General features: G+C 39.7%; 56 protein-coding genes and 1 tRNA gene (1 of these 57 only partly in view). 30 read left to right on the top strand and 27 right to left on the bottom strand.

All coding sequences use genetic code 11. The annotated features are described in order from the left end of the window. Positions 1-166: 166 nt before the first annotated feature. On the bottom strand, positions 167-1,012 hold the full coding sequence (gene accD / locus R2Q80_RS16565) for an acetyl-CoA carboxylase, carboxyltransferase subunit beta (protein WP_316800670.1): 846 nt from the start codon (positions 1,010-1,012) through the stop codon (positions 167-169). Between the two features lie 308 nt (positions 1,013-1,320). Here accD and fbaA point away from each other — a divergent pair, with 308 nt between their 5' ends. The 3 genes from fbaA (at position 1,321) to R2Q80_RS16580 (ending at position 3,447) form a co-directional block, all read left to right on the top strand. Beyond that, positions 1,321-2,400 carry a class II fructose-bisphosphate aldolase gene (fbaA, locus tag R2Q80_RS16570; protein WP_316800671.1) on the top strand — a complete coding sequence of 360 codons (1,080 nt, stop codon included), beginning with the start codon at positions 1,321-1,323 and terminating at the stop codon, positions 2,398-2,400. Between the two features lie 142 nt (positions 2,401-2,542). Beyond that, the gene (locus R2Q80_RS16575) at positions 2,543-3,025 is read left to right on the top strand and encodes a low affinity iron permease family protein (RefSeq protein WP_316800672.1); all 483 of its coding nucleotides are present in this window, start codon (positions 2,543-2,545) and stop codon (positions 3,023-3,025) included. Then, on the top strand, positions 3,025-3,447 hold the full coding sequence (locus R2Q80_RS16580) for a GNAT family N-acetyltransferase (protein WP_316800673.1): 423 nt from the start codon (positions 3,025-3,027) through the stop codon (positions 3,445-3,447). The genes R2Q80_RS16575 and R2Q80_RS16580 overlap by 1 nt, the downstream gene beginning before the upstream one ends. A 56-nt stretch (positions 3,448-3,503) precedes the next feature. Here the strand turns inward: R2Q80_RS16580 and R2Q80_RS16585 are convergent, their stop codons facing one another. The 5 genes from R2Q80_RS16585 to R2Q80_RS16605 all read right to left on the bottom strand — a co-directional run bounded on the left by R2Q80_RS16585 (position 3,504) and on the right by R2Q80_RS16605 (position 10,432). After that, positions 3,504-4,364 carry a hydroxymethylglutaryl-CoA lyase gene (locus R2Q80_RS16585; protein WP_316800674.1) on the bottom strand — a complete coding sequence of 287 codons (861 nt, stop codon included), beginning with the start codon at positions 4,362-4,364 and terminating at the stop codon, positions 3,504-3,506. Positions 4,365-4,435: 71 nt separating this feature from the next. Continuing rightward, positions 4,436-5,740, bottom strand: coding sequence for an NAD(P)/FAD-dependent oxidoreductase (locus R2Q80_RS16590; RefSeq protein WP_316800675.1), 1,305 nt, complete (start codon positions 5,738-5,740; stop codon positions 4,436-4,438). A 190-nt stretch (positions 5,741-5,930) separates the two neighbouring features. Continuing rightward, on the bottom strand, positions 5,931-8,912 hold the full coding sequence (gene secDF / locus R2Q80_RS16595) for a protein translocase subunit SecDF (RefSeq protein WP_316800676.1): 2,982 nt from the start codon (positions 8,910-8,912) through the stop codon (positions 5,931-5,933). 179 nt (positions 8,913-9,091) lie between these two features. After that, complete coding sequence (locus R2Q80_RS16600; RefSeq protein WP_316800677.1) at positions 9,092-9,607, bottom strand: dihydrofolate reductase; 516 nt, start codon at positions 9,605-9,607, stop codon at positions 9,092-9,094. Between the two features lie 30 nt (positions 9,608-9,637). Then, positions 9,638-10,432: a thymidylate synthase gene (locus tag R2Q80_RS16605; RefSeq protein WP_316800678.1), complete on the bottom strand. Its 795-nt coding sequence runs from the start codon at positions 10,430-10,432 to the stop codon at positions 9,638-9,640. 193 nt (positions 10,433-10,625) lie between these two features. Between R2Q80_RS16605 and ispE the strand changes: the two genes are divergently transcribed. The 4 genes from ispE to R2Q80_RS16625 all read left to right on the top strand — a co-directional run bounded on the left by ispE (position 10,626) and on the right by R2Q80_RS16625 (position 14,320). Then, positions 10,626-11,429 (top strand): 4-(cytidine 5'-diphospho)-2-C-methyl-D-erythritol kinase, encoded by an 804-nt coding sequence (gene ispE, locus R2Q80_RS16610; RefSeq protein ID WP_316800679.1) that lies wholly within the window; start codon positions 10,626-10,628, stop codon positions 11,427-11,429. A gap of 84 nt (positions 11,430-11,513) precedes the next feature. After that, positions 11,514-11,936 carry an OsmC family protein gene (locus R2Q80_RS16615; RefSeq protein ID WP_316800680.1) on the top strand — a complete coding sequence of 141 codons (423 nt, stop codon included), beginning with the start codon at positions 11,514-11,516 and terminating at the stop codon, positions 11,934-11,936. Between the two features lie 103 nt (positions 11,937-12,039). Continuing rightward, the gene (locus R2Q80_RS16620) at positions 12,040-13,206 is read left to right on the top strand and encodes an O-succinylhomoserine sulfhydrylase (protein ID WP_316800681.1); all 1,167 of its coding nucleotides are present in this window, start codon (positions 12,040-12,042) and stop codon (positions 13,204-13,206) included. Positions 13,207-13,339: 133 nt separating this feature from the next. Continuing rightward, a complete protein-coding gene (locus R2Q80_RS16625) occupies positions 13,340-14,320 on the top strand; it encodes a glycoside hydrolase family 43 protein (protein WP_316800682.1) in 981 nt (326 codons plus the stop codon). Here R2Q80_RS16625 and R2Q80_RS16630 read toward each other — a convergent pair. Further along, on the bottom strand, positions 14,313-15,530 hold the full coding sequence (locus tag R2Q80_RS16630) for an MFS transporter (RefSeq protein WP_316800683.1): 1,218 nt from the start codon (positions 15,528-15,530) through the stop codon (positions 14,313-14,315). The two genes, R2Q80_RS16625 and R2Q80_RS16630, sit on opposite strands and share 8 nt — an antisense overlap. Positions 15,531-15,625: 95 nt before the next feature. Between R2Q80_RS16630 and R2Q80_RS16635 the strand changes: the two genes are divergently transcribed. Further along, positions 15,626-16,507 (top strand): glycoside hydrolase family 25 protein, encoded by an 882-nt coding sequence (locus R2Q80_RS16635; RefSeq protein ID WP_316800684.1) that lies wholly within the window; start codon positions 15,626-15,628, stop codon positions 16,505-16,507. Between the two features lie 35 nt (positions 16,508-16,542). Here the strand turns inward: R2Q80_RS16635 and R2Q80_RS16640 are convergent, their stop codons facing one another. Continuing rightward, complete coding sequence (locus R2Q80_RS16640; protein WP_316800685.1) at positions 16,543-17,640, bottom strand: dipeptide epimerase; 1,098 nt, start codon at positions 17,638-17,640, stop codon at positions 16,543-16,545. A 156-nt stretch (positions 17,641-17,796) separates the two neighbouring features. Between R2Q80_RS16640 and R2Q80_RS16645 the strand changes: the two genes are divergently transcribed. Both R2Q80_RS16645 and R2Q80_RS16650 read left to right on the top strand, forming a co-directional pair. Then, complete coding sequence (locus tag R2Q80_RS16645) at positions 17,797-19,806, top strand: thioredoxin domain-containing protein (RefSeq protein ID WP_316800686.1); 2,010 nt, start codon at positions 17,797-17,799, stop codon at positions 19,804-19,806. Positions 19,807-19,816: 10 nt separating this feature from the next. Continuing rightward, the gene (locus R2Q80_RS16650; protein ID WP_316800687.1) at positions 19,817-20,323 is read left to right on the top strand and encodes a peptidylprolyl isomerase; all 507 of its coding nucleotides are present in this window, start codon (positions 19,817-19,819) and stop codon (positions 20,321-20,323) included. A 132-nt stretch (positions 20,324-20,455) separates the two neighbouring features. Here the strand turns inward: R2Q80_RS16650 and R2Q80_RS16655 are convergent, their stop codons facing one another. The 4 genes from R2Q80_RS16655 to R2Q80_RS16670 all read right to left on the bottom strand — a co-directional run bounded on the left by R2Q80_RS16655 (position 20,456) and on the right by R2Q80_RS16670 (position 24,928). Beyond that, on the bottom strand, positions 20,456-21,757 hold the full coding sequence (locus tag R2Q80_RS16655) for a hypothetical protein (protein ID WP_316800688.1): 1,302 nt from the start codon (positions 21,755-21,757) through the stop codon (positions 20,456-20,458). Further along, entirely contained in the window at positions 21,750-22,253 is a 504-nt protein-coding gene (locus R2Q80_RS16660; protein ID WP_316800689.1) for an RNA polymerase sigma factor, read from the bottom strand. The genes R2Q80_RS16655 and R2Q80_RS16660 overlap by 8 nt, the downstream gene beginning before the upstream one ends. A gap of 176 nt (positions 22,254-22,429) precedes the next feature. After that, complete coding sequence (locus R2Q80_RS16665; protein WP_316800690.1) at positions 22,430-23,137, bottom strand: DUF4397 domain-containing protein; 708 nt, start codon at positions 23,135-23,137, stop codon at positions 22,430-22,432. A 168-nt stretch (positions 23,138-23,305) separates the two neighbouring features. Beyond that, the gene (locus R2Q80_RS16670; protein ID WP_316800691.1) at positions 23,306-24,928 is read right to left on the bottom strand and encodes an ABC-F family ATP-binding cassette domain-containing protein; all 1,623 of its coding nucleotides are present in this window, start codon (positions 24,926-24,928) and stop codon (positions 23,306-23,308) included. A gap of 117 nt (positions 24,929-25,045) precedes the next feature. On the opposite strand from R2Q80_RS16670, the gene R2Q80_RS16675 reads away from it, so the two are divergent. From R2Q80_RS16675 to R2Q80_RS16705, 7 genes are all read left to right on the top strand, one after another. Continuing rightward, positions 25,046-25,621 carry a nitroreductase gene (locus R2Q80_RS16675; protein WP_316800692.1) on the top strand — a complete coding sequence of 192 codons (576 nt, stop codon included), beginning with the start codon at positions 25,046-25,048 and terminating at the stop codon, positions 25,619-25,621. 61 nt (positions 25,622-25,682) lie between these two features. After that, positions 25,683-26,135, top strand: a complete 453-nt coding sequence (locus R2Q80_RS16680; RefSeq protein WP_316800693.1) for a 3-oxoacyl-ACP synthase — start codon at positions 25,683-25,685, stop codon at positions 26,133-26,135. A gap of 146 nt (positions 26,136-26,281) precedes the next feature. Further along, a tRNA-Leu gene (locus R2Q80_RS16685) sits at positions 26,282-26,363 on the top strand. A gap of 71 nt (positions 26,364-26,434) precedes the next feature. Continuing rightward, positions 26,435-27,781, top strand: a complete 1,347-nt coding sequence (gene tig / locus R2Q80_RS16690; protein ID WP_316800694.1) for a trigger factor — start codon at positions 26,435-26,437, stop codon at positions 27,779-27,781. Positions 27,782-28,000: 219 nt separating this feature from the next. Further along, positions 28,001-28,708, top strand: a complete 708-nt coding sequence (clpP, locus tag R2Q80_RS16695) for an ATP-dependent Clp endopeptidase proteolytic subunit ClpP (protein WP_316800695.1) — start codon at positions 28,001-28,003, stop codon at positions 28,706-28,708. Next, complete coding sequence (clpX, locus tag R2Q80_RS16700; RefSeq protein WP_410478755.1) at positions 28,662-29,930, top strand: ATP-dependent Clp protease ATP-binding subunit ClpX; 1,269 nt, start codon at positions 28,662-28,664, stop codon at positions 29,928-29,930. The genes clpP and clpX overlap by 47 nt, the downstream gene beginning before the upstream one ends. A gap of 93 nt (positions 29,931-30,023) precedes the next feature. Then, complete coding sequence (locus R2Q80_RS16705; RefSeq protein WP_047799561.1) at positions 30,024-30,884, top strand: AMP nucleosidase; 861 nt, start codon at positions 30,024-30,026, stop codon at positions 30,882-30,884. A 412-nt stretch (positions 30,885-31,296) separates the two neighbouring features. On the opposite strand, the gene R2Q80_RS16710 is transcribed toward R2Q80_RS16705, so the two are convergent. Then, positions 31,297-32,157 (bottom strand): RNA polymerase sigma factor RpoD/SigA, encoded by an 861-nt coding sequence (locus R2Q80_RS16710; protein ID WP_047799327.1) that lies wholly within the window; start codon positions 32,155-32,157, stop codon positions 31,297-31,299. Between the two features lie 442 nt (positions 32,158-32,599). Between R2Q80_RS16710 and R2Q80_RS16715 the strand changes: the two genes are divergently transcribed. Together R2Q80_RS16715 and R2Q80_RS16720 are read left to right on the top strand one after the other, a co-directional pair. After that, positions 32,600-33,187, top strand: a complete 588-nt coding sequence (locus tag R2Q80_RS16715; protein ID WP_316800697.1) for a hypothetical protein — start codon at positions 32,600-32,602, stop codon at positions 33,185-33,187. A 12-nt stretch (positions 33,188-33,199) separates the two neighbouring features. Continuing rightward, positions 33,200-33,412 (top strand): helix-turn-helix transcriptional regulator, encoded by a 213-nt coding sequence (locus tag R2Q80_RS16720; protein ID WP_316800698.1) that lies wholly within the window; start codon positions 33,200-33,202, stop codon positions 33,410-33,412. Between the two features lie 150 nt (positions 33,413-33,562). Here the strand turns inward: R2Q80_RS16720 and sucC are convergent, their stop codons facing one another. The 5 genes from sucC to R2Q80_RS16745 form a co-directional block, all read right to left on the bottom strand. Further along, entirely contained in the window at positions 33,563-34,762 is a 1,200-nt protein-coding gene (gene sucC / locus R2Q80_RS16725; protein ID WP_047799323.1) for an ADP-forming succinate--CoA ligase subunit beta, read from the bottom strand. A gap of 109 nt (positions 34,763-34,871) precedes the next feature. Then, complete coding sequence (locus R2Q80_RS16730; protein ID WP_316800699.1) at positions 34,872-35,180, bottom strand: hypothetical protein; 309 nt, start codon at positions 35,178-35,180, stop codon at positions 34,872-34,874. Positions 35,181-35,320: 140 nt separating this feature from the next. Beyond that, positions 35,321-36,880, bottom strand: a complete 1,560-nt coding sequence (locus R2Q80_RS16735) for a DUF4173 domain-containing protein (protein ID WP_316800700.1) — start codon at positions 36,878-36,880, stop codon at positions 35,321-35,323. A gap of 77 nt (positions 36,881-36,957) precedes the next feature. After that, a complete protein-coding gene (locus R2Q80_RS16740; RefSeq protein ID WP_316800701.1) occupies positions 36,958-37,254 on the bottom strand; it encodes a transcriptional regulator in 297 nt (98 codons plus the stop codon). A 1-nt stretch (position 37,255) separates the two neighbouring features. Further along, complete coding sequence (locus R2Q80_RS16745; RefSeq protein WP_316800702.1) at positions 37,256-37,945, bottom strand: hypothetical protein; 690 nt, start codon at positions 37,943-37,945, stop codon at positions 37,256-37,258. A gap of 123 nt (positions 37,946-38,068) precedes the next feature. Between R2Q80_RS16745 and R2Q80_RS16750 the strand changes: the two genes are divergently transcribed. The 7 genes from R2Q80_RS16750 (at position 38,069) to R2Q80_RS16780 (ending at position 44,438) form a co-directional block, all read left to right on the top strand. Beyond that, positions 38,069-38,719, top strand: a complete 651-nt coding sequence (locus R2Q80_RS16750) for an ABC transporter ATP-binding protein (protein WP_316800703.1) — start codon at positions 38,069-38,071, stop codon at positions 38,717-38,719. A gap of 72 nt (positions 38,720-38,791) precedes the next feature. Continuing rightward, complete coding sequence (locus R2Q80_RS16755; protein ID WP_316800704.1) at positions 38,792-39,271, top strand: hypothetical protein; 480 nt, start codon at positions 38,792-38,794, stop codon at positions 39,269-39,271. A gap of 1 nt (position 39,272) precedes the next feature. After that, positions 39,273-39,878: an HAD hydrolase-like protein gene (locus tag R2Q80_RS16760; protein WP_316800705.1), complete on the top strand. Its 606-nt coding sequence runs from the start codon at positions 39,273-39,275 to the stop codon at positions 39,876-39,878. Positions 39,879-39,883: 5 nt separating this feature from the next. Then, positions 39,884-41,347, top strand: coding sequence for a S41 family peptidase (locus R2Q80_RS16765; protein ID WP_316800706.1), 1,464 nt, complete (start codon positions 39,884-39,886; stop codon positions 41,345-41,347). A gap of 135 nt (positions 41,348-41,482) precedes the next feature. Next, positions 41,483-41,749, top strand: coding sequence for a hypothetical protein (locus R2Q80_RS16770; RefSeq protein ID WP_053058371.1), 267 nt, complete (start codon positions 41,483-41,485; stop codon positions 41,747-41,749). Between the two features lie 59 nt (positions 41,750-41,808). Next, a complete protein-coding gene (gene dprA, locus R2Q80_RS16775; RefSeq protein ID WP_316800707.1) occupies positions 41,809-42,903 on the top strand; it encodes a DNA-processing protein DprA in 1,095 nt (364 codons plus the stop codon). Positions 42,904-43,076: 173 nt separating this feature from the next. Further along, complete coding sequence (locus tag R2Q80_RS16780; RefSeq protein WP_316800708.1) at positions 43,077-44,438, top strand: pyridoxal-phosphate dependent enzyme; 1,362 nt, start codon at positions 43,077-43,079, stop codon at positions 44,436-44,438. A gap of 86 nt (positions 44,439-44,524) precedes the next feature. Here R2Q80_RS16780 and murA read toward each other — a convergent pair whose 3' ends face one another. The 6 genes from murA to R2Q80_RS16810 form a co-directional block, all read right to left on the bottom strand. After that, positions 44,525-45,850, bottom strand: a complete 1,326-nt coding sequence (gene murA / locus R2Q80_RS16785) for a UDP-N-acetylglucosamine 1-carboxyvinyltransferase (protein WP_316800709.1) — start codon at positions 45,848-45,850, stop codon at positions 44,525-44,527. A gap of 93 nt (positions 45,851-45,943) precedes the next feature. After that, a complete protein-coding gene (locus tag R2Q80_RS16790; RefSeq protein WP_316800710.1) occupies positions 45,944-46,627 on the bottom strand; it encodes a DUF4290 domain-containing protein in 684 nt (227 codons plus the stop codon). A 182-nt stretch (positions 46,628-46,809) separates the two neighbouring features. After that, complete coding sequence (locus R2Q80_RS16795; RefSeq protein WP_316800711.1) at positions 46,810-47,307, bottom strand: SixA phosphatase family protein; 498 nt, start codon at positions 47,305-47,307, stop codon at positions 46,810-46,812. Then, complete coding sequence (locus tag R2Q80_RS16800) at positions 47,300-48,331, bottom strand: glycosyltransferase family 9 protein (RefSeq protein WP_316800712.1); 1,032 nt, start codon at positions 48,329-48,331, stop codon at positions 47,300-47,302. The genes R2Q80_RS16795 and R2Q80_RS16800 overlap by 8 nt, the downstream gene beginning before the upstream one ends. A 48-nt stretch (positions 48,332-48,379) precedes the next feature. Continuing rightward, a complete protein-coding gene (locus tag R2Q80_RS16805; RefSeq protein WP_316800713.1) occupies positions 48,380-48,982 on the bottom strand; it encodes a DUF4254 domain-containing protein in 603 nt (200 codons plus the stop codon). A gap of 115 nt (positions 48,983-49,097) precedes the next feature. Further along, entirely contained in the window at positions 49,098-50,774 is a 1,677-nt protein-coding gene (locus R2Q80_RS16810) for a helix-hairpin-helix domain-containing protein (protein ID WP_316800714.1), read from the bottom strand. A gap of 87 nt (positions 50,775-50,861) precedes the next feature. Between R2Q80_RS16810 and R2Q80_RS16815 the strand changes: the two genes are divergently transcribed. Continuing rightward, on the top strand, positions 50,862-51,488 hold the full coding sequence (locus tag R2Q80_RS16815) for a hypothetical protein (RefSeq protein ID WP_316800715.1): 627 nt from the start codon (positions 50,862-50,864) through the stop codon (positions 51,486-51,488). A gap of 63 nt (positions 51,489-51,551) precedes the next feature. Here the strand turns inward: R2Q80_RS16815 and sppA are convergent, their stop codons facing one another. Next, a complete protein-coding gene (sppA, locus tag R2Q80_RS16820; RefSeq protein WP_316800716.1) occupies positions 51,552-53,318 on the bottom strand; it encodes a signal peptide peptidase SppA in 1,767 nt (588 codons plus the stop codon). 38 nt (positions 53,319-53,356) lie between these two features. Between sppA and folK the strand changes: the two genes are divergently transcribed. Continuing rightward, complete coding sequence (folK, locus tag R2Q80_RS16825; RefSeq protein WP_316800717.1) at positions 53,357-53,872, top strand: 2-amino-4-hydroxy-6-hydroxymethyldihydropteridine diphosphokinase; 516 nt, start codon at positions 53,357-53,359, stop codon at positions 53,870-53,872. Positions 53,873-53,956: 84 nt separating this feature from the next. Then, positions 53,957-54,259 (top strand): Hpt domain-containing protein, encoded by a 303-nt coding sequence (locus R2Q80_RS16830; protein WP_316800718.1) that lies wholly within the window; start codon positions 53,957-53,959, stop codon positions 54,257-54,259. A 35-nt stretch (positions 54,260-54,294) separates the two neighbouring features. Here the strand turns inward: R2Q80_RS16830 and pssA are convergent, their stop codons facing one another. Beyond that, entirely contained in the window at positions 54,295-54,987 is a 693-nt protein-coding gene (pssA, locus tag R2Q80_RS16835; RefSeq protein WP_316800719.1) for a CDP-diacylglycerol--serine O-phosphatidyltransferase, read from the bottom strand. A 65-nt stretch (positions 54,988-55,052) separates the two neighbouring features. Further along, positions 55,053-56,822, bottom strand: a complete 1,770-nt coding sequence (gene rho / locus R2Q80_RS16840) for a transcription termination factor Rho (protein WP_316800720.1) — start codon at positions 56,820-56,822, stop codon at positions 55,053-55,055. Positions 56,823-57,177: 355 nt separating this feature from the next. On the opposite strand from rho, the gene pyrF reads away from it, so the two are divergent. Further along, positions 57,178-57,671: the 5' portion of an orotidine-5'-phosphate decarboxylase gene (pyrF, locus tag R2Q80_RS16845; protein WP_316800721.1), read on the top strand. It continues 337 nt past the right edge of the window; only the first 494 of its 831 coding nucleotides appear in the window; its start codon is at positions 57,178-57,180; its stop codon lies beyond the right edge, outside the window.

Below are 57,671 nucleotides of genomic sequence, written 5' to 3' on the forward strand. Positions count from 1 at the left end.
ATACGTGATGTTAATGGAAATGTTGCAGTTAACGCTTTTTTTATGGCAAAAGAAGAACCTCACAGCTCCGGAGGCCGCGGATTAAGGGCACAAAAAAACAGGGCTGAAATAACCGAAGTTACCCAAGCCCTGCTTTTAAATATCTGGTAAGTGTTATACCTGAAATCTAGTTGTTCATCATTTTGATGAAAGCGCCTAGTTTAGCTTTCATAGCACGTCTGTCTACGATGAAATCAAGAAAACCATGCTCAAGCACAAACTCAGAGGTTTGAAAGCCTTTTGGCAGATCTTTTTTGATGGTTTCTTTAATTACCCTGGGTCCGGCGAAGCCGATTAAAGCGCCTGGTTCAGCAATATTTATATCTCCAAGCATCGCATAAGATGCGGTGACACCTCCTGTTGTAGGATCGGTAAGTAGAGAAATATATGGTACTTTAGCCTGACTAAGCAAAGCAAGTTTTGCTGAAGTTTTAGCCATCTGCATCAATGAAAAGGCAGCTTCCATCATACGTGCTCCGCCTGATTTAGAAATCATCAGGAATGGCACTTTATGTTTAATGCTATAATCAATTGAACGGGCTATTTTCTCCCCGACAACAGAACCCATTGAACCGCCAATGAAGGCAAAATCCATACAGGCAATTACAATATCCTGACCTTCAATTTTTCCTACACCTGCACGTATAGCATCTTTTAAGCCGGTTTTAGCCTGACTCTCTTTGATTCTATCCGTATAGGGTTTATTATCATTGAAGTTAAGCGGATCGCCAGAGGTAAGATTTGGGAAAAGTTCTTTAAATTCATTATTGTCGAAAAGAACCTCGAAATATTCTTTAGAACCCACTCTCAGGTGATAATTGCAGTAGTGGCAAACATATTTGTTTTCCTGTAATTCTGCCTGATGCAAGGGTTTTTTACAATTCGGACATTTATTCCACACGCCATCCGGTGCCTCTTTCTTCTCTTCGGTTGTGGTGATGATACCTTTATTTTCTCTTTTAAACCAAGCCATATAATTTTTTAAAGAATTGGATTGCAAAGAAACGAAAAATATACTCAAGTTTATAAATTACCATTGATCAAATTTCAATTGCCAAAATTGTATGAGCGTCTGGCTGCTGTGGTATCCGATTTTTGCCATCAGTTAATCGGAAGTTATAAATTACTTATTCCTTGTAATGTGTGTTTTTTACACTAAGGATAATGTGTTTTTTACACTAAATGGCCTTTAGTTGGTTGTAAAGCAAATAATTCTGTTGTTACAAAAGCTTGGAATGTTATTTTTTTTTATAACTTCGAACAAATAAAAATTAACAAGAGATGAGTTTAAAAGGCTACAAAGGCGTAATTTACGGAGATGCCGTTCAAGAATTATTTGAGCAGGCTAAAAAACATCAGTTTGCTTTACCAGCAGTAAATATAACCGGAACAAATACGGTTAATGCGGTACTGGAAACTGCTAAGGCAGTAAATTCGCCTGTTATGATTCAGTTATCTAATGGTGGTGCACAGTTTTATGCTGGTAAATCTTTAGATAATGAGAAATTACAAGCGTGTATACTAGGTGCAGTATCTGCAGCTAAGCATGTACATTTATTGGCAGAGCATTATGGCGTTGCTGTGGTTTTACATACTGACCATGCCGCTAAAAAATTATTGCCATGGATTGATGGCCTTTTAGATCATGGCGAAAAATTCTTTGCCGAAACCGGAAAACCTTTGTTTTCTTCACACATGTTGGATTTGTCTGAAGAATCTATCGAAGAGAACATGGAGATCTCTGCTAAATATCTAGCCCGCATGTCGAAGATGAACATGACTATCGAAATCGAACTTGGTGTTACAGGTGGTGAGGAAGATGGTGTCGATAACAGCGATGTAGACAGCTCTAAATTATATACCCAGCCAAGTGAAGTAGCTTATGCTTACGAAGAGTTAAGCAAAGTATCTCCACGTTTTACCGTTGCAGCTGCATTTGGTAATGTTCACGGTGTTTATAAACCAGGTAACGTTAAATTGCAGCCGGTAATTTTGAAAAATTCTCAGGACTTTATTAAAGAGAAATTCAGCTTAACTGCTGAGAAACCAATAAATTTCGTATTCCACGGTGGTTCGGGCTCCTCGCAGGAAGAAATCAGAGAGGCGATTTCTTATGGTGCAATCAAAATGAATATCGACACAGATATGCAGTGGGCATTTTGGGAAGGTATTTTAGATTACTACAAAAAGAATGAAGCTTATTTGCAAGGTCAGATCGGAAACCCTGAAGGCGACGATAAGCCAAACAAGAAGTACTATGATCCGCGTGTTTGGTTACGTAAAGCTGAAGAAGCATTTGTTAAGCGTTTAACTGTTGCTTTTGAAGATTTGAATTGCGTTAATGCAAATGACAAATTATAATATGTGTGATTTTTGATTGTGAATCTTTTCATTCACCCCTCCTAAAATCAATCACCCACTAGTTGCCGGAAAGCGCCATAGGTATAAAAACTTATGGCGTTTTTCTTTGTTTTATGGTTATATTTAAGCAAACCAAAATGTGATGACTAAATCCAACACCGACAACAAGAAAAATAACTTTTTTGAGAAGTTTGCCAATGCCGCAACCAAGTTTACCGGCAGCTCTGTAGCGTTCATTGCTGCAACCGCAATAGTAATCATTTGGGCAGTTACCGGGCCGGTATTTAAATATTCGGAAACCTGGCAGCTTGTCATTAATACCGGAACAACAATTATTACTTTTCTGATGGTTTTTCTGATCCAGAAAGCGCAGAATAAGGATGGTAAAGCTATACAGTTAAAGTTAAATGAATTAATTGCCGCGCAACAGGGTGCAAGTAACCGCATGGTGGATATTGAAGATTTGAGTGAGAAAGAATTGGATCAGTTACATAAATTTTACGTTACGATTGCTACGCTTGCCAAAAAAGAGGCCGATATTCACTGCTCTCATTCCATCGATGTTGCCAAGGAACTTAACGAAGAGAAAATAAAAACGAATAAACATTTTAAACACCAGAAATAATGAGTCTACAGGTTCAAAAAGTTATTCATCCGGAAGATTTAGATAAGGTATTTGCTATCCGTAAAAAAGTATTTGTAGAGGAACAGAACTGCCCGCCAGAGCTGGAGTGGGAGAATGAAGAGGTTTCTACCCATTTTCTAGCCACCCAGAACGGTCAACCCTGTGGCGCCTGCCGTTGGCGTAAAACAGAATTGGGTTACAAGCTGGAGCGTTTTGCCGTATTAAAAGAATTTAGAGGGCAGGGTGTAGGCAGGGCTTTAATTGCCGAAGCACTATCAGATTTGCCTGAGGATGCGCATTATATCTATCTCAATTCGCAGTTGGATGCAGTGAGCTTGTACGCCAAATTTGGCTTTGCTTCCGAGGGCAACCAATTTGAAGAGGCAGGTATTCAACATTATAAAATGGTAAAGAAAGTATAGCTTTATCACTTAAACACAAATCATTGAATCAAGCTATGCAGTTTTAGCGTGAGAAATCAACCAAATATTTTTGTTGATAAAACCATTGCCTCGTGCCATTTTTCCATATTGAGATTCAAGTTTTCTCCTTTCGCTGTGAGGAAGGAGATTACCTCTTCGGTTGCAATATTTCCGGTGAGATCATCAGCTGCCATCGGACAGCCGCCAAAACCTTTTAAGGCAGCATCGATACGTTTCACTCCGGAGTGATATGCGGCTTCAATCTTTTTGAGGCGATCGGCAGGAGTGGCGTGCAGGTGAATACCTATTTCGATTCCCGGATGGTATGAAATCAGTTTAGGTAGAATTTCACTGATTTTCTCCGGAGTAGAGATACCCACAGTATCGGCAATCGATAAAACTTTAACTCCTTTACTCACCAGGGTTTCTGTCCATTGTTCTACAATCTCATAGTTCCATAGGTCGCCATAAGGATTTCCAAAACCCATTGAAAGGTAGACGACAGCGGTTTTATGGTTCTGGTCGCATAATGATAACATTCGCTCAACAGTATCTAAAGAAGCAGATATGCTGGAATTGGTATTACGCTGCTGGAAGGTTTCTGAAATGGAAAACGGGAAACCCAGGCAATTGATCTGTTCGTGTTGAACTGCAGCCTCTACACCTCTTAAATTGGCTACAATTGCAAGAAGTTTGGTAGAGGTATGGTTTAAATCAAGATTGGCCACCACCTCTGTGGTATCAGCCATCTGGGGAATAGCCTTTGGCGACACGAAACTACCAAAGTCAAGCGTGTCAAACCCAACCTGAAGCAATAAATTAATGTATTGTGCTTTTAATTCCGTTGGAACAAAATCATGAAGGCCCTGCATGGCATCACGAGAGCATTCAACCAGTTTAAATTTATTGTTACTCATAAAGCAGTTTGCTTGCTTAAATTTAGGACAGACAGGTTTTGCATGGGACTGTAAACTAACCAAGTCATCAGTTAAATCTCCTTTCTGTAGTCAACACTTCTGTCTTTTGCAAAAGTCCTGATGATTAAACGCGTTCCTCTATCGTAACTGAAGTAGCTCCAGAGCCAGTTAATAAACACGATAATCTTGTTTCTAAAGCCCACAAGAGTCATCAGGTGTACAAACATCCAGGTGAACCATGCAAATACGCCCTGGAAGCGTATTTTACCTATGTCGACTACCGCTTTATTTCTTCCAACGGTAGCCATCGAACCTTTGTCAAAATACCTGAACTTTTCTACCGCTTTCTTCTCATTGATATTGACTAAATTTTTAGCCAGGTGGTGCCCTTGCTGTATGGCTACAGGTGCTACTCCCGGATGTCCGTTAGGGGTTTCATCATCAATTATTGCCGCAACATCGCCAATAGCATATATATTCTGGTATCCAGCAACCAGGTTTTGTGTATCGGTTTTTAATCTTCCGCCACGTACCACTTCTGCCTTTTCCAGTCCTGCTAATACTTGCCCCTTAACACCTGCACTCCAGATTACCGTAGCGCTTAATATTGGTGGCTTATCCTGAAGCGTAAGTGTATGTCCGTCATAACCAAGTACCCTGGTTTCATTCATCACCTGAACCCCCATTTCGATCAGGAACTTCTTGGCATGTATTTGTGCCTGTGGCGACATTGGACCAAGGACTTCCGGAGAGTTCTCCACTAGATAAATGTTTACCTTACTCAAATCCATTTCGGGATAATCGTTAGGAATTACATGCTTTTTGAGCTCTGCAATTGCCCCTGAGGTTTCTACGCCAGTGGGTCCGCCACCTACAACAACAAAATTTAACAGGGCACTTTTTTTATCTGAATCGCTTTCAATTAACGATTTTTCGAAATTCTGTAATATCAGGCTTCTTAAATCGAGGGCTTCGGGAATCGATTTCATTGGCATCGAATTCGCTTCAATCTCTGTATTTCCGAAAAAGTTACTGGTAGAACCTGTAGCGATTACCAGGTAATCATAATGGATATCGCCAATATCAGTGTGGACACAATTCCCGGCAGGGTTTACTTCATTTACCTTGGTCACCCTGAAGATCAGGTTTTTTTGCCCCTTGAATATTTTGCGGAGTGGAAAGGCAATGGCTTCAGCCTCAAGTCCACCTGTTGCCACCTGGTAGAGCAGCGGTTGAAAAGTATGGTAGTTATGTTTATCTAACATCACCACCTGAAAAGGCTTATTCTTTAATCGTTTTGCTAACTCAATTCCTCCAAATCCACCTCCAACTATAAGTACTCTTGGGTATTTGCTTTCAGGAAGTTGTAAATCCATTATATATTGGTTTATCTGTTTGCTAAAGTAACAAAAAGATACCCAAATGGTTTAAATAACCGGAATTTTGAACATTCCATTATCTGGTTCAAAATGGAATTAACTTTGGTATGACGATTTCATCTGTGCTTAAAGCAAAAAAACGCCCCGATAAATCGAGGCGTTTTTAAATCATACTGAATATGGATTCTTATTTTTTCTCTTCCGAACTGCCCAGGTCAATTACAATAGGAGTAGAGATACATAATGATGAATAAGTACCGATGATACGGCCGATTAACAAGGCGAAGATAAATCCGCGGATGCTATCTCCACCGAATATGAAGATTACCAATAATACGAAGAATACTGATAATGAAGTTAGGATCGTACGACTCAAAGTACTGTTCAATGCGAAGTTGATTAAGTTGTTACGTTCTTCACCATGTAAATCGCTTTTACCGGCTTCTTTCAAACGCTCACGGATACGGTCGAATACAACTACGGTTTCCGTCATCGTGTAACCCATTACCGTTAAGATTGCTGCAATGAAATCCTGACCAATTTCAAGTGAGAATGGTAGTACGCCATCTAAAATAGTATAGAAAGATAAAACCATCAAAACGTCATGGAATAGTGCGATTACCGCACCTAAACCATACTGCCATTTTTTAAACTGGATTACGATATACACGAACATGAACAAACAAGAGATCAACACCGCGTAGAAAGCACCGTTAACGATATCGCTCGCGATAATAGGCGTTACTTTTTGGGAGCTTACAATCTCATATTTAGAACCTGCCAAACCTTTATTCAAAGCGTCTTCAACAACTTTATCAGTTTTAACATCCTGATCTTCGATTTGGTAAGTAGTCGTGATTTTCAACTGACCGTCTTCACCTGCAGTTTTAACCTCAGGCGTTTCATTACCGAAAACAGGTGTCAATTTAGATCTTACTTCTTCAGTTGTAACCGGGTTCTGGAAGTGAACCAGATAAGTTCTGCCTCCTTTAAAATCTACACCCAGGTTTAAACCACCATTTTTGAAGTACATACCAATACCGGCAATAATGATAATGCTGGAAATGATATAGTAAATTTTACGACGGCCAACAAAGTTGAAAGCCAGGTTTTTGAATGCATTACGGGTTAAGCTGTTGTCAAAAGAGATTTCAACTTTACGATCCAACATCGACTGGAATACCACTCTTGAGATCAATACAGCTGCAAATAATGAAGAAAGGATACCGATACACAGCGTAGTTGCAAAACCCTGAACCGGGCCACTTCCGAAGAAGTATAGAATTGCACCTAAAATAAATACCGTTACGTTTGAATCGATAATCGACGGCATTGCATGTTTGAAACCTTCTTTAATTGCAGCAGGTGTAGCTTTACCCAGGGCAAGCTCTTCACGTACACGTTCAAAAATAAGGATATTTGCATCCACCGATAAACCGATAGTTAGCACGATACCTGCGATACCAGGTAATGTTAAAACAGCACCAAGCGATACCAATATACCGATGATGAAGAACAAGTTAACCAACAAAGCGAAATTCGCAACCCAACCGGCACGGTGATAATATAATGCCATGAAGATTAAGATTACGATAAAGGCAATTACGAAGGAGATTAAACCATCGTGAATAGCCTGTGCACCAAGGGTAGGACCTACTATGTAGCTACCGGCAATACGTGCAGGAGCAGGTAATTTACCAGCTTTTAATATGTTTGATAAATCTTTGGTATCAGTTTGTGTAAAGTTACCAGTAATAGATGAAACACCACCAGCGATTTCATTCTGTACCGTTGGCGCAGAATAAACCATGTTATCTAACACAATAGCGATAGATTTTTTATTGTTTGCATCAGCTGCAGCTTCCGCAGTAATTTTTTTCCATTTCGCAGAACCTTCGCTGGTCATGTACATCGTTACTTCTGGTTTGCCTTTCTGATCAAAATCAGCACGTGAATCGCTGATTGCTTCGCCACCTAAATCAGGTTTACCATCTGCGCTAAGCACTTTAATGGCGTATAATTCAAAAATTTTAGAGCCTTCTCTAGGTTTAACGCTCCACATAAATTTCATCGATGATGGAATAGATGCAGCAACTTCAGGCATTTTAAGGTAGGCATTAACTTTAGCAGTATCTTTCTGTAGAGACATACCTACTACAGCACCAGGAATTAACTGCTGCTGGCCGTTTTCGCCCTGATAAATGGGTAAGTTCAGCACCGCATACAAAGGGTTAGATTTTGCCAGTTCGGCTCTAACCGCTGTAGAATCTTTTTTACCTAAATTAGCCAGTTTACCACCCTTAGCAGCAGAGTCGGTTTTGGCTTTTCCTTCTAAACCAGCAAGTTTGCCACCAGCAGCAGGAGCTGCAGTAGTATCAGTGCTTGCAGGTGTATTTGATTTTAAAGTAGCCGCTAATGTTTTATTGATGTTTTCTAACAATGGAACAACTTCCTGAACCTGGTATACCTGCCAGAATTGCAATTCAGCAGAACCCTGAAGTAATTTAGCCATGCGTTCTTTATCCTGAACACCTGGCATTTCAATTAAGATCCGGTTACTTCCTTCTTGTTTTTGAATGTTTGGACTAACAACGCCTGAACCGTCGATACGGGAACGCAGAACAGTTTCAGAACGGTCAATTGCACTGGTTGCTTCTTTTTCTAAGAAAGATTCAACCTCGCTATTGCTTGCATTTGGTTTTAACTGCGAAGCATTATTCTGATTAGAGAAAAAATCTGCAAGTTTAACGCCCGGACTCAACTTTTCGAATTCATCAACAAAAATCTTGATGTAATCTTTTCCACCTGCGTTTAACTGGATCTGTGCATTTTGAACAGCTTTGTTGAAATTGGCATCTGTAGGGTTACCCGCTAAAGATTTAACCAGTTCAGCTAACGATATCTCCATCGTTACGTTCATACCGCCTTTTAAGTCGAGACCTAAGTTAATTTCTTTCGATTTTACCTCGCTGTAAGTAAATCCAACAACTGGATAAACTTTCTCAGTACTCATCGAATCTAAATAAGCCTTCTCTTTGGCTGCATCACCTTTCGCATAGTTTTTTGCGTCTTTCTCTATTTTGTTTGCTACCAAAGTAAAAGAAAGTGCATACGCACAAACGATAGCTAAAACTATCGCTATAAACTTAATAAAACCTTTTCCTTGCATTGTTTGTTTAAAATAATTTGTCTTTCGCTGTTTTTTAACAAGTCGGCAAATCTAATTAAATTTTTAAATTATAGAACCCCCTTATTGATAATTTATTAAGAATAATTTTTAACAACGAATTATCGGAAGAGAATTGATCCGATTATGGTGTTTTCTTCATTAACGATCGCCAGACAATCTTAAAGTTTCTTGCTTTTTAACACCTCAAATGTATAATTGTATTTGTTTTTTTCATCAGCTTGATGGGTTTCGGTGCTGATTACCTGCCATTCTGTTCTGTCGATTTCCGGGAAAAAGGTATCAGCATCGAAAGTATGGTGGATAGTGGTGAGGTACAGGGTGTCTGTTTTGGGTAAGGCCTGACGATAGATTTCAGCACCACCAACTATAAATACTGGTTTTTCCTCATTTCTGGTTAAGTTGAGTGCTTCATCGAGGCTGTGTACCACTTCAACCTGATCAATATTCAGTTCACGATCCCGTGTAATTACAATATTCCTGCGGTTTGGTAAAGGTTTTCCCACCGACTCGAAGGTTTTACGTCCCATGATCACTGTGTGACCGCTGGTGGTTTGCTTGAAAAATTTCAGGTCGGCCGGCATGTGCCATAGCAGCTGATTGTTTTTTCCTATTTCAAAGTTCTCTCCTGTGGCAACGGCAATACAAAGCGAAGCGCTTTTTTGTTTATTAGTCATTTACTATTCTATTATCTCAAACAAATGATATTACACTGCAACAACACCCTTTATATGTGGATGTGGCTCATAATTTTCCAGCGTAAAATCATCAAATTTAAAGTCAAAAATGCTTTTCACATCCGGGTTAATCTTCATAGTTGGAAGGGGTTTTGGTGCTCTGCTCAACTGTAAATGAGCCTGCTCAATGTGGTTATTATAAAGGTGGGCATCACCTAAAGTATGTACAAAATCACCAGCTTCAAGTCCGCAAACCTGAGCAACCATCATGGTTAATAAAGCGTATGATGCAATGTTGAACGGAACACCCAGGAAGATGTCTGCACTGCGCTGGTAGAGCTGACAACTTAATTTTCCATCAGCTACATAAAACTGAAAAAATGCGTGGCAGGGGGGAAGTGCCATATTTTCTATTTCAGCAACGTTCCATGCAGAAACAATGATTCTGCGTGAATCGGGGTTGTTTTTTATGGTATTGATGATATTGGTGATCTGATCAATATGCTGACCATCGGGCGTAGGCCAGCTCCTCCACTGCGAACCATATACGGGCCCCAGGTTTCCATCTTCATCAGCCCATTCGTCCCAAATCCGGACACCATTATCTTTCAGGTATTTGATGTTGGTATCGCCTGTTAAAAACCATATCAGTTCGTGAATGATAGATTTTAAATGCAGCTTTTTAGTCGTCACCATCGGAAAGCCTTCCTGTAAGTTAAACCGCATCTGGTAGCCAAAAACACTGATGGTTCCTGTACCTGTACGGTCGTGTTTCTGTGCACCATTATCCAGCACGTGCTGCATTAAATCTAAGTATTGTTTCATATTTTCCTAACCCGTTCAGGGGCATTCCAATTGTAAATAATATTGTTTACAAATATCTAAAATTAATCAAATTGAATAGTCATTAGTTTTCTACAATTCTGTTTTTTAAACATTTTGTATGTTTGTATCAGTACTAGGTTTGAATTTGAGGAATCTCAGATCTCAAATCGCACATTTCAAATCTGAACTCTGAATGTTATCCTACCCAAATGCAAAAATAAACCTCGGTCTTTATATTACCGAAAAGCGGTCAGATGGTTATCACAACCTGGAAACTGTTTTTTATCCGGTTAATATTAAAGATGTAGTCGAAATTACCGATGCTGAGTTTAGTTCATGCAAAATACATGGAATTGAAATTCCCGGTGATGCCAATGATAATCTGTGCATTAAAGCATACGAGCTAATAAAAAAAGACTTCGATATTCCAGCACAAGAGATTCATCTTTTCAAGAACATTCCGGTGGGAGCAGGTTTAGGGGGAGGGTCTGCTGACTGTGCCTTCCTGATTAAATTGTTAAACGATAAATTTGATCTGCATTTATCAGTTGAACGGATGCAGCAATACGCCCGGCAGCTCGGTGCAGACTGTGCTTTTTTCATTGAAAACAAGCCAGTATATGCTTTTAATAAAGGGGATGATTTTGAACATTGTGGAGTTGATTTGTCAGATTACTTTAAAGTTTTGGTAAAACCACCTGTACACGTAAGTACGGCCGATGCCTACGCCCTCGTAAAACCAAAAAAGCCTTTGCAATCCTTAAAAGAAATCATACATTTGCCACTAACAACATGGAAAAATAAGGTTATCAACGATTTCGAGCCATCGGTATTCGCTAAATATCCCCAAATTCATCAAATAAAAACCAGTTTATATAATGCAGGCGCATCTTTTGCTTTAATGAGTGGAAGTGGTTCGTCGGTATTTGCAATTTTCAATAATCCCGTTAAATTGCCGGAACTGGAGAAAGACAATTTAGTTTATTACGATATTTAAAAGAGCTGAAAGGTAAGCAGAAAGGCATAGGTAAAATCTCTCCTGAAGCCTGACACTTACTTCTCGATACTGATGACTAACAACATGAACATTAATCTGATCCGCAAAAGCGGAAAATTTAATTTTGAGGCAGAAAACGAGAGCGGTTTCACTGTCGAACTGGATGCAAAAGCCGCTATTGGGGGAGAAGGTAAAGGCTTCAGACCTATGGAAATGCTCCTGGTAGGTCTTGGCGGATGCAGTGGGATAGATATGGTAAACATATTAACCAAGCAGAAGGAAGTGATTGATGACATCAGCATTTCAATTAATGCGACCCGGAAAGACGAGGAGATGCCTCCGATTTTTGATGTGATCAATATCAATTTCCAACTTTCCGGAAATTTAAGTGCTGCAAAAGTAGAACGTGCACTATCCATGACTTTTGATAAATACTGCTCAGTTTCCAATATTCTGGGCCGTTCGGCAACAATTAACTTTACTTATGAAATAAAGGGTAGCAAGTAGTAGGTATCAGGTAGCAAGACACGTTCCTGATATTAAACAACAAATCTTTATACCTGATACTGAGATATTGACACTCAATACCCAAATCCTGATATTAACAACAATGAAATCCGAAAATTTTGAAACCATAGCTATACGCACTCAAGCCGAACGCAGTTTACACAAAGAGCATTCTGCACCAATTTACCTTACATCGAGCTATAAGTTTGATGATGCTGAAGAAATGCGGGCGCTTTTTGCCAATGAGAAAGAAGGAAATGTGTATAGCCGGTATGCGAATCCGAATACATCAGAATTTATTGAAAAAATGTGTTTGCTGGAAGGAGCCGAAGATGGCTTCGCCACGGCTACAGGAATGGCAGCAATTTTTACCACATTTGCGGCATTTCTAAAGGCAGGCGACCATATTGTTTCCAGCCGCTCTGTTTTCGGTTCAACACATCAGTTGCTGACCAATGTGTTTTCTAAATGGGGCGTCACTTTTGATTATGCAGATTTAGACAAACCCGAGGATTGGGAAGGCCTGATTAAGCCCAACACAAAAATGATTTTTGTGGAAACGCCATCAAACCCGGGTATAGATATTATTGATCTTGAATACTTGGGCAATCTGGCAAAAAAACACAATCAGCTTTTAGTTGTGGATAATTGTTTTGCAACGCCATACCTCCAGCAGCCACTTAAATTAGGTGCACACATTTCAATCCACTCAGCAACTAAATATATTGATGGACAGGGACGTGTACTGGGGGGTGTTATTTTAGGCAGTAAAGAATTGATTGCGGAGGTAGTGGCTTTTGCCCGTCACAGCGGACCGTCACTTTCGCCATTCAACGCGTGGATCCTATCAAAAAGTCTGGAAACGTTGGCTGTACGTATGGATCGTCACTGCGAAAATGCTTTAAAAGTTGCTGAATATTTAGAACAGCACCCAAAAATTAAGCTGGTAAAATATCCTTTTCTACCATCTCATCCGCAGTATGAAATTGCCAGAAAGCAAATGAAACAAGGTGGCGGTATTGTTACCATCGTTGTCGAGGGCGGGGTTAAAGGTGCCAGCCAGTTCATGGATAGACTGAAGATTTTTTCGATCTCAGCCAACCTGGCCGATACCCGTTCTATTGCAACGCACCCGGCAACAAGTACCCACAGTAAGTTAAGTGAGGAGGAAAGAAATATTGTAGGTATTGAACAGGGCTCTATCCGTTTATCCATTGGGCTGGAGCACATTAACGATATTCTTGCTGATATTGAGCAGGCACTGGCCTAAAAATAAATCAGGCGGTAAACGAGCTGTTGCTTCGTTTACCGCATTATGCATTCTCCCTTAAAATAAATCAGCTGATTCCATCTTTGGAAAACATTCAGTTTTTTTAGACCGGTTTTTTTTCTAAATTGTGGGCATGAAATACATCTTATCATCTCTTTTACTTCTGGCTGGAATTCATTCTTTTGCTCAAAGTACTAAAACGATTAATCAATCCGGGAATCCAATATTCCCAGGCTGGTATGCTGATCCTGAAGCTGCTGTTTTCAATCATCAATACTGGGTTTATCCAACCTACTCAGCGAAGTATAAAGAGCAGGTGTTTATAGACGCTTTTTCATCTGACGACCTGGTTAAATGGAAAAAGCATCCACATGTATTAGATACGGCGGCGGTGAAATGGGCCAATAAGGCCATGTGGGCACCAGCAATAGTTCAAAAAGATAAAAAATACTATTTGTTTTTTGGAGCCAACGATATTCAAAGTGATAACGATGTAGGTGGAATAGGGGTTGCCGTAGCTGATCGGCCAGAGGGACCGTACAAAGATCATTTGGGTAAACCTTTGGTTGATAAGTTTCACAATGGTGCACAACCCATTGATCAGTTCGTTTTTAAAGATAAAGACGGACAGTACTATCTGATTTATGGTGGCTGGAAACATTGCAACATCGCTAAATTAAATAACGATTTTACCGGCTTTGTTCCATATCCTGACGGTTCAGTCTTTAAAGAGATTACCCCTGATAATTATGTTGAGGGGCCATACATGTTCATCAAAAACGGTAAATACTACTTTATGTGGAGTGAAGGTGGCTGGACGGGTCCTGATTATTCCGTTGCTTATGCCGTGAGCGATTCGCCGTTCGGACCCTTCAAAAGAGTGGGGAAAATTTTACAGCAGGATCCAACTATCGCACGGGGAGCCGGCCATCATTCGTTAATTATTAATGAGAAAAAGAACAAATATTATATTGTCTATCACCGGCGCCCGCTAACTGAAACAGATGGAAATCACCGTGAAACCTGTATTGATGAAATGAAATTTGATGCAGATGGTAAGATCCTTCCTGTTAAAATTACGAAAGAAGGCGTAAAAGCGCAGAAGTTTAAGTAATTGTTTCTGGATTTGCCTTACCCAGCAGGCGAAAACCCAATGCACATAATAATAAAATACCGGCTATAACTGCCCACAGGCAGTTGTAGCCAAAATGTTTGGCAATAAAAAAGCCAGATACCGGGCCCGATACCTGCGCTACCGACCAGCTTAAAGTATAACCTGCTGCATAAAGCCCCCGGTTGTGGGCATTACTTCTGCTGATCACAACCGTGTTGATAAAAGGAAGTACAAACATTTCTCCAATGGTGAAAATCACAACCGTTAGGATGGCCATGGCAATATGTAAGCCGAAAGGGATGCTCAAAATCAAATAGGACAAGGCAAATAAAACCGCTCCGATAACGATAAAGAAAATAGCCGGTTTTCTATTTTCAATCTGATTAATCATTACCATTTCAAACAACGCGATAATTGCACCGTTAAGCCCCATAATTACACCAATAGCAGCTTCATTAATACGCCATTGATCTTTAAAAAACACCGGTACCACCCTAAACATCAAAAACGCCGAGGTAATAAATACGGTTGTGATCAAAATAAATTTAATGTAAAAAGCATCTTGCCAGGGTTTTTGCACCACCAGGCTTGCACGTGTTTCTTTGGCCTTTTTCATAAACCCCTTAACCTGCGGTAGCGATAGCATGATAGATATGCCCACCAGAATGCTCACGCTGCCTTCAACCACAAAGAGGAGCTTATAATTAATAGAGGCGATAATTCCTGCCAGACTTATTCCTACCGACCAGCCGATGTTTGTTGCCAGGCGGTTTAGAGAATACGACCGTGTGGTTGTACCATCTTTTGCATAATGCGCAACAGCGGTAAAGTTGGCAGGCCGGAAAGCTTCAGAGAAAAAACTGATGACGACCGATAATATACATAATGTTGAAAAATGATCTATAGTGGAGAATAGGATGAAAAGTAATCCACCGATTATTGATGATAATATTTGAACAGGTCTGAAACCAATCATGTCGGTTAATTTCCCCCCGGTAAGCGATCCAAGTATGGAACCGATTCCAAACAGGGTAATGATTAATCCGGCATCTGTTTCAGAATGGTGCAGGCTCTGAGTAACATATAAGCCCATAAACGGTACGGCCATACTGCCACAACGGTTAAACATCATCACAATGCTCAACAGCCAGGTCTCCTTACTCAGGCCACTGAAGGAAGATCTATAGGTGTTAAGGATGAGTTTAAGCATGATATTATTTGGGATGTAAAAATAAGGAAAGAGAAGGATGATGAGAAGTTTTTATTTCACTGGTTTTTCTCCAACTTTGCATCATCGAAAAAGATATGCCGCCAGAGAAAAAAAAACCAGTTGTTCGCAAACCCGTTGTCCGGAAAACCAGCCAAAGCAAATCACCTCAAAGGAAAAAGAAGGTGACACCTGTTTCTGTAGGTTTAAAAGTTGCAATTGCCGGTCTACTCCTCATTCTGCTTTCTCCGTTTTATTACGGTTACATCCTGAATGGCTTTGTTTCTACCTGGCGCTGGATGCGCGACTGGGGGCAGGACCCCAATTACCGTACTTATGAAAGTTTTAACATTAAAATTCCACGCAAGTATAGCATTCATGGGATCGATGTATCCTATTACCAGGGAAAAATAAACTGGCCTTTAGTAAAGGAGATGAAAGAAGATGAAGTGAAGATTAGCTTTGCTTTTATCAAAGCAACTGAAGGCTTGCTGCAAGTCGATCCTTATTTTCAAAGAAATTGGCGTGAAGCCCCAAAAGCAGGTATTGTGTGTGGTGCCTATCACTTTTTTCGCCCAAAAAAGAGTGGTAAAGCACAAGCTAAGTTCTTCTTGCAGGTTGTACACATTGAAAAAGGTGATTTGCCTCCTGTTGTAGATATTGAAACGCTGGATGGTGTGTCGCCGCTGAGGATGCGGTTGGAACTCTCAGACTTTCTAACCTATGTAGAGATGAAAACGAAAGTGAGGCCAATTATATATACCGGTTTGAAGTTTTATGAAGATTACCTGGAAGATAAACTGGATGAATATCCGCTTTGGATTGCGCATTATTACCAGCCTAAATTAAGGCTGGCTGAGGGTAAATGGAAATTCTGGCAACATTCTGATAAAGCCAAAATAAACGGTATCGGACATGTGGTCGATTTTAATGCCTTCAGTGGAGATAGTACGAAGCTGGCCGGTATGTTGGTTAAATAAGCCGCCCTTTGGCTTCCCTTTTTGGGACCTGAAGCTTATACTGTCCAGCTTTCACATTTCTCTAAAAAGAATTCATCGGCTTCGGCACCGATTCCGGGTTCGTCGGGAACATCAAGAAAATAACCATCGTAAGTAAGCCCCCCAAATGCAGGATCCACCAGATGACCTAACAGCGCGGTATCCAGGTCGAAAAACTCTACATTCGGACTAGCCAGTGCAAAATGAAGATTTGCACTCAATGCTATCCTGCTCTCCAGCATGCTGCCAATCATGCATTTTATACCGGTTTGCAATGCTTCCTCATGTATTTTCTGCGCTTCTAAAATCCCTCCTGATTTAGAAAATTTAATGTTCAGGTAGGTTGTAGACTGACTGTTGATCAGTTTTCGTGCATCGTGGTGGTTGTAACAACTTTCATCGGCCATTAATTTAATCGGTGAATTAACATTCAGTTCAGGAAGTTTATCATCATACCAGGTGCGCATAGGTTGTTCACAGAATTCAATATTGTATTTTTCAAGTGCGCCCAGGGCAAATAAGGCGTCGTCAAAACTCCATCCCTGATTGGCATCAAGGCGTAACGTAATTTCATCACCAACCGCTTCCCTGATATGCTTTACCCTTTCAATGTCCTCATGCACTTTTTTGCCCAGTTTAATTTTCAGTATCCTGCAACCCTGTTCTTTATACTTTAATGCAGTTTTGGCCATCCCTTCCGGAGCATCAATCCCTATGGTCATATCTGTTTCGATAGTTCTTTTTGAACCACCAAGAAATTTGTACAGTGGCAAACCCGCATGCTTCGCCGAAATATCAAATAATGCCATATCAAATGCGCTCTTGATGGTATTGTTATGGTCTGCGTAGCCCAACAAATCGTTCATCCGCTCGGGAATTTCAAGGGGGTCTTTGCCTTTGATAATTGCTGCAAAATCTTTTGCCATGGCTATACAGGTTTCCTGTGTTTCGCCCACAATCATCGGAAAGGCCGAACATTCGCCAATTCCATGAATGCCGCTGTCAGTATAGATTCTTATTAATACGTTCTGAGCGAAATGCATGGTGCCGGTTGCAATTACAAAAGGTTCCATTGGTATGCTGAACCGGTATATTTCCGTATGGGTAATTTTCATTTTTTAAGCTTGTGGATAGATTTATGCTTCGCGTAATCAGATTTGTATCTAAAGTATAAAAACAAAAACTAAATAGAAACAGCTTTGTAGATTATTAATAAATTTACAGTCTATTAAATTTCATCATAACCCTTTTAAACATCATACCTCCGCACCATGTCAGAGCCAAACAGTTTGATTCACGCCTCATCGCCATACCTTTTACAACATGCCTATAACCCGGTGGAATGGCATGAATGGGGCCCTGAGGCACTGGAGAAGGCAAAAGCAGAAAACAAGCTCATTTTGGTGAGCATTGGATACTCGGCATGCCATTGGTGCCATGTAATGGAGCGGGAAAGTTTCGAAAATCATGAAGTAGCAGAGGTGATGAACCGTAACTATGTATGCATAAAAGTAGACCGGGAAGAGCGTCCGGATATCGATCAGATTTACATGTATGCCATTCAGCTGATGACGGGAAGCGGGGGCTGGCCTTTAAACTGCATTTGCCTGCCCGACCAGCGGCCGGTTTATGGGGGCACTTATTTCCGGAAAAGTGATTGGATTAATATTCTGGAGAATGTGGCTAAACTTTGGTCGCATGAGCCTGAAAAAGCGCTGCAATATGCTGACCGGCTTACTGCAGGAATTAAGGAGAGCGAAACAATTATTCCAGGTCAGGGTACGGCAGCATATACAGATGTAAATCTGACCAACATTGTTGAACCCTGGAAACGGCACTTTGACATCGGACTGGGAGGATATAATCGTGCACCAAAATTTCCTCTGCCTAACAACTGGGTATTTCTGCTTCGCTATGGTTTTCTAAAAAATGAACAATCTGTTTTTACGGCTGTTTGCCATACGCTTGAAGAAATGAGCAGAGGTGGTATTTACGACCAGATAGGAGGTGGTTTTGCCAGATACTCGGTCGATGATCGCTGGCATGTTCCGCATTTTGAGAAAATGCTATATGACAATGCTCAGCTGATCAGCCTTTATGCTGAAGCTTATCAGTGCACGCGTTTTGATTCTTTCAAACAAATTGTGACTGAAAGTATTTCATGGGTATTTAATGAAATGACATCGGCAGAGGGTTTGTTTTATTCCGCATTGGATGCTGATAGTGAAGGGGTAGAGGGTAAATTCTACATATGGCAAAAGGAAGAATTTGATCTTATCCTGGGCGAAGATGCGCAGCTGATTGGAGAATACTACAATATTACGGAAGAGGGAAACTGGGAAGAAGAGCAGGCTAATATTCTGAGAAAAACCATCGAAGATGATTTGATTATAGCAAAATATGGTATTAGTCCTGAAGTTCTCTATGATAAAGTTCAGGTAGCTAAGCGAAAGTTACTGGAGGTTAGGAATAAGCGGGTACGGCCAGGGCTGGACGATAAGTGTTTAACTGCCTGGAACGGTATGATGATTAAAGCATTGGCCGATGTTGCGCAGATCTTAAATCACGAAGAATATTACCAAAAAGCAAAAACGGCAACTAGTTTTATTTTAAGCAATTTAAAACAGAAAAATGGTGGCTTATACCGCAATTTCAAAAATGGAAAGGCATCAATAACTGCATTTTTGGACGACTATGCCTTTTTAATAGAAGCCTTGATTGCACTTTATGAATACGATTTTGAAGAGGGATGGCTCGATGATGCAAAGGTGTTAACAGATTATGTTCTTGGTAACTTTACTGATGCTACATCGCCTATGTTTTTTTACACCTCTGCAGAAAGTGAAAGTTTAATTGCCCGGAAACACGAGGTAATGGATAATGTTATACCTGCCTCCAATTCTGTTATGGCTATCAACCTGAAAAAACTCGGACTTTTATTTGATGAGGAAACATATACTGAAAAGGCGGCGGAAATGCTGGCCGCGATTGAACCGAAAATAAAAAGTTATGGATCTGCCTATTCGAATTGGGCTATTCAGTTGCTAAATGAAATTTGTGGTATCAACGAAATTGCCATTACAGGGGTGGAAGCCGGAGCCATAAAAATGGAGCTAAGTAACCACTATATTCCAAATAAAATTACATTGGGGGGAACAAAAAGTAACCTGCCGCTGTTAAAAGGTAAGCAAAGCAATGAAACAAAAGTTTATATTTGCCGAAATAAAGTATGCCAGTTGCCGGTGAAAACTGTTGAGGAAGCATTAGCGTATTTACATTAAAAAAATCTGAATGAATATTTCACCAAACTCAGTAGTTGCATTAACTTATGAATTGCATACTACTAACGAAGAAGGACAACAAGTTTTTGTTGAAAAAGCTGATGAGCAAAATCCTTTAGTATTTTTATATGGCGTAGGCATGATGTTGCCTAAATTTGAAGACCATTTAGCTGGTTTAAAAACTGGTGACGAATATGGATTTGAATTATCTGCAGCTGATGGTTACGGAGAAATTGATCCGGGTGCTTTTGCAGATTTACCGAAAACAATGTTTACCGAAGCAGGTGGCGAAGTTCCTGCAGTGGGAGATGTTATTCCCTTGCAAGACAATAACGGTAACCAGTTCAGAGCTGGCGTAACCGCAGTTCACGATGAATCTGTTGCTGTTGATTTAAATCACCCTATGGCAGGTAAAAACTTATTGTTTAGCGGAATAATCCTTAATGTTCGTGAAGCTACTCAAGATGAGTTGGCTCACGGACATGCGCACGGAGCGGATGGCCATTCAGGTCACTAGTCATAAGCGTTTTAAAATCCCTGGTTTATAATTATTGTAAACTATATAACAAAGGCCTCAAATATCAATTTGAGGCCTTTGTATTTTAGGGCTACGTAAAACATCTGAGTACATTACTACTGCATCTTAGTACTAAAAATCTAACTTTAACCTTAAACCACCATTGGTTAGGTTTAAATTGTCCTTAGAAAAAGTTTTCATTGGTACCCGTAAAAAAGGCTCGACTGCAAAGCTTTTCTTGCCTGCAATTTTTTGCTTATATCCGAGTGAAAAATTATAAAAGCCAATGTATTTGTCTGTAACCGATGTCGACTCAGTCTGTTGCTCGGAGACACGTTCTGTCACAATCAGCATTTTCTGTTCAGAATAGCCCAGGGTATTGGCGACAGTGGTATTTTGGGTATTACTTACCAGGTAATTATTATTTTGTTTATTGTTCAAAATGGCAAGTGCCGAGACCCCAACGCCCGTATAAATCTTCTTACTAATGCTGTATTTAAGTTCCAATGGGATATTGATGCCGTTTAATACAGCATTTACTGACTCGAGGTTTTTAGATGAAGTACTATAGGCTGATGATTTTGAACTTAGGCTGGCAGCGGCCGGTGCATCATTCATTACACTACTGTTTGATAAAGAAGTGCCGCTCGTACTGCTTAATGCTGCGTAGGCAATTCCTGAATTAAGTGATAGCTTATCGTTTACCCGATAAGATAAAGAGAAACCATAATTCATATTCACCTTATTATCGTTACCCATCGATGGGGCAACATATACTCCAGGTTCCCATTTATCGCGGCTTTTTGTTACCTCATTTTTTACCAGCCTGTTATTATAGCTATCCCGTTCCAACAGCTGCTCAAAAGTAACTTTCTTCGAAGCGGCTTGCTTCCTGCCGTTTGAAATTTGCATATTCAAATCCGCAGGAGTTACCGCTATTCTGTTTGAGTAGACGGTACCGGTGAGTTGGGAAGGATGAATTAAATCATCATTGCCGATGTTGCCCGATAAGCTTGCTTGTTCGGTGGCCCCTGTAAATAAACTATTCTCATTTTTAGATAAAGCCGGGTTTAGGGCGATCCTTATATCCCGCTCACTGGTTTGGGTATGAGCATGCTTCGGTGTAGCGTGACCTAAAGCGTCTTCGGGCTGGTTTAATGTCTTGTTTTTGGTATAGTTAGGCTTATTGTTATCCGGCTTCTGGTTTTTTACAATACTGTCTTGATGATTCGTTTTATTGTTTTGTAAGAAAAAGATACCAGCCAATACCAAAATTATGGCTGCTGCAGACCATAACGGCCAATAGAAGAAACCTCTTCGCTTCTTATCCTCCTGCGCGGCAAATCGCTCCCATGCCCCGGGAGTATATACCTCTTCATGCGAAGCAAGTTTATTTTTGATATGGTCAATTAATTCTTTATCCATTTTACTCATAGGAACTAACCAGTGTTTTTAAATATAGTGCCCGAAGTTTATTCTTTGCCCTTGTTAAGTAAACCCTGCTTGAGCTTTCAGGTATGTTCATCATTTTAGAAATCTCATCATGGGCAAATCCTTCGATTTCGTATAGGTTAAAAACGAGTCTGTGCGTGTCGGGCAATTCGTTCAGCAATTTCAAAATATCCTGTACATGTAAATCAGAAGCTATCGAAGCCTGACCAACCGGATGTTCATCTTCAGAAAGGTCATCAACGTACGAATGGTTTTTCAATGTACGTAACTTGTCTATCGCAGTTCTTGATGCAATTTTCGCAATCCACCCTTTAAAAGTTTTTGATAGTTCTGTCGTTTCTTTTGGGGGCTGAAAGCTTTCGATATTTTTAAATATCTTTATAAAACAGTCATTCACAAGCTCTTCGCCATCATAACTGTTGTTTACATAACGTAAAATAATGCCCATTAAATAGCCATAAAATGATTTATACATCATTTCTTTACAGCTGTTATCGTTGTTTTTGCAGCCCTTTATAATTTCCTCAACACTGAGTATTTTTTTTATCAACCTTGCGGACTTAGTAAAGATTAGTTTATTTGCTATGCAAATTTAATGAAAATGACACCATCTTGTTATCGAAGATGATGTCAGATTCGTTTCATATGTAGGTGTTATTTGTTCGTTAGTATTGCCAGGCCAAATTTTGTGCTATCCGTTGCGCTTTTTAAGCCTTTAGCCCATAGGGTGTAAATTTTACCTGCCTCGATTTTAGTGGATGGTAGGGTAGCGGTTACGCTATTACCTTCTTTAATTTGAAAAGTATAGCCAGCGGAAGGATCAATTGAAACAAATGTAGAAGCTTCTTTATATGCTTTTGCAGTAACGAGGGCTGTTGCCGTTCCGTCGATTGCCAAATCCAGTGCAGGTGCATCAGGGCTTAAGTTAATGAAACGGATTTTAGCTTTTCCAGTTGCCGGGGCAGTCAGATCATCCTGTACAATTAAGATTTTTGGAGCAGGAAGTAAGTCGACTACAAATGCTGAATAGAAGATTCCTGATTGAAGGGCAACACTGGAAGTAGTGAGGTATTTGGTAGAATCTTTTTTTGTTACACCAAATAACCTGGTACCCGGGTAAGCACCAAAATAACCAAGGTCTTTGGTATAGGTGAAATCTTTACTGTTCGCCTTCTGGTTGTCTACGATAAAATCAAGCGCACCTGTACCCGGCGATGCGTGTACAAATCCAATACCGGCAACTGTGACTGAATCTGAATAATCTCCCCAATCTTTTTTACATGCAGAAAGAAATAGTGTTATTGCAAAGAGGGCGCATATAATTTTCGTTGTCTTGCTAAAGTTTTTCAGAGTAGTTTTCATTTTAATGTTTTAAATCAATTTTTGTGATAAAATTGGTTAATGGCCATTAACGCTTTTTCTGATAAAACGATTAAGGTATTGGAAACGCTACAGCATCCTGAGAATTTTATGGAAATAAAAAAGCCGCATGGTTAAATGCGGCTCTTCGGTGTGTTCAATAGCAATTATCTAAGCATACATTTCTTCACGCAGCTTGGCTACATCAGCATTGTTAATGTATTCGTCGTACGTCATCAGTTTATCTATTGTACCTTTTGGGGTAACTTCGATGATGCGGTTGGCAACGGTTTCTGTTAACTGGTGATCTCGTGAGGTGAATAGAATTGCCCCTTTAAAATCTTTCATACCGTTGTTTAGTGCCTCAATTGATTCCAGGTCAAGGTGGTTGGTAGGTTCATCGAACATTAACAAATTAGCTTGCTGCAGCATCATTCTGGAGAACATACAACGCATTTTTTCGCCTCCTGAAAGCACTTTAACATTTTTCAATACTTCTTCTCCTGAGAACAACATCCGGCCTAAAAAGCTGCGAACAAATTGCTCGTCAGCATCAGTTCCGGAATATTCCCGAAGCCAGTCAACCAGGTTCTCATCTTTACCAGCAAAATATTCAGAGTTATCATTTGGAATATCAGCCGTGCTGATGGTAACGCCCCATTTAAACTCACCTTTGTCGGCAGGGGTTCTGCCCGTCAACACATCGTAAAATGCTGCGGTAGCTAAACTGTTTTGAGATAATATGGCAATTTTATCGCCTTTATTTACCATAAAGGTAACCTTATCGAATAAAATACCATCATTACCTGATTTACCAAGATTTTCAACCTGAAGAATCTGATCACCAGCTTCACGACCTGTGTTGTTGAAAATAATGGCAGGATATTTACGGCTCGATGCTTTAATTTCAGTGATATCGATTTTATCCAAGGCTTTTTTACGCGAAGTAGCCTGTTTTGATTTAGAAGCGTTGGCGCTAAACCTGCGGATAAACTCCTGCAGCTCCTTCACTTTATCTTCCATCTTTTTGTTCTGGTCGCTACGTTGTTTCAATGCCAGCTGGCTTGATTCGTACCAGAAAGTGTAGTTACCCGTATAGATGCTCATTTTTGCGAAATCGATATCTACAATATGCGTACAAACTGCATCTAAAAAGTGCCTGTCGTGAGATACAACCAACACAATGTTCTGATAATCTGCCAGGAAGTTTTCCAGCCAGGCAATGGTTTCAATATCCAGATCGTTGGTAGGCTCATCCAGTAATAAAATATCAGGATTACCGAAAAGCGCCTGCGCAAGCAATACGCGTACTTTTTGCGTATTATCCAGCTCCTTCAATAACTTATAGTGATTATCTTCAGTTATTCCCAAATTGCTCAGCATGGTAGCAGCATTGCTTTCCATGTTCCAGCCATCCATTTCAGCAAAAAGGTTTTCCAGTTCACCGGCACGTTCGCCGTCTTTCTCTGAGAAATCCTCTTTCATGTAAATGGCATCTTTCTCTTTCATGATGGCATAAAGTTCTTTATGGCCGATCATCACCGTTTCCAATACCGTAAACTCATCAAATTCGTAATGGTTCTGCTTTAAAACAGCCATTCTTTCACCTGGAGTAAACGCTACGCTACCTGAAGTTTGGTTTACCTCTCCCGAAAGGATTTTCAGGAAAGTGGATTTACCCGCACCATTGGCGCCGATCACGCCATAGCAGTTGCCTTGCGTAAACTTTAAGTTAACATCCTCAAATAATGTGCGCTTGCCGTATCTTAACGATAAATTAGAAACTGAAATCATGCTTTTATTAAATAAGCCGCAAAGATAAGGTTTCTAATTCATCATTCGAAACGCTATTTCAACGTCAAATCTTTTCATTTCCCTTTTAATTTTTATGCTTTTAGCTACTTTTACCAAATGAGTACAGCATATGAAACGATAGTTAAAGTGATAAAAGAACGGCGCAGTATTTTTCCTGCCAGCTATATTAAAAAGGAAATCCCCGTTGAAGTAATCAATCAGATTTTAGAAACCGCTAATTACGCGCCTACACATAAGTTAACCCAACCCTGGCGTTTTACCGTAATCAGAAAAGGAGCGTTGGCGAAATTGGGTGAAGAACTGGGAAAGCTTTATAAAGAACTGGTTTCGCCGCAAAACTTCCTTCAGAAAAAATACGACAGTTTTGCAGAAAAGACCGATCAGGCAGATTGTATCATTGCAATCAATATGGCGGTAAGCGGTAAAATTCCCGAATGGGAAGAGCTTGCTGCAGTTTCATGCGCAGTGCAAAACATGGCGCTTACAGCGGAAAGTTTGAAAGTCGGAGCCTACTGGAGTTCCCCTCCCTTAATCGATGGATTAGGCGAATTTCTGGGTCTGAAAGCAAATGAAAAATGCATAGGTTTGTTCTATATGGGTTATCACAATGAGCAGCCATGGAAGTCAAACCGCACTTCGATTGAAGAAAAGGTAACCTGGATCGAAGGTTAATTGATTCACCTTAATTGTACCTGACTTTACTATTATCCATCTTAATTTTTTGTTAATTCATATGTCTATTTCAAAGTCTCAGCTTTACGAGTTGTGTTTAACCTTCATTCAAAATCGCATTGAAAATATTGAATACTCCTTGCAGCAGGCCCGGCAGGCTTCGAACGATGATACCAAGAGCAGTGCGGGTGATAAGTATGAAACTACCCGGGAAATGATGCAGCAGGAAATGGACCGGAATAATAAATTGCTTTACGAAGCTGGTCAGCAGAAAATAGCGTTGCAGCAGGTGGAAAAAGCAGAAGGCTTCGAAAAGATTAAAAACGGTAGTTTAGTCATAACCTCTGAAGGTAGTTTTTACATTAGCATAAGCGCTGGTGAACTAACTGTTGATGGTGAAAAAGTTTTCGCCATTTCACAGGCATCCCCGATAGGGAGGGTGTTGATTGGTAAAGAAAAAGGAGAAAGCTTCAAATTTAACGGTAAAGATTATCTGATTGAAACCGTAATGTAAAGCAATGATTCCTGGAATGTTAAATTTTTCTGCTTAAAAATTAGGTAGTTAGCGGGGGCGGGCTGAAAAAATTGAAAAAATATTGGATATAGCTTTTGATTATTCAATCTGGTTTCTATCTTTGCAGTCCTTACAACATCCTAACTGCGGAAGTGGCGTAATTGGTAGCCGCACCAGACTTAGGATCTGGCGCTTCACGGCGTGGGGGTTCGAGTCCCTTCTTCCGCACAACAAGATAAAGGCCGTTTCGATTTAAAAATCGGAACGGTTTTGTTTTTAAAAACAACATTCACAAAGAAATGAATATTACACAGGAAAAAACCGGCAACTTAAATGCTGTTGTAAAAATCAAAATCGCACCTGCTGATTATAGTGCAAAAGTTGAAAAGGCTATTAAAGACCAGGCTAAAAAAGCACAATTACCTGGTTTCCGTAAAGGAATGGTTCCTGCTGGCCACATTAAAAAAATGTACGGTAAAAGTATCCTGGTAGAAGAGGTAAACAATTTATTAAACGATACTTTATCTAACTACATTGCCGAGCAAAAATTAGAAATACTAGGCCAGCCATTGCCAACAATGGATAACGAACGTGAGTTTAACTGGGATTACACTGATGAGTTTGAGTTTGACTATGAGTTAGGCTTAGCGCCTGCTTTTGATGTTAACATTTCATCTAAAGATAAATTTACTGAATACGTTGTTAAAGCTGATGAAAAAACTTTAGAAGAGCGTGTTAAAAATATCCGTCGCAGCTACGGCAAAATGACAAATCCTGAAGTTGCGGCCGAAGGTGATGTTTTATATGCTGAACTGGTACAGTTGGGCGCCGACGGAACTGTTTTTGAAGGTGGAATTTCCAATACAGCAACCATTCGTTTAGATCTGATCAAAGACAAGAAAGTACTTAAATCTTTGGTTGGTTTAAAAAAGGATGATGTAGTAACGATCGATGTTCAGAAAACTTTTGAAGATGCCTCGGCTATCGCTAAAGCACTTAATATTTCTGAAGAAGATGCTGCTGAACTGAAGTCAGAATTCCAGTTAACTGTTAAAAACGTTAACCGTTTAGAGGAATCTGATTTAAATCAGGAGTTTTTTGATAAATTATTCGGAGAGGGTACTGTAACCGACGAAGCTGGTTTCAGAACTAAAATTCAGGAAGAAGTTGAAGGTATGTTTAAACAGGATGCCGAACGTAAACTATCTAACGATATTTATGAAGAACTTTTAAAGAAACATACTCTTGAATTACCTGATGAGTTTTTACGTCGCTGGTTAAAAGCTACTAATGAAAAACTTACTGATGAGGAATTAGCTGAAGGTTATGATGACTTTGCTAAAAACTTAAGATGGACGTTGATCGAAAACAAAATCATCAAGGATAACAGCATCGAAATTAAATATGAGGATGTAGTTCAGGCTGCTAAAGCTAAACTAGACGCGCAGTTCAGAATGTATAGTCCTACTCCGCTGCCTGAAGATCAGTTAGCTCAATATGCTGTACAGTTCTTACAGGAAAAAGAGAATGCTAACCGTACTTTCGAAGAGGTAAAAGCTTTAAAAACTTTCGAATACATCAAATCGATCGTGACCTTAGAGCCAAAAGACATCGACTACGATAAGTTCGTGGAACTGGCGAAATAATTTCAACAGTCAAATGATGCAAATATAAGGTAAGAGCAGTTCCACGGAGCTGCTCTTACTGTATATAACCATGCTATATTGGCAGTGAAATCTTCATGGTATGTTCTTTGATTAAAACATTATAATTAAAATATTATTTATATTTTGGTTTTATATTATCCATGAAACTATGGGGACATGAAAGTCAAACACTATGCCCTCTATTAAAAAACTCATATAATGAACATAGATTCACAAGAATTCAGAAAATTTGCCGTTAAACATCAGGGGATTGGCGGTTTGCACGTAGATAAGTTTATTGCACAGGCTAATGTAAATCCTCAGAATATGACTCCATATATCATTGAGGAACGTCAGTTAAACGTGGCTCAAATGGATGTATTTTCAAGGTTAATGATGGACCGTATCATCTTTTTAGGTGATGCCATTTATGATCAAAATGCTAATATCATCCAGGCGCAGTTGTTGTTTTTACAATCAACAGATGCTGACAGGGATATTCAGATTTATATTAACTCACCAGGTGGCTCAGTATATGCAGGCTTAGGTATTTATGATACTATGCAATATATTCAGCCAGATGTAGCTACAATTTGTACCGGTATGGCTGCATCTATGGGGGCTGTATTATTGGTGGCTGGTGCTAAAGGAAAGCGTGCAGCTTTACCGCATTCAAGGGTAATGATTCACCAACCATCGGGAGGCGCACAAGGAGTTGCATCTGATATGGAAATCAACTTGAGAGAGATGTTGAAATTGAAAAAGGAATTGTACGATATTATTTCTGAGCACTCGGGTCAGACTTACGACTGGGTGGAGAAAGCTTCAGACCGCGATTACTGGATGACTGCCGATGAGGCAAAAGGATTTGGTATGGTTGATGAAGTATTATCGAGAAACTCGAAAAAAGATGGCGAAACAAATTAAAGAATCTCGTTGCTCATTCTGCCATTCTGGCAAGCATGAAACGTTAATGTTAATTGAGGGTATGGATGCATTTATCTGTGATAAATGTGTTACTCAAGCCAATCAGTTGCTTGCGCAGGAATTAGGAACCAAAGGGACAAAAAATATTCAGGAGGCAATCAATTTGTTAAAGCCTCTTGAAATTAAACAACATCTTGATCAATATGTTATTGGTCAGGACGATGCCAAAAAGGTATTGTCGGTTGCTGTTTACAACCACTACAAGCGTTTGAATCAAAAAGTTGATAAAGACGAAATTGAAATCGAGAAATCGAACATTATGTTGGTGGGCGAAACAGGTACTGGTAAAACATTGCTGGCTAAAACAATAGCCAAGATTTTGCACGTGCCGTTTTGTATTTGCGATGCTACTGTATTAACAGAGGCTGGTTATGTTGGAGAAGATGTTGAAAGTATTTTAACCCGTTTATTGCAGGCGGCTGATTACGACGTTGCAGCTGCAGAACGTGGTATTGTATATATCGATGAGGTTGATAAGGTTGCGCGTAAAAGCGATAATCCCTCTATTACCCGTGATGTTTCAGGGGAGGGTGTTCAGCAGGCCTTGCTTAAGATACTAGAAGGAACAGTTGTAAATGTACCACCTCAGGGCGGGCGTAAACATCCTGACCAGAAAATGATTCCGGTAAACACAAATAATATCCTGTTTATTTGCGGAGGAGCTTTTGACGGGATTGAACGTAAAATTGCCAACCGTTTGCGTACGCAGGCTGTAGGGTATAAAGTAAAGAAAGATGAAACTGTTTTAGATCTTAAAAACCTTTACAAGTACATTACCCCTCAGGACCTGAAATCTTTTGGTTTAATTCCGGAACTAATTGGTCGTATTCCTGTTCTTTCTCACTTAAATCCCTTAGATAAAGAATCGCTAAGGAATATTTTAACTGCACCAAAAAACTCACTGATTAAGCAGTACATTAAGCTTTTTGCTTATGAAGACGTTAAGCTGGTTTTTGAGGATGATGTGCTAGACTTTATTGTTGATAAAGCAATGGAGTATAAGCTTGGTGCCCGCGGTTTAAGATCCATTTGTGAGGCGATTATGCTGGATGCAATGTTCGATACGCCCACTCAGACGGATGTCAAGGAGCTGGTGATAAACCTCGATTACGCGATAGAAAAATTTGAGAAGGCAGACTTTAAAAAACTACAGGCTGCATAAAAAAAATCAAATCCTTCCCGACATCGGGAAGGATTTTTTGTAATATAGTATTTGTTAATGCTAAGCGCTCCGCAAAGCTCTAAACCTGAAATTATGAATGAAGAAAAAGATGTAAAAAAAGATGCCATAGTCGCCCAGACAAAAAAAGTAAAAGAAGTAGAAAGTCCGGTTAAAGCAGGACTGAAGTCGAAAGATGAAATTGTAAAAAACTGGCTTCCGCGTTATACCGGACGTCCGCTGGATCAGTTTGGAGATTATATCCTGTTAACGAACTTCAGTAAATATGTAACCATGTTTTCTGAATGGAACGACAATGCGCCTATAATGGGATTGGATAAGCCTATGCAAAGTGTAACTGCAAATGGCATTACCATTATCAACTTCGGAATGGGAAGTCCGCTGGCGGCTACCATGATGGATTTACTAACAGCCATTAAACCTAAAGCAGTATTGTTTTTAGGTAAATGTGGAGGTTTAAAGAAGAAAAACCAGCTTGGTGACCTGATTCTGCCGATTGCTGCTATAAGAGGAGAAGGAACATCAAATGACTATTTACCCGCAGAGGTGCCGGCATTGCCAGCCTTCGCGTTGCAGAAAGCCATATCGACCACTATCCGTGATCATGGACGCGATTACTGGACAGGAACATGTTATACCACCAACCGCAGGGTTTGGGAGCATGACAAAGAGTTTAAAAAGTATTTGAAAACATTACGGGCAATGGCAGTTGATATGGAAACTGCTACAATTTTTACCACTTCATTCGCCAATAAAATTCCGGCTGGAGCATTATTGCTCGTATCTGATCAGCCGATGATTCCCGAAGGTGTTAAAACTGCAGAGAGCGATAGTAGTGTAACTGAAAAATATGTGGAAACACATTTAAGGATTGGTATCGATTCATTGAAGCAATTAATCAACAATGGCTTAACGGTGAAACATCTGTTGTTTTAGTAAATTAAATACGGAAGTATTTCTAGCACAGATCAGCTTTAGCTGGTCTTTTTTTTGTCACGAAATTTTTTACTCAACGGTACTGTTTGTCAGATTACTTAGGGAAAGTTTCTATCATCTCTGAAAATCGGTATCTATTATTATTTATTGTGATTGTAATATCAGGTTTTCCGATTACGCATCGGCGCGCACCAGCCATTTTGGTTAACAGGGGATTAATAGGGGCTTTACAGGGGGTTAATAGGGGGTTAGTAGGGGCAAATCCCTGTTAACGGCCTGTCGATTCTCTGTTAAGCCCCTTTTAAATAGCCGCTACGGACGGGGCTGAATAAGACTATTTATCCCGGATGGCACAAAAAAAAAGGAACCAATATATATTGGTTCCTTTTTATGTTTTTGCAGAAGGTTTATCTTAACCTAAATAAGATTTTAATATTTTACTTCTTGAAGTGTGACGTAAGCGTTGAAGCGCTTTATCTTTTATCTGACGAACACGTTCACGTGTAAGATTGAATTTTTCTCCGATTTCCTCTAGTGATAAAGGGTGATTTGATCCCAGTCCAAAGAACAATACAATGATTTCTCTTTCTCTTTCTGTTAGAGTAGATAAAGAACGTTTAATCTCTTCTGATAAGGACTCATTGATTAATGAACTATCTGTATTTGGCTCATGATTTTCCAATACATCCAATAATGTATTTTCTTCACCCTGAACGAAAGGAGCATCCATCGATACGTGACGGCCAGAGTTACTTAAAGTATCAGAGATCTTATCAACAGTTGTTTCTAAAATATCTGCCAGTTCTTCCGGAGATGGCTCACGCTCATATTCCTGCTCCAATTTAGAGAAAGCTTTACTGATTTTGCTTAATGAACCAACCTGGTTTAATGGTAAACGTACGATACGACTTTGCTCTGCAATGGCTTGTAAAATGGACTGACGAATCCACCAAACAGCATATGATATGAATTTGAAACCTTTAGTTTCGTCAAAACGACGCGCAGCCTTAATTAGACCTAAGTTACCTTCGTTAATTAAATCGCCTAAAGTTAATCCCTGATTTTGATATTGTTTTGCAACAGATACAACGAAACGTAAGTTAGTTTTAGTTAATCGCTCTAATGCAGCCTGGTCGCCTTCACGAATCTTTCTTGCTAAAATTACTTCCTCTTCTGCTGTTATTAAGTCTACTTTACCAATTTCGTGTAAGTATTTATCTAAAGATTGACTTTCGCGATTGGTAATGGATTGCGTTATCTTGAGTTGTCTCATTTATACGTTTTGTGTGCTCTTTAATTATTGAGTTTGCAAAGTTACGAAATTGTACACTAATCCGAAAGGATAAAATGCTGAAAATGTTACTGTTTGCACAACTTCTTTATAGTTTTACTTGTAACAAAAATCATTCCAATTTAGTTTTAATGAATTTTTGGCTGGGTTTTATATAAATTATTGATTTGTACATAATATTTATTGTAAATCAATAAATAAGTTTTGATTTTCAATGTATTTTATTTTATGTTTGCTGTATAAATAATTATAGAACGATGACGTTTCTCAAAAATCAATACAGTGGTTCATTTTCTGATTTCGGTCGCTATCCAATAAAAACCAGAAACGCTTTTTGCTGGTGTTATGATTGTTGCTTGGTGTTTACCAAAGCAGTCAAATTGCAAAATGTATCTGTTTAAAATCCTTAATCCTACACGGTTATATGAATACAAATACTCGAATCATCCGCAATTCTGCAATCTGTTTGATTGCTTTCGGTATCATCTCTATAGTTATTAATCTTATAGGATCCTTTATAGATTACTCTGATCAGTCGCTTATATTTTCCGTGAGATTAGCCTCTTCGCTTCAGTCAGAAAATATTGGAGGTTTGGATTTTACTAATTCAGGTGTTGGTAAGATCGAGATCAAACCAACATTAGTTCAATCAATCGTTTTAGGTAATAGCATGTACGAAGATGGAGGAGGAACTATTATATTCTACATGATTTCATGCTTTTCAATACTTTGGGTTACCAAAAATAAAAATGTGGAGCTGGAAGATTTCACTGAAAAGAATCTCGGGCGATTGATTTTTATAGGAATGTTTTGTTTTTTAGTTCCTAAAGTCCTCATCAAACTATTACTTGACCGTTATGTTGGTGATTTAACCCAGGGTAGGTTTGTATTTTTTGATCAATCAGGACCTTTTTCAAACGGTGGTTATGGTGTTATAATTATCTTCAATATTATTTATGGCTTATTAGAGTACGCGAAGAAACTAAAAAAAGAAGTTGATTTAACCATTTAAAATAAAATACGAATGCCCATCATTATAAATTTAGATGTTATGCTTGCCCGAAGAAAAATGTCACTTACTGAGTTAAGTGAGCGGGTAGGGATTACCATGTCTAATTTATCTATTTTAAAGACAGGTAAGGCTAAAGCAATAAGGCTGGAGACATTAGAGTCAATCTGCCAAGTACTCGACTGTCAGCCGGGTGATATCCTCGAATTCAGGCCTGAACAGCTTTAATGGTCTCAAAATAGGGTTTTTCTGCCTAGGGCTCTCAAATCGCTTTATTTAAAATGGTGCCAGTGCTAATATATTCACTTAGCATTTACAAAAAAAAAGCCTTTCAGATCATCTGAAAGGCTTCTTAATACATTTTATATTAGCTTAAGATTATGCTTGTTCAGCCAATACTTTAGTTACTAAATCAGCAGCTTCTTTTAAAGCGATTGCTGAGTAAACCTGAAGGCCTGACTCATCAATTAATGCTTTGGCTTCAGCAGCGTTAGTACCTTGTAAACGACAGATGATTGGCACGGGAATGTTTCCGATTTCTTTGTAAGCATCGATCACACCTTGGGCAACACGGTCGCAACGCACAATACCACCGAAGATATTGATTAGAATTGCTTTAACGTTAGGGTCTTTCAAAATGATATTGAAAGCCGCTTTAACTGTTTGTGCATTTGCAGTTCCACCTACGTCTAAGAAGTTTGCAGGCTCACCACCAGCTAACTTAATAATATCCATGGTTGCCATTGCCAAACCAGCACCGTTAACCATACAACCAACATTACCATCAAGGTTCACGAAGTTTAAGTTAGATGCACTTGCTTCAACTTCCATTGGATCTTCTTCTGAAACATCGCGCATTGCAGCGTAATCAGCATGACGGTATAATGCGTTTTCATCTAAATTAACTTTAGCATCAACCGCAATTACTTTATCATCAGATGTTTTCAATACAGGATTGATTTCAAACATTGAAGAATCTGTAGCTTCATAAGCTTTGTATAATGCGGAAACGAACTTCACCATTTCTTTGAAAGCATTTCCGCTAACACCTAAGTTAAAAGCTATTTTACGGGCCTGAAAACCTTGTAGGCCAACTTTAGGGTCAATCTCTTCTTTAAAGATCAAGTGAGGGGTATGCTCAGCAACTTCTTCGATATCCATACCACCTTCGGTACTGTACATAATGATGTTACGGCCTGCCGCACGATCTAACAATACTGAAATGTAGAATTCTTTAGTTTCAGAAGCACCTGGATAATAAACATCCTGAGCAACTAAAATTTTGTTCACCAATTTTCCTTCCGGACCAGTTTGAGGTGTAACCAATTGCATTCCGATAATATCAGTTGCACGCTGTTTAACTTCATCAAGGTTTTTGGCTAATTTAACACCACCACCTTTACCGCGGCCACCTGCATGGATTTGCGCTTTAATTACAACCCAGTCAGAGTTATAATCAATTTTCAATTGCTTAGCAGCCTCAACAGCTTGCTCAGGCGTATCGGCAACGATTCCTTCTTGAACGTTAACACCGAAACTTTTTAATATTTGTTTACCCTGGTATTCGTGAATATTCATTTGCTACAAAATTTGCCCAAAGCTACAATTCTAAAGGCTTTAAACAAATATTAATTTCCGATTTTTTCGATAAAATGAACGTTTTGTGTTAATCTTCGAATTGGGTTGTTTAACTTCCGGCAAAGGGTGTACCGAAGATACCCACAGCGAGTTCAGCCCAGATCAGGAACAGGGAGATCAGGATCACAATCAGCATAATTGTTCTGGTGGTGCCTGTTCTCAGGTTTCTGATAACCAGTTCTATGGCAATATCAGTACTCAAGAGCAGGATGGCAGCCACCGCAAAATCGGAAGGTGTCCATTTAACTTCATTTGTAAATTGCATGGCAATGAGAGGGATGCTTAGCAAAACTGCTGTTGTTGCCAGGATAATCGTAATCCTTAGCTTGCTTCCCTGAAGTGTTTGTTGATTTCTCATGATATTTAAATTTAATGTTTTGTTTTGAAATTATTGCTTACGCGTTAAACGTTTACCAGCCCCGCTGCACTGGGCACCGGGACAGCCTAAAACTATAGGAAAGGGGCAAAGGCGACATCATTGTATAGAAAGTGAAATAGCTATCGTTGTATTTCCTTTTGGTCTGTGTGAACACTGAAATATTTAGCCGTTCTCCAATCCGGTAAATTCCAGGATACCCAGTTTACACTTTGGTAGCGTTCTTTGAAGTAGCCAATCCGTTCATTCAGCTGGTTTGCGTAAAAAGTATTGTTGCCATCTAATGAGATGAGTTTGGACCTGTTTTTATCTAATTCAGGCAAGGTTTTGTCTGATAGTGACAGCAGGTATCCGGCATCAAGGGTGATCGAACCTGCTCTTGACAGATTGTATTTCGCAATGAAAACATCCCAATTGATACTGCTGAAAGCTAATAGCAGAATAAACCAGATGTATCCGTTAATTTTCAGGAGATAGAAAAACGTTTTTTGACGGGCAACTTTTACATATACGGTGATCAGGCCAATGCTACAAAGCAGTGCAAATACCAATACACCAATTCTTTTGTGCGTTAACCCATAGAATTCAATGTAATAACCATCCCTGATCAGTACAGAGATAATCAGTAAAGCGTTCTGAACTATCCAGATATAGGTAAGTAACCTAAGCGTTTTGCTTTTTTTATAGAAATTGAGATTTCCTCTAAAGAAATAGATGATAATGGCCATTGCAAGTAGAATGCTAAAAATCAAGGTATTAGTGCCATCGTGCAAATCGGCAGAGAAATTTCCCGCAGGGGTATACCCAAACCAAAGCGTGGTTATATCAATGGCGTTTAAAGACATCAACAGCAGATTTAATATGCTAAATGAAATCAATGCCGTAATAAACTCGGTTTTAAGCGCCAGTTTGCGGGTGAGCAGATTGCCACTGAATGTGCTGACTACTTCAAACCAGATGGTTTTTTGGCTGATATTCTTTCTTATCCGAAATAGTTGTTCTTTAAACTGAGATTCGAAATTTTGAAGCCCTTTGTTGAAAAATGTGAAAATGAAGGCACTGGTTAGTACTAGCCCGAAGCAGAAATGCATAAACCGTGGAAAGCTCAGGTCGGTAAAAAGAAAACCAAAAATACTTGTGAAGAAATCGGCAATATTGGTTAACAAAGCTTTGCCATAATGAGCAAAAACACTGTTAGCTGCGGAGTAAAGGCAAGCGAAAATCAAGAAAATAATAAAAGGGATAAAAACGTACTTCATGAGTTTGACGAGTGGTTTAAGGTTAAAACGACCTATGTTAATTTCACTGAGATATCGAACCGTATTGAAAGGGACGGTAATCATTTGTAAAATCGTAGCCAAAAAAGCAGTGAATATGGTTCTGATTTGCTGATGATGACTAAACCCAATGAAAATGACCAGACTGACGTAACAGGATGCTAAACTCAGGAACGAGTTATTGATTACAACAAGGATAGCTGCCAGCAGTTGTGCAGCTGCAAATAAATAAAATTTAGGCGTTTTGGCCACATCAGGATTGAGCCAGGTAACGGTAGTTAGAAAGGCAGTGTAGATAAGCAGGTTTAATGCTAAACGCTCTTGCCAAAAGAGCAAGCTAAATAACAAAGCGCCAAACAAGGCAGATAGCAATAAAAAGTTCGATTTGTTTGTTGTTGTATTCATATAAGTTGATAATTTACAATGGTTTATAGGTATTAAAAGTGCTTTGTATTTCAAAGTATATAGTCAAAAAAAATAGGTTATAGTTTCTTAATCATTTTTTCAAGGGCATCCAGGTGCGCTTTGAAAGCCTGCCTGCCTAACATAGTAATAGAGTAGGTGGTATTGGTTTTTCTTCCAATAAATCCTTTATGTACCTTAATGAATTCAGCTTGTTCCAGCGTAGTGAGGTGTGAAGCCAGATTACCATCAGTAAGCTCGAGCATTTGCTTCAAGTCATTAAACGCAAATTCGTCATTTACCACCAGAATAGACATCACACCCAATCTGATCCGGCTGTCGAAAATTTTATTTAAATCTGCTATCGGGTTTTTCATGCTATTTGCCTTTCTCGTATTTGAAATACATTAAAAGACCATAAACAATATGTAAAACACCAAAACCAAAGGCCCAGAAATACAAGCCATATCCCGCGTTGAATAGGCAAATAAGACCTAAAATAACCTCACAATAACCAAGGTATTTAATATCACTATAGGTGTATTTACTGGCGTTGATAAGGGCAAGTCCGTAAAAAATAAGGCAGGTTGGAGCAATAATGCTGTAAGTATTGGGGTGATTAATCAGCAGGGCAATGATAAACAGTCCGCCAGCCGCAAGTGGCGTAAATAAGTTGATGATTAAAGATTTAGAAGTCTTATCCCAGATGGGAAGGTTATTTTTCTGACTTTTTCTGTAAGTGAACAATACTCCTCCGGCCAAAGCAATGATCAAAACAAAAACACCTAATTTAATCAGGTTAAACTCCAGGTCCATTTCTCCGCTAACACCATAGCCATATCCCCGGTGGTTAACAAACTTATCAATTTCATCATGGGCAAAATAGGCTCCAATGAGCGCGATAACGCCAGCGAATACGCCTGACAAGCCACTTAAAGAAATAAACCGGGATGACCTGTCCATCATTTGTCTGATGTCTTTCAACGCGTTTAACTGTTCTTCTGAGCTGTTCATTTTAAAAGTACTTTGTTTTTCAAAGTTAAATAAGATATTGATAAGTGCAAACATTATTTATAATTTTTATGATTCTGGTGATTCAAAACTTTGTGGCGCTTTTGCGGGTAGCACGAATATGCCTGGTACGTTCGTGTTTCTGCTTTAGTCTTTCAGCTTTTTTATTAAATTTGAACCATGCTAAAAGCCAGTGGTATTACTAAATCGTACGGAAATCTGCAGATATTAAAAGGGGTAGATTTCGAAGTACAAAAAGGGGAAATTGTGAGTATTATAGGGCCATCAGGCGCAGGTAAGAGCACACTTTTGCATATTTTGGGCACGCTGGACAAACCTGATCAAGGTACTGTAGCGCTCAAAGGAACAGTAGTCAACAAGCTTCAAGGTGATTTATTAAGTGCCTTCAGGAACCGGAATATTGGCTTTGTTTTTCAGTTTCATCATCTTCTGCCCGAATTCAGCGCCATTGAAAATGTGTGTATTCCGGCATTTATTGCTAAAACAAACAAGAAACAGGCTGAAATACGTGCGCTGGAATTATTGGATTTGTTTGGTCTGGCAGACCGTGCTCAGCATAAACCTAATCAGCTATCGGGGGGAGAGCAGCAACGGGTAGCCATCGCGAGGGCACTGGTGAATAACCCATCAATTGTTCTGGCCGATGAACCCTCAGGAAATCTGGATTCGGAAAATGCTGCTGCCCTGCATCAGTTGTTTATCACCCTGCGGGATAATTTTCAACAGACTTTTGTAATTGTTACCCATAATGAGCATCTGGCTAAAACCGGCGACAGGGTTGTGAGTATGAAAGACGGACTGATTGTATAAAATCAGTTGTTTTCAGATGTCCAATTCACAATTTCAGCTATTAATTCAATCATTCATCCAAAATAATATAATTTGAAAATATTAATTACTGGTGGAAATAATGCTAAAGCCTTAAAAATCATGAAGGCTTTTCCAAGCCACTTTGTTCTGCTAGCCGATTATGGCGAAGTACCTGCTATTTTAACGGAAAGTTACGCTTTCAAATCTCTAGGCGATCTCAACAGAGACAGTATCGCGCATATTTTGCTTAATTTCTGTATTACTGAAGGCATAGATGCCGTTCTTCCGCTTCATGACTATGAGGTAGAGCCCCTGGCTAAATCGTCAGTCCTTTTCGATGAGTATGGTGTTGGTGTTTTAACGCCTCCTGCAGAAGAGCTGAATCAATACCTCACTGCAGAAAAAAAGGCTTTCAAAAATTTCGGCATTTTCATAAAAGGGGAGTGCATTTTTGCCAGCGGTAAGGAGATTTTCGTAAAGCAAAGCGATGAAATTAATGGTGTGTTTGGCTATAATGATGCTGATGAAAAGCTAACTTTATTTACCATATAACATGAATAGCCATCCTAATATCGCAGATAAAGGGCTTGTTATCTTCGAGCTCGACAATGTATTGTATCCGGAAAAAGATTATTTATTACAGGTATATTATCTTTTTGCGCAGTTTATAGAATATTCCGAACAAAAACCAGCTGCGGCCATACTTGAATTTATGCGGGCTGAATTTGAAATTAGCGGGGCAAATGACCTTTTTCATAAAACAGCAACAAAATTTGATATTGACCCAAAGTACCACCACAACTTTGACCTGCTTCATGAAAATGCCCGATTGCCGCTGAAGCTTTTGCTTTATCAGAATATGCTGCAATTTATGCAGGAACTGGTGGTAGACCGGAAGAAAATATTCATCGTTACCGCCGGAAACCCGGTTCAGCAGTTGAATAAAATAAAGCAAACCGAGTGGAATGGGCTGGAAAAATACCTAACTGTTTATTTTGAAGATGAGCTTAAGATACCCAAGAGCGAAATATTTAATAATATACTTTTAGCGAATGAGTTAGGCGCTGGAAAGGTACTGGTGGTAGGTGCGAATAAATATGATGAAACACAATCTCAATTAAGTAATTTGGCGTATATTGTATCATCAGAAATTTATTAAAACCTATGTTAAAAAAGTTTTTATATCAGCACGCGATCTGGAGTGTGACGCTGTTGGTACTCATTGCTGCTTCATCCTGTAAAAAATCAAAATCGGAAGGTCCCAGTCGCGATGAGCTAACCAAAGACTCTATTTATTTATATGCCCAGCAAACCTATTACTGGAATTCAGGAATGCCCAGCTATGCTGATTTCAATCCACGAAAATACAGTTCAAATACGGCTATCCTCACGGCGATAAAGGCATTGCCAAGTACAGGAGGTAAAGATAAATACTCTTTTATTGATGATGGTACTGTGGCCAGCGAACTGGGAGGGGTAGCCGGCGATTTTGGTTTTTCCGTATTCTTTAATGATGCCAATGACCTTAGAATTAAGTATGTGTATGCGAGTTCGCCGGCAGCGGTACAAGGATTAAAAAGGGGTTACCGGATTACCAAGATTAACGGCAGTACTGCGATCTCTACCAGTGATACGAACATCAGCTATATTGTAAATGCGGTTTTTGGCACAGCATCCTCAATTTCTTTAACCGTTACCAAGCCCGATGGCACCTCCCAGGATGTTACGTTATCAAAGGCAAGTTACAATATCAATCCTGTTCTTTATAGCCATACCTATACCGTAGGGCCAAAAAAGGTTGGGTATATCGTATTCAACAGCTTTACAACCAATTCAGCTACTTTGCTGGATGCTGCCTTTGCTCAGTTCGCGAATGATGGCATTACAGAGCTGGTGGTGGATTTACGTTATAATGGTGGAGGTTCGGTAGCTACATCAGAGGCATTTACCAATCTCATTGCCCCGGCTTCGCAAAACGGAAAGGTGATGTATACGACATATTGGACTCAAACGATGCAAAACAAAGCTGCAACGATTCTTCAAAATCAGAAATTCTATGCCAAAGGTACCGATGGGGTGACCCGCTTGTACTCATACTTTGATTATGATTATCAGCCTACTGCTGCTGCGGGAAATCAGGAAGTCTTTGCCAAAAGAGGAACATTAAATACGCTGAACCGGGTATACTTTCTGGTTTTGAACGGCACTGCTTCGGCCAGTGAGTTATTGATCAATAACCTGAAGCCAGTGATGGACGTGAAACTGATTGGTAAAACAACATATGGTAAACCTGTTGGTTTCTTTGCCCTACACATTGATAAAAACGATTTATACATTCCTCAGTTTGAAACTAAAAATCAGCGCAATGAAGGGGGTTATTTTAGCGGAATGATGGTTGACAAAGATATTGCGGATGATGTAACGAGAGATTTTGGAGATCCGGCTGAAAGGCTTTTAGCACAGGCCCTGAACTATTCTGCCAATGGCGTTTTTACCTCTTATGTAAAAGATAACACGATAAGCAGCACTTCGGGTTTGTCACGTGCTGTATCAGACAATGCGGCCGAAAAACTTGACCATGAATTTAAAGGGATGGTTGAAACCAGGAAATTAAAACTAAACAAATAAATCCAAATACTTCTTAAAACCAGCGCTTTTTGCGCTGGTTTTTTTTTCTTTTTTGTTACAAAAATGTGTTTCTAAAGGTTGTTTTTTAAGCAAAAATTTAATAAGCTTGTTTAACCTTAATCGTTAAAGAGAATTATGCCAATAGAAATTGTAGAAAAAGAACATATAGGCTACCTGAACATTGTAAATGCTACCGAAGATCACGGCACTGAGCTTAAAAGCAAATTAGAAGAAGCACAAAGGCTTGGAAACGAGTTTAAATCTAAAGCCATCATTACATTTAATACTACAATTGGACCGAAAAAAGTTGATACAACTGTTTGGTCGGTAACGGAGAAATTTATTCAGTTAAAAAACAATATTCATATTCCAATAAAAAGCTTAATCGATATCGACTTTTAGGTAGCTCTTTAAGGAAAATAAATCATCCCGCATTTATTTAAACCTTAGTCTGAAAATTAATGAGCACCTTACACAAAATTGCTTTAACCTTTATTAAATTTATCGGACCAGTGAGTGCAAAAAGCTTACTGGCTTATTGCGGCAGTGCAGAGCAAGTTTTCTCTGCGTCCCGGAAGCAGCTTTTACAAATTCCTGGAATAGGCGAAAGAACAGTTGATGCTATTCTGAACACTGATGCCTTAAAAAGAGCAGAAAAGGAACTTGCTTTTGTTGAAAAGCACGGAATAGAGGTGCTTTTTTACACAGACCCAAACTACCCGCAACGTTTAAAAAATTGTTCTGATGCGCCCGTTCTGCTTTATTTTAAAGGTACTGTAAATTTCAATCATCCCAGGATCGTCAGTATTGTGGGTACCCGTAACGCAACGGAATATGGTAAAATGTTGTGCAAACAGCTGTGCGAAGTATTGACACCTTATAATGTATTGATTATAAGCGGCCTGGCGTATGGTATTGATGTCGCCACCCATAAAGAATGCCTGCGTAATCAAATCTCCACTGTGGGGGTACTGGGGCATGGCCTGGATCGGCTCTATCCTCAGGTACATAGAAGTGTATCTCAGAAAATGGTACTGAATGGAGGATTATTATCCGAATTTCCAACCCAAACCAATCCCGACCGCCAGAACTTCCCTAAGCGAAACCGCATTATAGCAGGAATTGCCGATGCAACCATTGTTGTGGAAGCGTCGATTAAAGGCGGAGCATTGATTACCGCAGAAATAGCCAATTCGTATAACAAGGATGTTTATGCTTTTCCGGGCAGAACAAACGATGTCTTTTCTGAAGGATGTAACTTTCTGATTAAAACCAACAGGGCCGCACTGGTTAACCACGCCAAAGACCTGATTTATTATCTGGGCTGGGATGATCAGGTGACTGAAAAAATACCCTGTACACAAGTAAGCCTGCAAATTAACCTTACCCCAAATGAACAATCGGTTATTTCAGCATTGGCAAACGGCCAGCTTGCAATTGATGAATTAGCACGCGTGTTAAACATCCAGCAGAGTAAACTCGCTATTGTTATCCTAACGCTGGAGATGCAAGGGATCATTATATCCCTGCCGGGCAAGGTTTACAAGTTGGCGTAAGGGCTAATGAGTAAAGCAAAACAGATGATGCCGTTTGCCCAATAATCAATCTATAATGCCTATAATTGTTGTAGTTTATGTAATAAAATTCTATAAAATTTCGATATTCAAAATTATGTTTTAAATAAAATATAGTTTATAAAATACTTAATGCCTTTGCTTAATTTTGTTGCATGTGGTACAATAATATTCTCGAAACCATTGGTAATACGCCATTGGTAAAATTAAATACGATTACTAAAGGTGTTCCGGGAACTATCCTGGCAAAAATTGAAACTACCAATCCAGGTAATTCCATTAAAGACCGTATGGCGGTTAAGATGATTGAAGATGCAGAGCGAAGCGGAAAGCTTAAACCCGGAGGAACAATTATCGAAGGAACTTCGGGAAACACCGGAATGGGGCTTGCTATGGCTGCCATCATTAAAGGCTATAAATGTATTTTTACCACAACGGATAAACAATCAAAAGAGAAAGTTGACGCTTTAAGGGCTTTTGGCGCTGAGGTAATTGTGTGTCCGACAAATGTTGAGCCCGAAGATCCACGTTCATACTACTCTGTCTCCTCACGTTTGGAGCGGGAAGTTCCAAATTCATGGAAACCAAATCAATATGATAACCTGGCCAATTCACAGGCACACTACGAACAAACCGGACCTGAAATCTGGGCACAAACGGAAGGTAAAATTACCCACCTGGTAGTAGGGGTAGGCACGGGAGGTACCATTTCAGGTACTGGAAAATATTTAAAAGAAAAAAATCCTGATATTAAGGTATGGGGTATCGATACTTATGGTTCTGTGTTTAAGAAGTATAAAGAAACGGGAATATTTGACAAGGATGAAATTTACCCATACATCACAGAAGGGATTGGGGAAGATTTTCTGCCTGCAAACGTAAATTTCGAGGTGATCGATCTATTTGAAAAAGTAACCGATAAGGATGCTGCCCTGATGACACGCGACATTGCACGCAAGGAAGGCATTTTTGTAGGGAATTCGGCTGGTGCAGCTATTGGTGGCCTCATTCAGTTGAAAGATAAATTGAAACCTGAAGATGTGGTTGTTGTCATCTTTCACGATCATGGAAGCCGCTACATGGGTAAAATGTACAATGAAGACTGGTTGCGCGAGCGGGGGTTCTTGCAGGATGAGAAATTGACAGCCAAGTCCATCCTGGCGAAAAAGGAGTCAACAGAAATCGTTACGCTGGATGCCACTAAATCTGTTCTTGAAGCGATCAATACCATTAAGTCGATGAACATTTCTCAGATTCCGGTGACACAGCAGGGAATGATTGTTGGTAAAATTGCAGAAAGCGATATTTTATCGGCTTTGCTTGAAAACCCGGGATTGAAATCGGCGCCAATTTCAGAAATCATGACCGCTACTTTTCCGTTTGTCGATTTAAATACTTCTATAGATAAAATTTCGTCGCTGATTAACAAGGAAAACTCAGCTGTACTAGTAGAGGATGAGGCAGGGAAAATAGAAATTATTACGCAGTACGATATCATAAATGCAATATCGGGTTAGTAAATTCAGACTGAACATACACATCAAAAAGGCCCGGGTAAATTTCTTACCCGGGCCTTTTACATTACGTTATATTTTCGCCTTCTCTAGTGACTTGGTGCATCGGCATTGACACGTTTAATCTGTGCGCCTAAGGCACGTAAACGGGTATCAATATCCTGATAGCCACGCTCAATCTGTTCAATATTGTAGATGGTAGATTTACCCTCGGCAGATAGGGCTGCAATTAACAATGACACTCCGGCTCTGATGTCTGGAGAGGTCATGCTGATTCCGCGAAGTTTATATTTTTTATCAATACCATTCACTGTTGCACGATGTGGATCACAAAGGATAATTTGAGCACCCATATCGATTAATTTATCGACGAAGAATAAACGGCTCTCAAACATCTTTTGATGGATCAGAACGTTTCCTTTGGCCTGTGTAGCTACAACCAGTACGATACTCAATAAGTCGGGTGTAAAACCTGGCCATGGGGCATCGGCAATGGTTAAGATTGATCCATCAATAAAAGTATCGATCTCGTAGTGTTTTTGCAAAGGAACAAAGATATCATCACCTCTGCGTTCCAGATTAATGCCAAGCTTTTTGAAAACTTCAGGAATTACACCCAGCTCGTCATAACAAACATTTTTGATGGTAATTTCAGATTCTGTCATAGCAGCCAAACCGATAAAAGAACCAATTTCAATCATATCGGGCAACATTCTATGTTCTGTTCCACCTAAAACTTTTACACCCTCAATGGTGAGTAAGTTTGAGCCAATACCAGAGATTTTTGCGCCCATGCGGTTAAGCATTTTACAAAGTTGCTGTAAATAAGGCTCGCAGGCCGCATTGTAGATCGTAGTTGTACCTTTAGCCAAAACTGCAGCCATCACAATATTTGCAGTTCCCGTAACTGATGCCTCATCCAGCAATATGTATGCCCCCTGTAAATTGGTTGCATCCACATTGAAAAACGCTTTCTTGCTATCGTAAACAAATTTAGCCCCTAGCTTTTCGAAACCGATAAAGTGGGTATCCAACCTTCTCCGTCCGATTTTATCTCCACCCGGTTTAGGGATAGCTGCTTTACCGAAACGGGCCAGTAGCGGACCAACAATCATGATCGAACCACGCAGGCCACCGCCTTTAGCTTTAAAAGTTTCAGACTCAAAGAAATTCAGGTCAATATTTTTCGCTTCAAAGGTATAGGTATCTTTATCAATACGCTCAACAATAACCCCTAAATCGCCCAGTAACTCAATGAGTTTGTTAACATCTTTGATATCAGGGATATTGCTGATGGTGATTTTCTCTTCGGTTAACAATACAGCTGATAAAATCTGTAAAGCTTCGTTTTTGGCGCCCTGAGGAGTAATTTCGCCTTTTAATTTAATTCCGCCTGTTATTTCAAATGCGTTCATATATCTTTTTAGTATTTAGTATTGAGTATCAGGTATCAAAATTGGGCGGGTACTTAACCTTGCGCCTTTCTCCTGCTGCCATTTACCTTTCCTCTAATATTTAGGTTTGTTGTTATTTCTTCCGCGGTTGTTATTATTGTTATTCTGGCGGTTTTTACCATTATTGTTGTTGTTGTTATTCCGCCCACGGTTGTTATTGTTGGTGTTCTGACGAGGATTCTGCGCCCTAAATTCAACTTTAGCCAGGTTAACACCTTCATCAAGCCTTAGCATACCACCAGATAAATAACTTAAATCTTTTATAATGGTTTCATCAGATACGTTGTCTTTGTTCCAGGTAACATAGGCCATTTTCATAAAGTTGGCAATGCCCTGTACCATCACTTTTCTGCGTTCCATGTCTTGTTCGGCCATGGCTTTTTCAATTAATCCTTCAACAGTTTTACCATAATGTTTATAGGTAATCCTTCGCTGAGGATAGGGCAGAGGTTCCGGTCTTTTAAAAGCGTTTTCTGGAAGCGGCTTAGGATAAGGACTTTCCACATCAATCTGGTAGCCTGAGATAATGTGTAAATGGTCCCAGAGCTTATGTTTAAAATCGGCAACATCTCTCAAATGCGGTTGTAAAAACCCCATTAAATCAATTACTGCCTGTGCGTATTTATTTCGCTCTTCAATGGTGGGCAATTCGCAGATATACTTCACCATGTTTTGAACGTTGCGGCCGTATTCTGATAAAATCAGATGGCTCCGCGTAGTATTATAGTCGAAATTCATGTTCAAAATAAATTAATGGATAATATTCCGGCGATACGAATTATGAAATAACCAAAAGAGATGAGGTTATGAATTCACCGAAATGTCTAATTGCCGGACTTTCGTTTTATATATTCAAAGGTAATAAAAATATTTTTAGCTAAGGGCTAATAATTTTTCATAAAGATGTCTTTCGAAACGACCTAAATCTCATCACTGTTTTTAGGATAATCAAAGAATACAAGTGTCCCTGTTCCTTTACTTACCATTTTCCAGCTTTCGAAAGGAAACTGCATGGAAACAACGCCTGCGGTTGGGATATTGTAAATGTCTGCATTACTTAACTCGTTTGCAAAATCTGTAAAACCCGGATTATGGCCAAACATGATCACTGTATCTGCCGAATCGTCGAGATTGTTCACCACCTTTAAAAGGGCACCAGTATTGGCTTCGTAAATAGATTCCTCGTACTGTATAGCGTCAAACTGATATGCCTCTGCAAAGAATTTAGCTGTTGATTTTGCACGTTTTGCAGGACTGCTCACCATGAGGTCAAATTTAATTCCCCGGCTCAGTAACCTTTCTGCCATTTCGGGCGAATTTTCTTTTCCGCGTTTATTCAGAGGTCTGTCGAAATCTTTTAAATCTAAGTTCCCCCAATCCGACTTCCCGTGCCGAACCAACAATAATTGCTTAGCCATGTAGTTTTTGCTTAATCTTGTTTACAATTGTTTCAGGATCAATTAAATCCATACTACTGTGAACACCACACATGCATGGTTTGTTTCCATAAATGGAATTTGGCCTTGCGGGATGATCTATTTGTATGCAATCGCTTTCCACTTGTCCGTATCCGAGGAAACCTGCGTATGGATGGGTTGGACCCCAGATCGACACCACGGGGATGCCAACTAGTGAAGCCATGTGCATTCCTGATGAATCCATGCTCACCATGAGGTCGAGGTTTGAAATGATGGCTAGTTCTTCACTTAGATTGAAAGTTCCAATTAAATTGTGTGTATTGGAATAGGTCAAAGCCCATTCTTCAGCAACACTTTTTTCAAACTTTCCGCCACCAAATATAAAAAGTTCGTATCCCAACGTGCTGAGGGATGCAATAACTTCTTCCATGCGATCCAGTGGATATACTTTATAAACATGCTGTGCGAAAGGGGATATGCCTATCTTTTTTGTTTGGTTATTTTCAAAAAGTGCTTTGGCTTTTAACGGAAGTTGCTGCGGATCTCTTTTAAGCTGATAATTGAGCCTGACATCAAATTTCAGTTCGCGGAATACATCGGCATAACGTTCTACCGTATGTTTCAACTGCCTGAATATCTTGTTTTCTTTGCGCGTAAGTGCTTTTTTCTCTGCCCTGCCTTTATCTATCCGTTTAATTTTGACGCGTGTTAAGCGAAAAAAAGTTGAAATGGCTCTGCTCCTTAAATTATCATGTAAGTCAGCTATAGCCGTTGGTTTGTATTTTCTGAGCTCCTGGTACAGTTTAAATAATCCGTCAATTCCTTTATGAAGGGTTTTCGGTTGAATGGGATGGAAAGTAAGGTTATCGATGCCGTCGAAAAAAGGTTTAAATCCTTCACGGCTAACCATTATCATTTCTACGGATGGATTTTGAGCGGCAAAAGCATTTAACACAGAAGCCACCATGGCTACGTCGCCCATAGCCGAAAAACGCAAGATTATAATTCTCTGGGGAGTTGTCATGGATATAAATTTTTGCTAGTAACTGGTAGCAGGTAACCGCATAATATGCTATGCTTTCTTGTACAAAACCGGATTTAAACTCGGATCGTTGTACATTTTCATTTGCTTGTAAACCTTCATGTATTTTTTACCGGCTTCAATATCTGCAAGTAACTCGTCGATACTGGTCGATAAATCCTCCCGTTGAGATAATAAGACATTGAGTTTGGTCTGGCATTGTGCACGGTGTTCAGCAGAAGCGCTCTCGCGTTCTGCTTCTTCCTGCATGTGGTAGATTTTTAAAGCAAGAATGGAAAGTCTGTCAATTGCCCATGCAGGACTTTCGGTGTTAATTCTCGCCTCCGGCAAAGCCTTGATTCCCTGATAAAGGTTTAAGAAATATCCATCAATAAATTCAACCATATCTGTACGTACCTGATTTTGAGCATCAATGCGGCGTTTCCAGCTCAAACCTTCTGCCGGATCGATGTTGGGATTGCGTACCACGTCTTCCATATGCCATTGGGCCGTATCTATCCAGTTCTTGATGTAGAACAGGTGTTCCAGACTTTCTGCGTCATATGGATTTTCTACCGGCTGGTCAATGTCATCGAACTTATGGTAGTCTGAAATAACTTGATTGAATATATGGTTTGCAATTTCACTTATCATGGGGCAAAGTTATATTTTTTTACAACAGATAGAACGTATGTTGGAGTGCAGCTGTGCAAATTTCTTGATCGGCCGATGATAATGATCATTATATGCATTAATCTGCACACCGTTGCTAAACTTTCTTTTGTTTAAAGTACGAGGTAATCTCTTCCAGTGAAAAAGCATTCAGGCATTTATCGGCACCTAAACCTCCTTTTCGGGCAACCAAAGTTCCGTAATGCATGTCGCGGAAACCTTCGGTACGGTGAGCATCCGGATTGATTGCCAGTAATACGCCTTTTTCCAGTGCATAACGATGCCAGCGCCAGTCGAGATCTAACCGCAATGGGTTGGCATTAATCTCAATCACCACTTTGTTGGCCGCGCAGGCATCAATTATTTTTTTATAATCTATCGGATATCCGGCCCTGCTAAGCAGTAAGCGACCTGTTGGATGGCCTAATATCGTCGTGTATGGATTTTCGATGGCCTTAACCAGACGAGCTGTGGCTTTAGCTTCGTCCATTCTCAAATTGCTGTGCACAGAGGCGACTACGAAATCAAAGGTTTTGAGTACATCATCTGAGTAATCCAAAGAACCATCGCTCAGGATATCACTCTCGATGCCTTTAAATATCTTGAAAGGAGCAAGCTTTTCATTTAACTGATCAATTTCCTGTTGTTGGGCAAAAACGCGTTGTTCATTTAATCCTTTGGCATATACAGCAGTTTTTGAATGGTCGCAGATACCCAGGTACTGCAAGTTTAACTCATTTTTACAGTATAAGGCCATTTCCTCCAGTGTATGCACGCCATCACTCCAGGTTGAGTGATTGTGAAGCGTGCCTTTCAAATCTTTATAGGTAATTAAGTCTGGGAGTTTGTGTTCTTTCGCCAAAACTAATTCATCAAAATCTTCCCTTAGCTCGGGCTCAATATAACTCAAACCTGCTGCGGTATAAATCTCCAGTTCGCTTTGAAATGGGCCATTTCCGGCTTGCGTCAGTACTTTTTCTACATGTTCCGGATTTCCGGTTTGTTTAAACCACGCTAAATGGAATCCGGCACTATCTGCAAGCGTAAGCTTGATTCTCAGCCCGGCTTCAGTAGTAGTAATAAAAGCATCTTCGGCGGCGATGAGCGATAACGGTGTAAATGAAGCGAAGCCTGCCTTTATTTTTGAAAGCTGGTCAGTCCCGATTACAAATTCCAGTTCGTCAATAATTTCGCAGGCACGGCGGTACTGGCCGGCAAAGCCAAGTGCATATTGGGCATCGTATGTTGATAACCATTCAGATAAGTCGGCAAATAATGAGTTGGCAAAGCGCTCAACCTGTGCATAAAGAAATCTGCCATTGGCTGCAAGTTTAAATTCTATCGCCTTTTTAATTTCCTCCTGGGTTTTTAAACCGAAACCTTTTGCTTCAATTAAACGGTTTTCGTTACAGGCATAATAGAGTTCTCCAATGCTTTCAATGGCAAGTGTACGCCATATAATAAGTATTTTTTTCGGGCCGATTCCTTTTATTCCCAGCATTTCGATAATGCCTTCCGGTGTTTGCTGAACGATATCTTTCAGTTCCTGAAGTTCGCCCGTTTGTAGCAGCTCTATAATTTTTGCAGCAAGGCTTTTCCCGATTCCATCAATTTTATCGATCTCATCAATGGCTTTATCTTTCAATTGGAAAGGTAGTTTATCTACCTTGAAATAGGCATTTGCAATCGATTTTATTTTAAAAGGATTCTCTTCGTGCAACTCCATTAGCTGAGACAACAAGCGCAGCGTACGGGCGATGGTTTTATTTTCCATAAGCTGTAAAATTATAAAATAAAGCGCTAAAATATTCTTGAGTACTATTTTTTCAAACAGAATTTGCTAAAGTGTTGTTCTACAATTATGAAATCGATAAAAACTTTTTTGCTGGTTATATGCGCGATTTTTACCGCCTGTCAGTCTGGTAAAAATGCTGAGCATAAACAAGATTCGATTGCCAGTATTGAATCGGGGCCGGGTAAGATCGTTGATGAGCGGTCTTTAATAGTTCCTGGGCGCTCAGTGGGCGAGATTTCTCTGGGAGAGGATGTGGAAAGCGTAGGAAAGATTTTAGGTAAACCCGATGCGGGCGATGCTGCCATGGGAAAGGCATGGGGCATTTGGTACGGCAACGATTCTACCGGGGGTATCAGGGATGAAATTGCCGTTTATTCCTCTTACAGAGATACCAGTATGCGAATTAAAGACGTAAAGCAGGTTCGGATTACTTCGGGGAAATTTAAAACTCAGGATGGATTTACGACCGGCAAATCTGAGTCTGACACGAAGTTGAAGTTTCCGGGTATGGAGAGGCTTTCCGTTTATCTAAATGAAAATAAAGATACGGTAACGGTATATGATGCCAAATCAGACGGAATTGGTTTTGAGTTTTTAAAAGGGAAGAGCATTGCGCTAACCGTTCACCCAATGAACCAGTCTGTGAACGCAACCTATCTCACGTTACACACTGAATGGAAGAGAGTGGAATAGGGCTCAAGTGGAAGATGTGAGATGGTACGCGTGGATGCATCATCTCACATCTTTCATATAAAATTATTTAATTATGGCTTCAAATGGCATTCTTGCCTGAATACCTGAACTGGCCATCACTTTCTTCATTTGTTGGTAGAGGATATAATTGTCGCCAAGCTCCTGTTTAGTATAGAACGTCTTAATGCGATCTGTTCCCTCATCCATAAATGATTTTAAAGGATCAACAACATCAGGATATTCAACTATTTTATATTCCTTGAGTTTTGCCTTTTTTGCAGCAGATTTAATTGCATCATTAAAACTTCCGATTCTGTCTGCTAAACCGATCTGCACAGCATCTGTCCCAATCCAAATATGCCCACCTCCAATGCTGTCGATATAGGCTTTGGATTTCTTCCTGCCATTTGCTACCCTGGTAATAAACCCATCGTAAACCCTGTTTAACTGGTTTTGAATGATAAACCTTTCACCTTCTGTCATTGGGCGGTTGGTTGCCATGATATCAGCATACTTCCCGGTTTTAACACCATCGAAAGTAATTCCCAGTTTATTGGTCATGAGATTCTGGAAATTGGGAATAATGCCAAATACCCCGATAGAGCCGGTAATGGTATTGGGTTGAACGAAAATACTGTCGGCTGCGCAGCCAATGTAATAGCCACCGGATGCGGCAACATCACCAAAGGATGCAATAACCGGTTTTTCTTTCCTGGTCAATACAATTTCTCTCCAGATCACGTCGGATGCAAGTGCACTGCCACCTGGTGAATTCACACGGAGCACAACTGCTTTAATATCCTCATCTAAACGTGCTTTTCTGATGGCTCTTGAAATGCGTTCAGAACCAATCTGATTATCATTTCCTTCACCACCATTGATTTCTCCATTGGCATATATTACAGCCACCTTATCTTTTCCTGAACCGGTTTCCGTATTGTTCTTCGCATAGTCATTGATCGAAACTGAACGGATATTTTCGCCTCTCGTTGTTCCGGATAATCCTTTCAGTTCTTCTATGATCTGGTCTTTATATTTCAATCCATCAATCATTTTGAAGTTTAACGCATCCTGAGGCTGCTGTACCCTGTAGTCATCTGCAATTTTATTCAGGCTATCTTTCTCCAAATTTCTGCTTTGTGCAATATCTGTTAGGAAAGTGTTATATAAGCCACCAACATACGCCGTTACCTGCTTACGGTTATAATCACTCATTTTGTCTAAGATGAATGGCTCCACAGCGCTTTTATAGTTTCCAACACGGATCACCTGCATTTCAACACCCACTTTTTCCAGTGTGCCTTTAAAAAAAGTAAGTTCAGAGCTAAACCCTTTAAACTCTAAGGCACCTTCCGGGTTTAAGTAAATTTTATCAGCAGCAGAAGCTAAATAATAAGCACCCTGGGTATATACTTCGCTGTAGGCAATGATTTTTTTATGTGATTTTTTGAAATCTATAAGTGCAGTTCTAACTTCGCGCATGGTGGCAAAGCCTGCATTCGGGCTGCTCACATTCAGGTAAATGCATTTGATGTTATCATCTGTTTTCGCTCTTTTAATCGCTTTTAACAAATCATTCAAACCAATTCCGTCTTTCTCATCTCCACCCACCAAAGGCAGGTTGCCAAAAGGGTTTTTGGGTGTGCGCTCGGTAACAGCCTGGTCTAGGTTTAAAAACAGTACCGAGTTATTTGAAACTGTTGTGGTTTTGTCGCTATCAATTGAAGAAATCGCTCCAACAATGATTACGAAGATGATAATGAAAATAATTACCGTAGACAGGAAAAACCCCAGCATGGACGCAAATAGATACTTGAAGAAATCTTTCATTTAAATGTTAATTTTGTGCAGTAAAGATATAAAAATACATGATGCTTAATACGGGTTTAGAGTGCACAATTGCTTATTTGTTACTTGGCGGAAATTTAGGCAACAGGGAGGAGAATCTGGACCAGGCGATTGACCTAATCGGCAAAGGTATCGGGGAAATTGAAGCACTTTCTTCCCGTTACGAAACCGCTGCCTGGGGTAAAACCGATCAGCCATCTTTTCTCAACCAGGCTGTTGCAGTGAAAACCCGGCTGAGTGCGGTTCAGGTTTTAGAGAAAGCCCTGGAAATAGAACAGGTTTTGGGACGGGTGAGGAAAGATAAGTGGGGCGAAAGGCTAATTGATATCGACCTGATCCTATTTGGAAACGAAGTGATTGATATTGCGGATAAACTCCAGGTGCCGCACCCTCATATGCAGAACCGTAAGTTTGTGATGATGCCCCTTGCGGAAATTGCACCGGAGATTGTCCATCCGGTATCAGGCAAAACTATTTTAGAAATCAGCGAAAATATATCTGACCAGTTAGACGTTAACAAAATTGTAATTGATTAGATTTGTAATATGCAGCATAATTATGATAATCATCCCTTAGATTTATCATATCTCACAGAAATGGTTGGTCACAACCCAGCTTTTATGATCGAAGTTTTCGATACCTTTATTGAGCAAACGCCCATTTATTTAGCAGAGCTCGAAGCGGCTTTGGTGGCTCGTAACTGGTTAAAGGTAAGTAATGGTGCACATAAAATTAAGCCCACATTCACTTATATCGGAAGGAATGATGTTAAGGATTTTGTGAGTTTAATAGAAAATAATGCTCGAAACCAAGTGGCTATTGAACAGATTCCCGGAGATGTTGAGCGGCTTAAAGAATTGCTGAATGAAATTTATGCTCAGCTGCAGGTAGCGAAAGCCGAGATGCAATCAAACATAATTTAATTTTTCATTATGGTTGATGAGGGTGAAATTTTCCCTTACTTCTCAGACGGTGTTTTGCCCACCCTGAAATGTAGAAATGAGAAACCGATATAGATCACCAGAATAAAGGGCACCGCCACAAATTTTAGCATTGCAATTAATACGGTAGCAAGGATCAAAAAAATAAATTTAATTTTATTTTTCTCCCAGCTCAGGTTTGAAAACTTTAACGAGAAAATTCTGATTTCACTGATGAGTAAAAAACTTGTAACGGCAGTGATGGCAAGAAGTAAGAGTGAAGAACTAATCATCTGTGGATAATCAATAGCAATGAATGACAAGGAGCTGATGAATAAGGTATTCATAGGGGTATTCAAACCGATGAAGTCTTCCGATTGCCTGGTGTCATTATTAAACTTCGCTAGTCGTAGAGCTGAAAAAACAGTGATGATAAAACCAAAATAGGGTAGGAATGGTGACGAGTAATCACTTGACTTCAATAGTTGAAACATCAGTACACCTGGTAAAAAGCCAAAACTGACCATGTCCGCAAGGGAATCAAGATCTTTTCCTATTGCAGATTTTACATTCAGTAGCCGGGCCACCATTCCGTCGAAAAAATCAAAAATCCCCGAGAGGATTACAAAATAGGCTGCGGATTGTAGTTCACCTTTAAATGCAAGAACGATTCCGATACAACCAGAAAACAGGTTTGCACAGGTAATTGCGTTAGGAAGATGCTTTTTCATATGTGGAAGTTGGGAGATGGGAGATGCAAGACGGAATACCATCATCCATCTCCCATGTTACCAATTTAGCTGTTCATCGAAATTAAGAATTCTTCGTTACTCTTAGTTCCTTTTATCTGAGCTTGTACGAATTCCATGGCTTCCTGACTGTTCATGTCGGCCAGGTGATTACGTAAGATCCAAACACGTTGTAAAATATCTCTATCCAATAACAAGTCGTCACGTCGTGTGCTCGAAGCAGTAATGTCGATAGCAGGGAAGATACGTTTGTTCGATAATTTACGGTCTAATTGTAACTCCATGTTACCTGTACCTTTAAACTCTTCGAAAATTACCTCATCCATTTTAGAACCGGTATCGGTTAATGCTGTTGCCAGGATGGTTAACGAACCACCATTTTCAATGTTACGTGCCGCTCCGAAGAAACGTTTCGGTTTATGTAATGCATTCGCATCCACACCACCAGATAATATTTTACCTGATGCAGGAGCAGTAGTATTGTAAGCCCTTGCCAAACGGGTAATTGAATCCAGCAGGATGACCACATCGTGTCCGCTTTCCACCAATCGTTTAGATTTCTCCAATACGATGTTGGCGATTTTAACGTGACGTTCTGCAGGCTCATCGAAAGTAGAGGCAATTACCTCTGCTCTTACACTACGGGCCATATCGGTAACCTCTTCCGGACGCTCATCAATTAACAGGATAATCAGGTACACCTCAGGGTGGTTTTTAGCAATTGCATTTGCAACTTCTTTAAGCAGGTTGGTTTTACCCGTTTTAGGTTGCGCCACAATTAAACCACGTTGTCCTTTACCAATTGGCGTAAACAAATCCATGATACGGGTAGAGTAATTACTGTTATCCGTAAACAGGTTTAGTTTTTCTGTAGGGAAAAGCGGGGTCAGGTAATCAAAAGGAACACGGTCGCGAACCTCTGCAGGAATTCTGCCATTGATTGTTTCCACACGAACAAGTGGGAAATATTTTTCACCTTCTTTCGGAGGACGGATGCTTCCTTTTACAGTATCACCTGTTTTTAAACCAAAAAGTTTGATCTGAGATTGAGATACGTAAATATCATCCGGGGAGGTCAGGTAGTTATAATCTGCTGAGCGAAGGAAACCATAACCATCGGGCATAATTTCTAAAACACCCTCATTAGTGATTACATTATCAAAATCAAGGTTGGAGTAGCTGTTTTCAGTTTTATGATGATTGCCACCTCCAGGTTGTTTTTGCTGGCGGTTATCTTCACGTGGTGCTTTATCCTGTTTTTCTTTTTGCTCAGGTTTTTGCTTTGGGGCCGCAGGTAAAACTTCTGCCGATTCCTCGATCAGTGCTGAAATTGGTTTGCTGCTTACTTCTTCCTGTTCAACAACGCGCTCCGGCTGGCGGTGAGGCTCGTCAAATAGCGTAATTGAATCGCTTTTTCTTTCCACTGGTGCCGGTGAATCGCTTTTAGTAAGTCTGGCTCGTTTTTTAACAGGCTTTTCCTCTGTGGAAGCGGCTGCAATTTTCTGGGTTTTATCTGCTTTAACAGCTTTTGTTTTCGTTACCGGTGCTGCTTCCGTTTCAGTTGGCGTAGCATCCGAATAGGGATCGGCACCTGCTCCGGCATTGGCAGCACTTATAATTTCCTGCTGGTGCAAAAGTACTTCAACAAGGTCTATTTTTCTAAGGGAGTCGGCACCCTCGATGCCATAGTTTTTTGCTAGCTCGCGTAACTCTGGAGTAAGCTTATCATTTAATTCTGTTTTGCTAAACATTCTAAATATATATGTTTCAAGAAATTTTTCATTTGTTATGGCGGATATTTCCTGCCATAAATGCATAGACCTAAAATATTTGTGTTAGTGTAGGCTCTGCGGTTCGTTGTCTATAAAATCTTTAGGATTATAAAACCAGGTGAGTTTGTTAATTTATGTACTCAAAATGGTTTCATAATTGTTTACATGCTGAATGAAAACGATAAAATCGTTTTAAAAAATGGTAACAAAAAACAAGTCTTGATAAAATTTTTCTGGGATATTCAGATAAACGGTTGAGAAATTATGGTGCAATTGTATGTATTTGAAACGTAATCCGCAAGAAAAAGTTTAAATTGTTTATAAAAATAATTCATGTGAAGGTAATTTGCTTGCTCAAAAAACTTAAAAAACCTCATATTTGCACCAAATAAGCCATTGTATGACCAAACAACAACTTTTCGAGCAGATCCAAAAAAAACGTTCTTTTTTATGTGTCGGACTAGATTCTTCACTGGATAAGATTCCTCAGCACCTGTTAAAGTATGAAAACCCGATCCTCGAGTTCAATAAACAAATTATTGATGCAACAAAAGATTTATGTGTGGCTTTTAAACCTAATACGGCATTTTACGAGTGTTATGGAAAAAAAGGTTGGGAAACATTAATTGAAACCTGGAAATATATTCCTGAAGATACTTTTTCAATTGCCGATGCCAAGCGGGGAGATATCGGAAACACCTCGGCCATGTACGCAGAAACCTTTTTTAATGAAAAATCATCTGAAATGAGCTTCGATTCAGTGACAGTAGCACCGTACATGGGCAGCGATTCGGTAATGCCATTTTTAACATTTAAAGATAAATGGGTAATTCTTTTAGCGCTTACTTCCAATACAGGTCACGCTGATTTTCAGTTACAGGAATTAGCCGGTGA

It is taken from the genome of Pedobacter frigidisoli (genome assembly GCF_032678525.1).
GTDB lineage: Bacteria > Bacteroidota > Bacteroidia > Sphingobacteriales > Sphingobacteriaceae > Pedobacter > Pedobacter frigidisoli_A.

Coding starts and splice junctions, on each gene's coding strand:
- R2Q80_RS16745 (WP_316800702.1), bottom strand. CDS start 37,945: ATGTTTGCACTTATCAATATCTTATTTAACTTTGAAAAACAAAGTACT.
- R2Q80_RS16645 (WP_316800686.1), top strand. CDS start 17,797: ATGTCAGAGCCAAACAGTTTGATTCACGCCTCATCGCCATACCTTTTA.
- R2Q80_RS16660 (WP_316800689.1), bottom strand. CDS start 22,253: ATGATGTATAAATCATTTTATGGCTATTTAATGGGCATTATTTTACGT.
- R2Q80_RS16600 (WP_316800677.1), bottom strand. CDS start 9,607: ATGACTAATAAACAAAAAAGCGCTTCGCTTTGTATTGCCGTTGCCACA.
- R2Q80_RS16765 (WP_316800706.1), top strand. CDS start 39,884: ATGTTAAAAAAGTTTTTATATCAGCACGCGATCTGGAGTGTGACGCTG.
- R2Q80_RS16815 (WP_316800715.1), top strand. CDS start 50,862: ATGAAATCGATAAAAACTTTTTTGCTGGTTATATGCGCGATTTTTACC.
- R2Q80_RS16770 (WP_053058371.1), top strand. CDS start 41,483: ATGCCAATAGAAATTGTAGAAAAAGAACATATAGGCTACCTGAACATT.
- R2Q80_RS16760 (WP_316800705.1), top strand. CDS start 39,273: ATGAATAGCCATCCTAATATCGCAGATAAAGGGCTTGTTATCTTCGAG.
- R2Q80_RS16780 (WP_316800708.1), top strand. CDS start 43,077: ATGTGGTACAATAATATTCTCGAAACCATTGGTAATACGCCATTGGTA.
- clpX (WP_410478755.1), top strand. CDS start 28,662: ATGAAGTATTATCGAGAAACTCGAAAAAAGATGGCGAAACAAATTAAA.
- R2Q80_RS16730 (WP_316800699.1), bottom strand. CDS start 35,180: ATGAGAAATCAACAAACACTTCAGGGAAGCAAGCTAAGGATTACGATT.
- R2Q80_RS16805 (WP_316800713.1), bottom strand. CDS start 48,982: ATGATAAGTGAAATTGCAAACCATATATTCAATCAAGTTATTTCAGAC.
- R2Q80_RS16580 (WP_316800673.1), top strand. CDS start 3,025: ATGAGTCTACAGGTTCAAAAAGTTATTCATCCGGAAGATTTAGATAAG.
- R2Q80_RS16605 (WP_316800678.1), bottom strand. CDS start 10,432: ATGAAACAATACTTAGATTTAATGCAGCACGTGCTGGATAATGGTGCA.
- R2Q80_RS16670 (WP_316800691.1), bottom strand. CDS start 24,928: ATGATTTCAGTTTCTAATTTATCGTTAAGATACGGCAAGCGCACATTA.
- murA (WP_316800709.1), bottom strand. CDS start 45,850: ATGAACGCATTTGAAATAACAGGCGGAATTAAATTAAAAGGCGAAATT.
- ispE (WP_316800679.1), top strand. CDS start 10,626: ATGTTATCCTACCCAAATGCAAAAATAAACCTCGGTCTTTATATTACC.
- tig (WP_316800694.1), top strand. CDS start 26,435: ATGAATATTACACAGGAAAAAACCGGCAACTTAAATGCTGTTGTAAAA.
- sucC (WP_047799323.1), bottom strand. CDS start 34,762: ATGAATATTCACGAATACCAGGGTAAACAAATATTAAAAAGTTTCGGT.
- rho (WP_316800720.1), bottom strand. CDS start 56,822: ATGCATTTATGGCAGGAAATATCCGCCATAACAAATGAAAAATTTCTT.
- R2Q80_RS16635 (WP_316800684.1), top strand. CDS start 15,626: ATGCCGCCAGAGAAAAAAAAACCAGTTGTTCGCAAACCCGTTGTCCGG.
- R2Q80_RS16810 (WP_316800714.1), bottom strand. CDS start 50,774: ATGGAAAATAAAACCATCGCCCGTACGCTGCGCTTGTTGTCTCAGCTA.
- R2Q80_RS16795 (WP_316800711.1), bottom strand. CDS start 47,307: ATGGCTAAGCAATTATTGTTGGTTCGGCACGGGAAGTCGGATTGGGGG.
- clpP (WP_316800695.1), top strand. CDS start 28,001: ATGAACATAGATTCACAAGAATTCAGAAAATTTGCCGTTAAACATCAG.
- R2Q80_RS16800 (WP_316800712.1), bottom strand. CDS start 48,331: ATGACAACTCCCCAGAGAATTATAATCTTGCGTTTTTCGGCTATGGGC.
- dprA (WP_316800707.1), top strand. CDS start 41,809: ATGAGCACCTTACACAAAATTGCTTTAACCTTTATTAAATTTATCGGA.
- R2Q80_RS16575 (WP_316800672.1), top strand. CDS start 2,543: ATGACTAAATCCAACACCGACAACAAGAAAAATAACTTTTTTGAGAAG.
- R2Q80_RS16790 (WP_316800710.1), bottom strand. CDS start 46,627: ATGAATTTCGACTATAATACTACGCGGAGCCATCTGATTTTATCAGAA.
- secDF (WP_316800676.1), bottom strand. CDS start 8,912: ATGCAAGGAAAAGGTTTTATTAAGTTTATAGCGATAGTTTTAGCTATC.
- R2Q80_RS16650 (WP_316800687.1), top strand. CDS start 19,817: ATGAATATTTCACCAAACTCAGTAGTTGCATTAACTTATGAATTGCAT.
- R2Q80_RS16585 (WP_316800674.1), bottom strand. CDS start 4,364: ATGAGTAACAATAAATTTAAACTGGTTGAATGCTCTCGTGATGCCATG.
- R2Q80_RS16630 (WP_316800683.1), bottom strand. CDS start 15,530: ATGCTTAAACTCATCCTTAACACCTATAGATCTTCCTTCAGTGGCCTG.
- R2Q80_RS16705 (WP_047799561.1), top strand. CDS start 30,024: ATGAATGAAGAAAAAGATGTAAAAAAAGATGCCATAGTCGCCCAGACA.
- R2Q80_RS16620 (WP_316800681.1), top strand. CDS start 12,040: ATGAAATCCGAAAATTTTGAAACCATAGCTATACGCACTCAAGCCGAA.
- accD (WP_316800670.1), bottom strand. CDS start 1,012: ATGGCTTGGTTTAAAAGAGAAAATAAAGGTATCATCACCACAACCGAA.
- sppA (WP_316800716.1), bottom strand. CDS start 53,318: ATGAAAGATTTCTTCAAGTATCTATTTGCGTCCATGCTGGGGTTTTTC.
- fbaA (WP_316800671.1), top strand. CDS start 1,321: ATGAGTTTAAAAGGCTACAAAGGCGTAATTTACGGAGATGCCGTTCAA.
- R2Q80_RS16710 (WP_047799327.1), bottom strand. CDS start 32,157: ATGAGACAACTCAAGATAACGCAATCCATTACCAATCGCGAAAGTCAA.
- R2Q80_RS16680 (WP_316800693.1), top strand. CDS start 25,683: ATGTCTATTTCAAAGTCTCAGCTTTACGAGTTGTGTTTAACCTTCATT.
- R2Q80_RS16640 (WP_316800685.1), bottom strand. CDS start 17,640: ATGAAAATTACCCATACGGAAATATACCGGTTCAGCATACCAATGGAA.
- R2Q80_RS16655 (WP_316800688.1), bottom strand. CDS start 21,757: ATGAGTAAAATGGATAAAGAATTAATTGACCATATCAAAAATAAACTT.
- R2Q80_RS16675 (WP_316800692.1), top strand. CDS start 25,046: ATGAGTACAGCATATGAAACGATAGTTAAAGTGATAAAAGAACGGCGC.
- folK (WP_316800717.1), top strand. CDS start 53,357: ATGATGCTTAATACGGGTTTAGAGTGCACAATTGCTTATTTGTTACTT.
- R2Q80_RS16830 (WP_316800718.1), top strand. CDS start 53,957: ATGATCGAAGTTTTCGATACCTTTATTGAGCAAACGCCCATTTATTTA.
- R2Q80_RS16735 (WP_316800700.1), bottom strand. CDS start 36,880: ATGAATACAACAACAAACAAATCGAACTTTTTATTGCTATCTGCCTTG.
- R2Q80_RS16715 (WP_316800697.1), top strand. CDS start 32,600: ATGAATACAAATACTCGAATCATCCGCAATTCTGCAATCTGTTTGATT.
- R2Q80_RS16750 (WP_316800703.1), top strand. CDS start 38,069: ATGCTAAAAGCCAGTGGTATTACTAAATCGTACGGAAATCTGCAGATA.
- pssA (WP_316800719.1), bottom strand. CDS start 54,987: ATGAAAAAGCATCTTCCTAACGCAATTACCTGTGCAAACCTGTTTTCT.
- R2Q80_RS16590 (WP_316800675.1), bottom strand. CDS start 5,740: ATGGATTTACAACTTCCTGAAAGCAAATACCCAAGAGTACTTATAGTT.
- R2Q80_RS16740 (WP_316800701.1), bottom strand. CDS start 37,254: ATGAAAAACCCGATAGCAGATTTAAATAAAATTTTCGACAGCCGGATC.
- R2Q80_RS16720 (WP_316800698.1), top strand. CDS start 33,200: ATGCCCATCATTATAAATTTAGATGTTATGCTTGCCCGAAGAAAAATG.
- R2Q80_RS16665 (WP_316800690.1), bottom strand. CDS start 23,137: ATGAAAACTACTCTGAAAAACTTTAGCAAGACAACGAAAATTATATGC.
- R2Q80_RS16625 (WP_316800682.1), top strand. CDS start 13,340: ATGAAATACATCTTATCATCTCTTTTACTTCTGGCTGGAATTCATTCT.
- R2Q80_RS16615 (WP_316800680.1), top strand. CDS start 11,514: ATGAACATTAATCTGATCCGCAAAAGCGGAAAATTTAATTTTGAGGCA.